General features: G+C 66.3%; 58 protein-coding genes and 1 tRNA gene (1 of these 59 running past the window's edge). 30 read left to right on the forward strand and 29 right to left on the reverse strand.

What is annotated here, in order from left to right; genetic code table 11:
- Positions 1-80: 80 nt before the first annotated feature.
- The 3 genes from I8N54_RS08805 (at position 81) to I8N54_RS08815 (ending at position 3,879) form a co-directional block, all read left to right on the forward strand.
- Positions 81-824 carry an RNA methyltransferase gene (locus I8N54_RS08805; RefSeq protein WP_140192921.1) on the forward strand — a complete coding sequence of 248 codons (744 nt, stop codon included), beginning with the start codon at positions 81-83 and terminating at the stop codon, positions 822-824.
- Between the two features lie 394 nt (positions 825-1,218).
- Complete coding sequence (ctaA, locus tag I8N54_RS08810) at positions 1,219-2,394, forward strand: heme A synthase (protein WP_140192920.1); 1,176 nt, start codon at positions 1,219-1,221, stop codon at positions 2,392-2,394.
- Between the two features lie 30 nt (positions 2,395-2,424).
- On the forward strand, positions 2,425-3,879 hold the full coding sequence (locus tag I8N54_RS08815; RefSeq protein WP_140195524.1) for a carboxypeptidase M32: 1,455 nt from the start codon (positions 2,425-2,427) through the stop codon (positions 3,877-3,879).
- A 44-nt stretch (positions 3,880-3,923) separates the two neighbouring features.
- Here the strand turns inward: I8N54_RS08815 and gluQRS are convergent, their stop codons facing one another.
- The 3 genes from gluQRS to I8N54_RS08830 all read right to left on the reverse strand — a co-directional run bounded on the left by gluQRS (position 3,924) and on the right by I8N54_RS08830 (position 7,004).
- Positions 3,924-4,796, reverse strand: coding sequence for a tRNA glutamyl-Q(34) synthetase GluQRS (gene gluQRS / locus I8N54_RS08820; RefSeq protein WP_140192919.1), 873 nt, complete (start codon positions 4,794-4,796; stop codon positions 3,924-3,926).
- Positions 4,797-4,929: 133 nt separating this feature from the next.
- Entirely contained in the window at positions 4,930-6,297 is a 1,368-nt protein-coding gene (gene trmFO / locus I8N54_RS08825) for a methylenetetrahydrofolate--tRNA-(uracil(54)-C(5))-methyltransferase (FADH(2)-oxidizing) TrmFO (RefSeq protein WP_140192918.1), read from the reverse strand.
- Positions 6,298-6,335: 38 nt separating this feature from the next.
- Positions 6,336-7,004: a hypothetical protein gene (locus I8N54_RS08830; RefSeq protein WP_140192917.1), complete on the reverse strand. Its 669-nt coding sequence runs from the start codon at positions 7,002-7,004 to the stop codon at positions 6,336-6,338.
- A gap of 309 nt (positions 7,005-7,313) precedes the next feature.
- Here I8N54_RS08830 and obgE point away from each other — a divergent pair, with 309 nt between their 5' ends.
- Genes obgE through I8N54_RS08850 form a run of 4 tightly spaced genes read left to right on the forward strand, consistent with a single transcriptional unit; the run spans position 7,314 to position 11,558 of the window.
- Positions 7,314-8,351: a GTPase ObgE gene (gene obgE / locus I8N54_RS08835; RefSeq protein ID WP_140192916.1), complete on the forward strand. Its 1,038-nt coding sequence runs from the start codon at positions 7,314-7,316 to the stop codon at positions 8,349-8,351.
- The gene (gene proB, locus I8N54_RS08840) at positions 8,339-9,445 is read left to right on the forward strand and encodes a glutamate 5-kinase (protein WP_140192915.1); all 1,107 of its coding nucleotides are present in this window, start codon (positions 8,339-8,341) and stop codon (positions 9,443-9,445) included. Before obgE ends, proB begins: the two co-directional genes overlap by 13 nt.
- Positions 9,442-10,254: an aminoglycoside phosphotransferase family protein gene (locus tag I8N54_RS08845; protein WP_140192914.1), complete on the forward strand. Its 813-nt coding sequence runs from the start codon at positions 9,442-9,444 to the stop codon at positions 10,252-10,254. The genes proB and I8N54_RS08845 overlap by 4 nt, the downstream gene beginning before the upstream one ends.
- A 38-nt stretch (positions 10,255-10,292) precedes the next feature.
- A complete protein-coding gene (locus I8N54_RS08850) occupies positions 10,293-11,558 on the forward strand; it encodes a glutamate-5-semialdehyde dehydrogenase (RefSeq protein WP_140192913.1) in 1,266 nt (421 codons plus the stop codon).
- Here I8N54_RS08850 and I8N54_RS08855 read toward each other — a convergent pair.
- Complete coding sequence (locus tag I8N54_RS08855; protein ID WP_140192912.1) at positions 11,548-12,135, reverse strand: histidine phosphotransferase family protein; 588 nt, start codon at positions 12,133-12,135, stop codon at positions 11,548-11,550. The genes I8N54_RS08850 and I8N54_RS08855 overlap by 11 nt on opposite strands.
- Positions 12,136-12,171: 36 nt before the next feature.
- On the opposite strand from I8N54_RS08855, the gene I8N54_RS08860 reads away from it, so the two are divergent.
- From I8N54_RS08860 to I8N54_RS08870, 3 genes are all read left to right on the forward strand, one after another.
- Positions 12,172-12,357 (forward strand): DUF3553 domain-containing protein, encoded by a 186-nt coding sequence (locus tag I8N54_RS08860; protein WP_140192911.1) that lies wholly within the window; start codon positions 12,172-12,174, stop codon positions 12,355-12,357.
- A 116-nt stretch (positions 12,358-12,473) separates the two neighbouring features.
- Positions 12,474-13,241 (forward strand): GNAT family N-acetyltransferase, encoded by a 768-nt coding sequence (locus I8N54_RS08865; protein WP_140192910.1) that lies wholly within the window; start codon positions 12,474-12,476, stop codon positions 13,239-13,241.
- Positions 13,238-14,065, forward strand: coding sequence for a lysophospholipid acyltransferase family protein (locus I8N54_RS08870; RefSeq protein WP_231592395.1), 828 nt, complete (start codon positions 13,238-13,240; stop codon positions 14,063-14,065). Before I8N54_RS08865 ends, I8N54_RS08870 begins: the two co-directional genes overlap by 4 nt.
- 9 nt (positions 14,066-14,074) lie before the next feature.
- Here the strand turns inward: I8N54_RS08870 and I8N54_RS08875 are convergent, their stop codons facing one another.
- Together I8N54_RS08875 and I8N54_RS08880 are read right to left on the reverse strand one after the other, a co-directional pair.
- Positions 14,075-14,956 (reverse strand): cytochrome c, encoded by an 882-nt coding sequence (locus I8N54_RS08875; RefSeq protein WP_140192909.1) that lies wholly within the window; start codon positions 14,954-14,956, stop codon positions 14,075-14,077.
- The gene (locus tag I8N54_RS08880; RefSeq protein ID WP_140192908.1) at positions 14,956-15,414 is read right to left on the reverse strand and encodes a c-type cytochrome; all 459 of its coding nucleotides are present in this window, start codon (positions 15,412-15,414) and stop codon (positions 14,956-14,958) included. The genes I8N54_RS08875 and I8N54_RS08880 overlap by 1 nt, the downstream gene beginning before the upstream one ends.
- A 99-nt stretch (positions 15,415-15,513) precedes the next feature.
- On the opposite strand from I8N54_RS08880, the gene I8N54_RS08885 reads away from it, so the two are divergent.
- Positions 15,514-16,380 (forward strand): LysR family transcriptional regulator, encoded by an 867-nt coding sequence (locus I8N54_RS08885; protein WP_140192907.1) that lies wholly within the window; start codon positions 15,514-15,516, stop codon positions 16,378-16,380.
- A gap of 2 nt (positions 16,381-16,382) precedes the next feature.
- On the opposite strand, the gene I8N54_RS08890 is transcribed toward I8N54_RS08885, so the two are convergent.
- Entirely contained in the window at positions 16,383-16,574 is a 192-nt protein-coding gene (locus I8N54_RS08890) for a hypothetical protein (protein ID WP_140192906.1), read from the reverse strand.
- A 116-nt stretch (positions 16,575-16,690) separates the two neighbouring features.
- On the opposite strand from I8N54_RS08890, the gene I8N54_RS08895 reads away from it, so the two are divergent.
- Positions 16,691-17,749 (forward strand): tetratricopeptide repeat protein, encoded by a 1,059-nt coding sequence (locus I8N54_RS08895; RefSeq protein ID WP_197097444.1) that lies wholly within the window; start codon positions 16,691-16,693, stop codon positions 17,747-17,749.
- On the opposite strand, the gene hpt is transcribed toward I8N54_RS08895, so the two are convergent.
- Entirely contained in the window at positions 17,746-18,294 is a 549-nt protein-coding gene (gene hpt, locus I8N54_RS08900) for a hypoxanthine phosphoribosyltransferase (RefSeq protein WP_140192904.1), read from the reverse strand. The genes I8N54_RS08895 and hpt overlap by 4 nt on opposite strands.
- A 270-nt stretch (positions 18,295-18,564) precedes the next feature.
- Here hpt and I8N54_RS08905 point away from each other — a divergent pair, with 270 nt between their 5' ends.
- The 6 genes from I8N54_RS08905 to I8N54_RS08930 all read left to right on the forward strand — a co-directional run bounded on the left by I8N54_RS08905 (position 18,565) and on the right by I8N54_RS08930 (position 24,211).
- Positions 18,565-19,008: a type II toxin-antitoxin system RatA family toxin gene (locus tag I8N54_RS08905; RefSeq protein WP_140195520.1), complete on the forward strand. Its 444-nt coding sequence runs from the start codon at positions 18,565-18,567 to the stop codon at positions 19,006-19,008.
- Positions 19,009-19,220: 212 nt separating this feature from the next.
- Entirely contained in the window at positions 19,221-20,597 is a 1,377-nt protein-coding gene (gene trkA, locus I8N54_RS08910; RefSeq protein ID WP_140192903.1) for a Trk system potassium transporter TrkA, read from the forward strand.
- Positions 20,597-22,114 carry a TrkH family potassium uptake protein gene (locus I8N54_RS08915; RefSeq protein ID WP_140192902.1) on the forward strand — a complete coding sequence of 506 codons (1,518 nt, stop codon included), beginning with the start codon at positions 20,597-20,599 and terminating at the stop codon, positions 22,112-22,114. Before trkA ends, I8N54_RS08915 begins: the two co-directional genes overlap by 1 nt.
- A gap of 128 nt (positions 22,115-22,242) precedes the next feature.
- Positions 22,243-22,476, forward strand: coding sequence for an RNA chaperone Hfq (gene hfq, locus I8N54_RS08920; RefSeq protein ID WP_140192901.1), 234 nt, complete (start codon positions 22,243-22,245; stop codon positions 22,474-22,476).
- Entirely contained in the window at positions 22,473-23,762 is a 1,290-nt protein-coding gene (gene hflX / locus I8N54_RS08925) for a GTPase HflX (RefSeq protein WP_140192900.1), read from the forward strand. The genes hfq and hflX overlap by 4 nt, the downstream gene beginning before the upstream one ends.
- A gap of 47 nt (positions 23,763-23,809) precedes the next feature.
- Positions 23,810-24,211, forward strand: coding sequence for a DUF2177 family protein (locus tag I8N54_RS08930; protein ID WP_140192899.1), 402 nt, complete (start codon positions 23,810-23,812; stop codon positions 24,209-24,211).
- 4 nt (positions 24,212-24,215) lie between these two features.
- Here the strand turns inward: I8N54_RS08930 and I8N54_RS08935 are convergent, their stop codons facing one another.
- A complete protein-coding gene (locus tag I8N54_RS08935) occupies positions 24,216-26,687 on the reverse strand; it encodes a penicillin acylase family protein (protein WP_140192898.1) in 2,472 nt (823 codons plus the stop codon).
- 93 nt (positions 26,688-26,780) lie between these two features.
- Between I8N54_RS08935 and I8N54_RS08940 the strand changes: the two genes are divergently transcribed.
- Complete coding sequence (locus I8N54_RS08940) at positions 26,781-27,659, forward strand: NAD(P)-dependent oxidoreductase (protein ID WP_140192897.1); 879 nt, start codon at positions 26,781-26,783, stop codon at positions 27,657-27,659.
- 2 nt (positions 27,660-27,661) lie between these two features.
- Here the strand turns inward: I8N54_RS08940 and I8N54_RS08945 are convergent, their stop codons facing one another.
- From I8N54_RS08945 to I8N54_RS09005, 13 genes are all read right to left on the reverse strand, one after another.
- Entirely contained in the window at positions 27,662-28,219 is a 558-nt protein-coding gene (locus tag I8N54_RS08945; RefSeq protein WP_140192896.1) for a dienelactone hydrolase family protein, read from the reverse strand.
- Positions 28,220-28,329: 110 nt separating this feature from the next.
- Positions 28,330-30,150 (reverse strand): translational GTPase TypA, encoded by a 1,821-nt coding sequence (typA, locus tag I8N54_RS08950; protein WP_140192895.1) that lies wholly within the window; start codon positions 30,148-30,150, stop codon positions 28,330-28,332.
- A 116-nt stretch (positions 30,151-30,266) separates the two neighbouring features.
- Entirely contained in the window at positions 30,267-31,151 is an 885-nt protein-coding gene (locus tag I8N54_RS08955) for an alpha/beta hydrolase fold domain-containing protein (protein WP_140192894.1), read from the reverse strand.
- Positions 31,152-31,203: 52 nt separating this feature from the next.
- On the reverse strand, positions 31,204-31,533 hold the full coding sequence (locus I8N54_RS08960) for a DMT family transporter (protein WP_140192893.1): 330 nt from the start codon (positions 31,531-31,533) through the stop codon (positions 31,204-31,206).
- A gap of 32 nt (positions 31,534-31,565) precedes the next feature.
- Complete coding sequence (locus I8N54_RS08965) at positions 31,566-32,174, reverse strand: YitT family protein (protein WP_140192892.1); 609 nt, start codon at positions 32,172-32,174, stop codon at positions 31,566-31,568.
- Positions 32,174-32,788, reverse strand: a complete 615-nt coding sequence (locus I8N54_RS08970) for a YitT family protein (RefSeq protein WP_232790454.1) — start codon at positions 32,786-32,788, stop codon at positions 32,174-32,176. The genes I8N54_RS08965 and I8N54_RS08970 overlap by 1 nt, the downstream gene beginning before the upstream one ends.
- Before the next feature lie 43 nt (positions 32,789-32,831).
- Entirely contained in the window at positions 32,832-33,713 is an 882-nt protein-coding gene (locus I8N54_RS08975; protein ID WP_231592392.1) for a DMT family transporter, read from the reverse strand.
- Positions 33,714-33,822: 109 nt separating this feature from the next.
- Positions 33,823-35,037: an NADP-dependent isocitrate dehydrogenase gene (locus I8N54_RS08980; protein ID WP_140192889.1), complete on the reverse strand. Its 1,215-nt coding sequence runs from the start codon at positions 35,035-35,037 to the stop codon at positions 33,823-33,825.
- Between the two features lie 94 nt (positions 35,038-35,131).
- On the reverse strand, positions 35,132-35,419 hold the full coding sequence (locus I8N54_RS08985; protein WP_140192888.1) for a DUF3817 domain-containing protein: 288 nt from the start codon (positions 35,417-35,419) through the stop codon (positions 35,132-35,134).
- Positions 35,416-36,552, reverse strand: a complete 1,137-nt coding sequence (locus I8N54_RS08990; protein ID WP_140192887.1) for an HD domain-containing protein — start codon at positions 36,550-36,552, stop codon at positions 35,416-35,418. The genes I8N54_RS08985 and I8N54_RS08990 overlap by 4 nt, the downstream gene beginning before the upstream one ends.
- Positions 36,553-36,607: 55 nt before the next feature.
- Positions 36,608-37,045, reverse strand: a complete 438-nt coding sequence (locus I8N54_RS08995; protein WP_140192886.1) for a hypothetical protein — start codon at positions 37,043-37,045, stop codon at positions 36,608-36,610.
- Complete coding sequence (locus tag I8N54_RS09000; protein ID WP_140192885.1) at positions 37,042-37,266, reverse strand: hypothetical protein; 225 nt, start codon at positions 37,264-37,266, stop codon at positions 37,042-37,044. The genes I8N54_RS08995 and I8N54_RS09000 overlap by 4 nt, the downstream gene beginning before the upstream one ends.
- Positions 37,267-37,277: 11 nt before the next feature.
- The gene (locus tag I8N54_RS09005; protein ID WP_140192884.1) at positions 37,278-37,931 is read right to left on the reverse strand and encodes an alpha/beta hydrolase; all 654 of its coding nucleotides are present in this window, start codon (positions 37,929-37,931) and stop codon (positions 37,278-37,280) included.
- A gap of 150 nt (positions 37,932-38,081) precedes the next feature.
- Between I8N54_RS09005 and iscR the strand changes: the two genes are divergently transcribed.
- The 11 genes from iscR to I8N54_RS09060 all read left to right on the forward strand — a co-directional run bounded on the left by iscR (position 38,082) and on the right by I8N54_RS09060 (position 47,275).
- Complete coding sequence (gene iscR, locus I8N54_RS09010; protein ID WP_140192883.1) at positions 38,082-38,546, forward strand: Fe-S cluster assembly transcriptional regulator IscR; 465 nt, start codon at positions 38,082-38,084, stop codon at positions 38,544-38,546.
- A gap of 111 nt (positions 38,547-38,657) precedes the next feature.
- A complete protein-coding gene (locus I8N54_RS09015) occupies positions 38,658-39,701 on the forward strand; it encodes a cysteine desulfurase family protein (protein WP_140192882.1) in 1,044 nt (347 codons plus the stop codon).
- Positions 39,702-39,715: 14 nt separating this feature from the next.
- Complete coding sequence (gene sufB, locus I8N54_RS09020; protein ID WP_140192881.1) at positions 39,716-41,260, forward strand: Fe-S cluster assembly protein SufB; 1,545 nt, start codon at positions 39,716-39,718, stop codon at positions 41,258-41,260.
- 36 nt (positions 41,261-41,296) lie between these two features.
- Entirely contained in the window at positions 41,297-42,088 is a 792-nt protein-coding gene (locus tag I8N54_RS09025; RefSeq protein ID WP_140192880.1) for an FkbM family methyltransferase, read from the forward strand.
- A 35-nt stretch (positions 42,089-42,123) separates the two neighbouring features.
- Complete coding sequence (locus tag I8N54_RS09030) at positions 42,124-42,714, forward strand: hypothetical protein (RefSeq protein ID WP_232790455.1); 591 nt, start codon at positions 42,124-42,126, stop codon at positions 42,712-42,714.
- A gap of 39 nt (positions 42,715-42,753) precedes the next feature.
- Complete coding sequence (gene sufC, locus I8N54_RS09035) at positions 42,754-43,509, forward strand: Fe-S cluster assembly ATPase SufC (protein ID WP_140192878.1); 756 nt, start codon at positions 42,754-42,756, stop codon at positions 43,507-43,509.
- Between the two features lie 4 nt (positions 43,510-43,513).
- Positions 43,514-44,812 carry a SufB/SufD family protein gene (locus I8N54_RS09040; RefSeq protein WP_140192877.1) on the forward strand — a complete coding sequence of 433 codons (1,299 nt, stop codon included), beginning with the start codon at positions 43,514-43,516 and terminating at the stop codon, positions 44,810-44,812.
- Positions 44,812-45,315 carry a YIP1 family protein gene (locus tag I8N54_RS09045; protein ID WP_140192876.1) on the forward strand — a complete coding sequence of 168 codons (504 nt, stop codon included), beginning with the start codon at positions 44,812-44,814 and terminating at the stop codon, positions 45,313-45,315. Before I8N54_RS09040 ends, I8N54_RS09045 begins: the two co-directional genes overlap by 1 nt.
- Before the next feature lie 17 nt (positions 45,316-45,332).
- Positions 45,333-45,905, forward strand: coding sequence for a YIP1 family protein (locus I8N54_RS09050; protein ID WP_198571761.1), 573 nt, complete (start codon positions 45,333-45,335; stop codon positions 45,903-45,905).
- Positions 45,905-47,125 (forward strand): cysteine desulfurase, encoded by a 1,221-nt coding sequence (locus I8N54_RS09055; RefSeq protein WP_140192874.1) that lies wholly within the window; start codon positions 45,905-45,907, stop codon positions 47,123-47,125. The genes I8N54_RS09050 and I8N54_RS09055 overlap by 1 nt, the downstream gene beginning before the upstream one ends.
- Before the next feature lie 73 nt (positions 47,126-47,198).
- Positions 47,199-47,275 (forward strand) — tRNA-Arg (locus I8N54_RS09060).
- A 221-nt stretch (positions 47,276-47,496) separates the two neighbouring features.
- On the opposite strand, the gene I8N54_RS09065 is transcribed toward I8N54_RS09060, so the two are convergent.
- The 7 genes in view from I8N54_RS09065 to I8N54_RS09095 are tightly spaced (at most 25 nt apart) and all read right to left on the reverse strand, a layout consistent with a single transcriptional unit that may run on beyond the window.
- Positions 47,497-48,135 carry a response regulator transcription factor gene (locus I8N54_RS09065; RefSeq protein WP_140192873.1) on the reverse strand — a complete coding sequence of 213 codons (639 nt, stop codon included), beginning with the start codon at positions 48,133-48,135 and terminating at the stop codon, positions 47,497-47,499.
- Positions 48,135-50,378 carry a GAF domain-containing sensor histidine kinase gene (locus I8N54_RS09070; RefSeq protein WP_140192872.1) on the reverse strand — a complete coding sequence of 748 codons (2,244 nt, stop codon included), beginning with the start codon at positions 50,376-50,378 and terminating at the stop codon, positions 48,135-48,137. The genes I8N54_RS09065 and I8N54_RS09070 overlap by 1 nt, the downstream gene beginning before the upstream one ends.
- A gap of 25 nt (positions 50,379-50,403) precedes the next feature.
- Positions 50,404-51,780 (reverse strand): allantoinase AllB, encoded by a 1,377-nt coding sequence (gene allB, locus I8N54_RS09075; RefSeq protein ID WP_140192871.1) that lies wholly within the window; start codon positions 51,778-51,780, stop codon positions 50,404-50,406.
- A gap of 2 nt (positions 51,781-51,782) precedes the next feature.
- Entirely contained in the window at positions 51,783-52,778 is a 996-nt protein-coding gene (locus I8N54_RS09080) for a DUF6282 family protein (RefSeq protein ID WP_140192870.1), read from the reverse strand.
- 11 nt (positions 52,779-52,789) lie between these two features.
- Positions 52,790-53,794, reverse strand: a complete 1,005-nt coding sequence (locus I8N54_RS09085; RefSeq protein WP_140192869.1) for a DUF6282 family protein — start codon at positions 53,792-53,794, stop codon at positions 52,790-52,792.
- A complete protein-coding gene (locus I8N54_RS09090) occupies positions 53,791-54,804 on the reverse strand; it encodes an oligopeptide/dipeptide ABC transporter ATP-binding protein (RefSeq protein ID WP_140192868.1) in 1,014 nt (337 codons plus the stop codon). Before I8N54_RS09090 ends, I8N54_RS09085 begins: the two co-directional genes overlap by 4 nt.
- A protein-coding gene (locus I8N54_RS09095; RefSeq protein ID WP_140192867.1) for an ABC transporter ATP-binding protein crosses the window boundary here: on the reverse strand, positions 54,801-54,823 show its final stretch. The gene runs 940 nt beyond the window's last position; only the last 23 of its 963 coding nucleotides appear in the window; its start codon lies beyond the right edge, outside the window; the stop codon is at positions 54,801-54,803. Before I8N54_RS09095 ends, I8N54_RS09090 begins: the two co-directional genes overlap by 4 nt.

Here is a 54,823-nt window from a genome sequence, read left to right on the forward strand (position 1 = left end):
CCTCCTTCGCGGGCGGCGGCTTGTCTTGCCGGCGATTGTGCGCCACCTAGCCGGAATTCGCCATGCTGGAGTGAGTTTCGATGCCGACCGATACGCCGCAACCCGCCTTCGTCCTGCTGCGCCCGCAGATGGGCGAGAACATTGGTGCGGCGGCGCGGGGGATGTGGAACTTCGGGCTCGACCGGATGCGGATCACGGCGCCACGCGACGGCTGGCCGAACCAGAAGGCGGTCGCGATGGCGAGTGGTGCGGGTCGGCTGTTGGACGAGGCGCAGATGTATGGCTCGACGGCGGAGGCGGTGGCGGATTGCCACTATGTCTACGCCACGACGGCGCGTCCGCGCGAGTTGACCAAGCCGGTGCTGACGCCCGAGGCCGCGCTTGCCGACGCCGCGACCCGGATCGGGCGGGGCGAGAAAGTCGCCGTGATGTTCGGCCCCGAGCGGGCGGGCATGGAGAACGAGGACATCGCGCAGGCCTCGGCGATCATCTCGGTCCCGGTGAACCCGGAGTTCCCGTCGCTCAACCTCGCCCAATGCGTGCTGCTCTGCGCGTACGAGTGGCGGCGGGCCGTGACGGACACGCCGGCGGAGCGGCTGGAAGGGCAGCGCACGGAACTGGCCGAGCGGGTCGAGGTCGAAAAGCTCGGCGATCACTACGAGGAGCGGCTCGAGGAGGCGGGGTTCTTCTATCCCGAAGCGAAGGGCGGCGCGATGCGGCTGAACCTGCGCAACCTCTGGTCACGGATGCCGCTGACCCGCGCGGATGTGCAGATGCTGCACGGGATCATGCGCCAGATGGTGCGCTGGAAGGACCGGGACTGACTCCTCGTCTCCCGGCTGGTTTGATCCGGCGGAGCACCTGCGGTGCACATTGGGAGCCCTCCCTCCGGTCGGGCGGAGCGAGGGGGCTGTCTGCCCCCTCTGGGCCTGCGGCCCATTCACCCCCGAGAGGTACTTGTGGCCAGATGACAGGGAGAGGTTGCGTTAAGGACAATGCGCGCACTCTCTCTAATGGCCGCAGAGACCTCGCGCCGGAGGCTCCGAAGGACGACGCGGGGCCTTCCATCCGGACAATCCGGACCAGCGCATCCCCCTCTGGCCCGCGACAGATGTCCTGCCGGGGCCAGCGGCAGGCAAGCTGACGCAGGCGCGGCGGGTCGCCTTGTTTCCCGGCGCGGTGCGGCCTAGCTTGCCGCCGAAACGAACAGGACGTCCCATGGCCCAGAAACCCAAGTCCCGAACGAACCGGGCGATCTTCGAGGAAGTCGGAACCGGCGAGCGGCAGGTGGCTGCGGCGACCGGCAGCATCGACAAGGGCGGGCAGGGCGCGCGCGGCGCGGTCCGGCTCTGGCTGATGCTGATCTTCGCGCTTGTCGCCGCGATGATCCTCGTCGGTGGGCTGACGCGGCTGACGGACAGCGGACTGTCGATCACCGAATGGGCGCCCGTCTCGGGTGCGCTGCCGCCGATGTCGGAGGCCGACTGGCAGGCGGAGTTCGAGCGCTACCAGCAGATCCCGCAGTTCACGGAGCTGAATTCCGACATGGACCTTGCCGGGTTCAAGTCGATCTACTGGTGGGAATGGGGTCACCGACAGCTTGGCCGGGTCATCGGACTTGTCTGGGCGATCGGTTTCTTCGGGTTTCTCGCGACCCGCACCATGCCGCGCGGCTGGTCGGGGCGACTGCTCGGTCTTGGCGCCCTCGGTGGGGTGCAGGGGGCGATCGGCTGGTGGATGGTGCATTCCGGTCTGCAGGAGGGGATGCTGTCGGTCGCGTCCTACCGGCTGGCGATCCACCTCGGCCTCGCCTTCGTGATCTTCGGCTTCATCACGTGGTACGTGATGCGGCTGTCGCGGCGGGAGGCCGACCTGCTGCAGGCCCGGCGCAGCGGACAGGCGAAGCTGTTCTCGATGTCCACCGGGCTGATGCATTTCGCGTTCCTGCAGATCCTGCTCGGCGCGCTGGTCGCCGGGATCGACGCGGGCCGCGACTTTCCGAGCTGGCCGTTGATGGCGGGACAGATCATTCCACCCGATCCGTTCTACGTCCCCGACGGCGCGGGCGGCAGTCTGCCGGCATGGCGGGCATTCTTCGAGAACGCGGGACTGGTGCAGTTCATCCACCGCACCTCGGGCTACCTGCTGTTCATCTTCGGCGTCATCGTCTGGCTGCGCGGGCGCCGCTCGCCGATGGCGCGGACGCGGTTCGCCTTCAATGCCGTGTTCAGCGCGCTGCTTCTGCAGATCGTGATCGGCATCGTCACCGTGCTCTATGCCGCGCCGCTGCCGCTCGGCATCCTGCACCAGGGCATGGCCGTGCTGCTTTGGGTCCTGATCCTGCGCGCGCGCTTCCTTGCTCGCTATCCCCATGTCCAATCGGTGAGAGACTGACCTGTGCCCCAGACCCCCTATGACGAGCTGATGGCGTTCCAGCGCGAGACCGAGGCCCTAGGACAAGTATCCGGCCGGCTTGGCTGGGACCAGGAGACGATGATGCCGCGCGGCGCGGCCGAGCAGCGCTCCGAGGAGATGGCCGCGATGGAGACGGTGCTGCACGCGCGGCGCACCGATCCGCGTGTCGGCGAGTGGCTGGCGGCGATCGACGGCGCGGCACTCGATGCCGCCGGGCAGGCGCAGCTGCGGCTGATCCGCCGGTCTTACGAGCGGGCGGTGAAGGTGCCGGCGCGGCTGTCGGTGGAGCTCGCCCGCGTGACGTCGCGCAGCCAGGGTATCTGGGCGCAGGCGCGGGCGGACGGCGACTTCGCCGCCTTCGCGCCGACGCTGGCGGAGGTCGTTTCGCTGAAGCGCGAGGAAGGCGCGGCGCTCGCGGCGGAGGGGGACGTCTATGACGCCATGCTTCAGGATTACGAGCCGGGCGCGACGGCGGATCAGCTCGATGCCATGTTCGGCGCACTGCGGCCACGCCTCGTCGCGCTTCGCGAGGCGGTGCTGGCACAGGAAAAACCGGCTGCGCTGACTGGCGAATTCGACGACGCCGTGCAGATGAAGCTGACGCGCAAGATCGCCGAGACCTTCGGGTACGACATGACGCGGGGCCGGGTCGACAAGGCGGTGCACCCGTTCTCCTCAGGCTCCGGGCAGGACGTGCGGATCACCACGCGGACCAACCCGGCCGATCCGTTCAACTGCATCTACTCGACCATTCACGAGGTCGGCCATGGCTCCTACGAGCAGAACATCGATGCCGCCTACTTGCTGACGCCGCTTGGCAACGGCGTGTCGATGGGCGTTCACGAAAGTCAGAGCCGGATCTACGAGAACCAGCTCGGCCGGAGCCATGCCTTCACCAGCTTCCTGTTCGGCGAGATGAAACAGGCGTTCGGCGAGATGAACCTTGCCGATGCCGAGGCCTTCTACCGCGCCGTGAACCGGGTCGACGGCGGTTTCATCCGGACCGAAAGCGACGAGGTGCAGTACAACCTGCACATCCTGCTGCGCTACGATCTGGAGCGTGCCCTGATCGGCCGGTCGCTGGAGGTCGCCGACCTCGAGGCGGCGTGGAACGAGCGGTTCGAGAAGGACTTCGGCTACGCTGTCGACAAGCCCTCGAACGGGGTGCTGCAGGACGTCCACTGGTCGCTGGGGCTGTTCGGCTACTTCCCGACCTATACGCTCGGCAACGTCTATGCCGGGTGCCTGCACGAGGCGCTCAGGGCCGATGTGCCTGATCTCGACGCGCGACTGGCGGAGGGCGATACCTCGCCGGCGACGACATGGCTGCGCGAGAAGCTGCAGGTGTTCGGCGGCCTGCGGGAGCCGCGGGCGACGATCGAACATGCAACCGGGGCGGCACCGTCCGAGGAACCGCTTCTGGCCTATCTCGAAGCGAAGTTCGGAGATATTTACGGGCTTTGACGATGGCGCGGGCGTCGGGGTAACCCGATCTTCAGCCCGCGCTGCTATCGAATTTTCGTCGAAAATTCTGGGAACTGGAGGGCGATCTTCGCGCGGATGTCTTGCGGGGTGAGCCCGTCGTCGCGGTAGGTAGCGATGGCGCGCGCATCGTCGCGCTTGGCGAGGCGGCGGCCCGCGTCGTCGCGGACCAGATCGTGATGGTCGTAATCCGGTGTCGGCAGGCCGAGCAGAGCCTGTAGCAGGACCTGCACCGGTGTTGCATCGAACAGGTCGGCCCCGCGCACGACCTCCGTCACGCCTTGCAACGCATCGTCGTGGACGACGGCGAGGTGATAGGCGACCGCCCCGTCGCGCCGGCTGAGGACGATGTCGCCAGTACCTTCGATCAGCGAGTCAGGGTCGATATCGTGCTGACCCTGACGGAGCCGACCGTGCTCGAGGAACGACAGCGCCCCCGGTATCGTGGCAAGCGCCTTTCGGATATCGAGCCGCAGCGCGTCGCCGGGCCGGCGGCTTTCCATCGACCGTCCACGACAGGTGCCGGGGTAGACCAACCCGTCGGGGCCGGTCGCGAGCGCGCCTTCCTGCGGGGCGGACAGCGCAGCCCGGATGTCACCGCGCGTGCAGGAGCAGGGGAAGACGAGCCCGCGTGCGGCCAGCCTGTCGATCGCCTGACCGTATTCGGACAGGTGTTCGGATTGACGGCGGACCGGTCGCGACCAGTCGAGGCCGAGCCACGCGAGATCTTCGAAGATCTGCGCGTCCCACTCGGGTTTCGAGCGGTCCTGGTCCAGGTCCTCGATCCGCAGAAGGAACGTGCCGCCGGCCTCTTGCGCGCGGCGCCAGGCGGTGATCGCGGAGAAGGCGTGGCCGAGGTGGAGCGGCCCCGTTGGCGAGGGCGCGAAGCGGGTGATCATCGCGAGGCGGGCTGGCGGTGGTCGAGGCCCTGATAGGGGCAGATCGCGCCGGTTGGGGTCGCGGCGCACCCGCACAGCTGTTCGATCCGGACTGACATGGCAAACGCCTCCCGTTGTCCTGACCTTACCGGTGTCAGGCGGCCCCAGCTTCTTCCGTCGGGGCGGTCACGGCGAGCCACGCCTGCCAATCGGCCTTGGCGCGATCCGTGTAAGCCTTGTAGCGGTCCTTGCGGCCGCGTCGTCCGCCCTTCACGCCATCGAGCGGCGGGAACAGGCCGAAGTTCACGTTCATCGGCTGGAAGGTCTTCGCCTCGGCACCGCCGGTGATGTGCGTGACCAGCGCGCCGATTGCCGTCGTGGACGGCACGGGTGGCAGGCTGTGGCCCGTCATCTCGGCAATCGCGAGGCGGCCGGCGAGAAGGCCCATGGAGGCGCTTTCAACGTAACCTTCAACGCCAGTGATCTGACCGGCGAACCGGATATTGGGACGGGAGCGCAGGCGCATCTGCTCGTCCAGCAGGGTCGGCGAGTTCAGGAACGTGTTGCGGTGAATGCCGCCGAGCCGCGCGAAGGACGCCTCGGAAAGGCCCGGGATCATTCGGAAAACTTCCGTCTGGGCCCCGTACTTCATCTTCGTCTGGAAGCCAACGATGTTGTAGAGCGTGCCAAGCGCGTTGTCCCGCCGCAGCTGGACGACGGCATAGGCCTTTTCCTCGGGCTTGTGGCTGTTGGTGAGGCCGATCGGTTTCATCGGGCCGTGACGCAGCGTCTCGCGGCCGCGTTCGGCCATGACCTCGATCGGCAGGCAGCCGTCGAAATAGCCGGCCGTCTCGCCCTCGTGGAACACGGTCTTGTCGGCAGCGAGGAGCGCGTCGATGAAGGCCTCGTACTGGGCCTTGTCCATCGGGCAGTTGATGTAGGCCTTCTGTTCGGCCTCCGTCTCGCCCTTGTCGTAGCGGGACTGTTCCCACGCGACGGACATGTCGATGCTCTCGGCATAGACGATGGGGGCGATGGCGTCGAAGAAGGCGAGCGCCTCGGTCCCTGTCTCGGCGCGGATCGCCTCGGCCAGATTGCCGGAGGTCAGCGGGCCCGTGGCGATGATCCACTGGCCGTCGGTGGGCAGCTCGGTGATTTCCTCGCCCGAGACCTCGATCAGCGGGTGGGCGCGCAGACGCTCGGTCACGCCGGCCGAGAAGGCGTCGCGGTCGACGGCAAGCGCACCGCCGGCGGGCAGACGGTGCTCGTCGGCCATCTCCATCAGGAGGCCGCCGGCCTGGCGCATCTCCCAATGGAGCAACCCGACGGCGTTCTGCTCGTCGTCGTCCGAACGGAACGAGTTGGAGCAGACCATCTCGGCGAGGTTGCCGGTCTTGTGGGCGAAGGTTTCGACGGTGGGGCGCATCTCGTGGATGACCACGGGAATGCCGGCCTGTGCGGCCTGCCACGCGGCCTCGGATCCGGCCATGCCGCCGCCGACGATATGAAGCTTGTCAGACATGGCGTTCGTCTAACGGAACGCCGTGGCCGAGGGAAGGGTCAGGCGACCGCGTCCTTGCGGCTGTCGGCGAAGATGTTCACGACCTCGGTCTCCTCGGGCGTGTCCATGAAGCGCAGCTTCAGCTTCATCTTCTGGGATTCGGACAGCGGGCCCTGGGACTGTGCCTCGGACTTCAGCGCGGCGAGGCGCTGTTCGAGGGCCGGGTCGAGTGCGCGGTCCGCTTCGAGCTTGGCGCGGCGCGGGGCTCTGCGGGCGAGCGGGCCGATGGTCGTGGTGGCGATCCGGCGCGGGGTGACGCGTTCCCCCACTTCGACCTTGCGGACGGTCGGGGTGCGGCGGACGATCCCGGCGCGGCGCACGCTGGCGCGGTCGCGGGTCATGTAGGTGAGCATCAGCGACGCGACGAGCGCGATGTCCCGCCAGAAGGCGTCGACGCTGGCCGTCGGCGCAGGGCCGTAGGCGGCGATGAAGCTGGACCAGAACACGAGCATGCCGAGCAGGAGCGCGGTCACCCGGATCGCGAGGCCGCAGAGCAGCGCGTAGGCGACGATGAACATCACGGCGCCACCGGTCATCCGGGCGAGGTCCGCGGCCATGAACTGGTCCAGCAGCTCGCTGCCGTTGGTGCCGGAGATCAGTCCGAGGGACGTCGCCATGAAGTAAGAGGCGATCACGATGCGGATCAGGTTCTGACCCGTATTGCGCATGGCGTCCTGTGCTTGGTCCCGGTGGTGTTTCATATGTTCTGCTTCGCCCGTCGAGTGAGAGGTATCGGCAGATGCCGATCTCGTCGTGGAGTTCTTCCTATCTTCGAAGAGACACGTGATTCATGTCCGAATTTGGGCGACAATCGAGCATTGGTGCCACGGTCGTCCGGGTTTCGGGCCCTGACGCTCAACCTGCCGTGAGGTCAAGGCGCTTGTGGCCGGGCTCGTGGGGTCGCCTGCGCTCCGCCCTTGAGTGAAAGGCCCGGCTGAGGTATCGCCCGCTCCTGATTACCGATAGGCGGCCGACTGATGAAATTCCTCGATCTGACCAAGGTCTTTATCCGATCCGGCAGCGGCGGGAACGGCTGCATCTCGTTCCGGCGGGAGAAGTACGTCGAATTCGGCGGCCCGAACGGCGGCGACGGCGGCCGGGGCGGCGATGTCTGGGCTGAGGCGGTCGAAGGGCTGAACACGCTCATCGACTTCCGCTACCAGCAGCATTTCTTCGCCAAGAACGGTCAGGCGGGCATGGGCCGCAACATGACCGGCGCCGACGGCAACGACATCATCCTGCGCGTGCCGGTGGGGACCGAGATCCTCGACGAGGACGAGGAGACGATCATCGCCGACCTGACCGAGGTCGGGGAGCGCGTCCTGCTGGCCAAGGGCGGCAATGGCGGCTGGGGCAACCTGCACTTCAAGTCCGCGACCAACCAGGCGCCGCGCCGCGCCAACCCCGGCCAGCCGGGTGTCGAGCGCGAGCTGTGGCTGCGGCTGAAGCTGATTGCCGATGTCGGCCTTCTCGGCCTGCCGAACGCGGGCAAGTCGACGTTCCTTGCCGCGACGTCCAACGCGCGGCCCAAGATCGCGGATTATCCCTTCACCACGCTGGTGCCGAACCTCGGCGTCGTCGGCGTGGACGGCGTCGAATTCGTGGTCGCCGACATTCCCGGCCTGATCGAGGGCGCGTCCGAGGGCAAGGGACTGGGCGACCTGTTCCTAGGCCACGTGGAGCGCTCCGCCGTGCTGCTGCACCTCGTCGACGGGTCCTCCGGCGATCCGGTGCGGGACTGGCGTACCATCGTGGACGAGATCGAAGCCTATGGCGAAGGCCTCGCCGACAAGCCGCGCGTCACCGTGCTCAACAAGATCGACACGCTGGACGATGAGGAGCGGACCTTCATCGCCAATGAGCTGACCGAAGCCGGCGCCGGCCAGGTTCTGTTGATGTCCGGCGTGTCGGGCGAGGGCACGGTCGACGTGCTGCGCGCGCTCAGGTCGCAGATCGACGAGGACCGGCTGCGGCGCAAGCCCGCCCCCGAGGAGGACGAGCCGTGGGAGCCCTGAGCGGCGCCCGCCGGGTCGTCGTCAAGATCGGCTCGGCGCTTCTGGTCGACCGCCAAAGCGGCGCGCTGCGCGGCGAGTGGCTGCTGTCGCTTGCCGAGGACGTCGCGGCGCTGCGAAAACAGGGCAAGGACGTGATCCTGGTCTCCTCGGGGTCGATCGCGCTCGGGCGCGGCGTGCTCGGGCTGGGGCAGGGAGCGCTTCCGCTGGAGCAGAGCCAGGCCGCCGCCGCCGTCGGTCAGATCCGACTGGCGCGCGCCTATGAAGAGGCGCTCGCCCCGCACGAGATCGTCACGGCGCAGGTGCTGGTCACGCTTGAGGACAGCGCCAACCGTCGCCGCTACCTGAACTCGCGCGCGACGCTGGAGACGCTGCTTTCGCTCGGCGTCACGCCCATCGTGAACGAGAACGACACCGTCGCGACGGACGAGATTCGCTATGGCGACAACGACCGACTCGCGGCGCAGGTCGCTGTCACGACCGGAGCCGACGCGCTGGTTCTGCTGTCGGACGTTGATGGCTTCTATACCGCCAACCCGGCGGAGGATCCGACGGCGACCCATTACCCCGTGATCGACCGCATCACGCCCGAGATCGAGGCGCAGGCGGGAGACGCCGGGTCCGGACTGTCAAAGGGTGGCATGAAGACCAAGCTGATGGCCGCCCGAACCGCGACGGAGGCGGGCTGTGCGCTTGCCATCACGCTCGGCTCGCCGCTGAACCCCCTCGCCGGGCTGGAGCAGGGCGTCCGCGCGACCTGGTTCACCGCACAGACCACACCGCAGGCGGCGCGAAAACGCTGGATTGCGGCGATGAAGCCGAAGGGCGAGCTGACGGTCGACGACGGCGCCGCCGCCGCGCTCCGGCAAGGCAAGAGCCTGCTGCCCGCCGGGGTCACGGTGGTCAGCGGCACGTTCGATCGGGGCGATCCGGTCGTGGTGCTCGACGCGTCTGGGGCGCGGCTGGCCGTCGGCCTGACCCGCTACACCGCGGCCGAGACCCGCGCGATCCGGGGCCACCGGACGGACGAGATCGAGCACCTGCTTGGCTACAAGGGCCGGAGCGTCCTCCTGCATCGCGACGACATGGTGTCATGACGGGCGACCGCCTGCCCGGGCTGCAGGCGCGGTGGGGGCTTACCGATCCGACGCTGGTGGTCGAGACGCACTCCAGCCTGATCTATCGGGACGGGGCGCGCTGCCTGAAGCTTCTGAAGCCCGCGGGACTGGAAGAGATGTCGGGCGCGGCGCTGCTCGACTGGTGGAACGGTGACGGCGCGGTCCGACTGATCGACCGGTCCGAAGATGCCATGTTGCTCGACTGGATCGAGGGCCCGCCGCTCGGCGACCGGGTCCGGGCTACGGGGGACGGAGGCACGTTCGACGGGCTGGCCGATCTCATCCTGCGCCTGCAGGCACCGCGCGAGGCGCCAGTGCCCGAACTGACGTCCGTCGAGCGCCATATCGGGCAGTTGTTCGAGATGAGGGACGCCGACCTCGACCGCCCGAAGGCGCTGGCGCGGGACCTTCTCGCCACCGTGCCGCACGAGGTGCCGCTTCATGGTGATCTGCATCACGAGAATATCCTCGAAGGGTGGGACGGCTGGGTCGTGATCGACCCGAAAGGCCTGGTCGGCGATCCGGCCTTCGAATGCGCCAACCTGTTCCGCAATCCCGAAGGGCGCCTCGACCTCGCGATCGACCCGGCGCGTGGCGACCGCTTGGCGGAGACCTTGAGCACGCGGCTCGGTCATCCGAAGGGCCGGATCCTGGCATGGGCCGCCGTCCTCTGCGCCGCCTCGCGCAGCTGGAACGCGGTGGCGGGGCGGGACACGACCGACGACCGGCTGCTGCTGTCGGTGTTCCTCGACCTGCATGACCGCGCGGGTGGTTCACTGACCGCCTGACCTGGGCTATTGAGCGGCAACCACCGGGAGAGCGCCCCATGAAAGACAGCGACAACATCGACGCGATGATGGCCGGGATCGGCCGGAACGCCCGCGAAGCTGCGGCGGAGCTCGCGTTCGCCGATCCAGAGCGCAAGGTCGCCGCGCTGATCGGGGGGGCGGACGCGCTCTGGTCCCGCCGGCAGGAGATCCTCGATTCGAACTGCGAGGACCTTGTCTACGGTGAGGAGAAGGGCCTGTCGCCGGCGATGATCGACCGGCTGACGCTGGACGAGTCCCGGATCCGCGCGATGGTCGACGGTTTGCGCACCATTGCCGAGATGAAGGATCCGGTGGGCGAGACGATCGCGGAGTGGGACCGGCCGACCGGCCTGAACATCCGCCGCGTGCGCACGCCGCTCGGCGTGATCGGGGTGATCTACGAATCCCGCCCCAACGTGACCGCCGATGCTGGCGCGCTTTGCCTGAAATCGGGCAACGCGGTAATCCTGCGTGGCGGTTCGGAGAGCTTCCATTCCTCGTCGGCGATCCACGCCTGTCTTGCCACCGGGCTGAAGCAGGCCGGCCTGCCGGAGGCCGCGATCCAGATGGTGCCGACCCGCGACCGCGAGGCCGTGAGCTGGATGCTGAAGGCCTCCGGCGACATCGACGTGATCGTTCCCCGTGGCGGCAAGGGCCTCGTCGGGCTGGTGCAGCGTGAGGCGCGCGTGCCGGTGTTCGCTCACCTCGAAGGCATCTGCCACGTCTACATCGACAAGTGGGCGGACAAGGAAATGGCGGAGAAGATCATCGTCAACGCCAAGACCCGGCGCACCGGCATCTGCGGCTCCGCAGAGTTCCTGCTGATCGACTGGAAGTACTACACAGAGCACGGTCCGCACCTGATCGAGGCGCTGCTGGCCAAGGGCGTGGAGGTCCGCGCCGACAAGGAACTGTCGAAGATCCCCGGCACTGTCCCGGCGACGGACGAGGATTTCGGCAAGGAATTCCTCGACATGGTCATCGCCGCTAAGCTGGTCGACGGTGTGGACGAGGCGATCGGCCATATCCGCAAGTACGGCTCCCAGCATACCGAGGCGATCGTCACCCGCGATCAGCCGACCGCCGACCGCTTCTTCCAGCGGCTCGACAGCGCGATCCTGATGCACAACGCCTCGACCCAGTTCGCGGACGGCGGAGAGTTCGGCATGGGCGCCGAGATCGGCATCGCCACCGGCAAGATGCACGCGCGCGGTCCCGTCGGAGTCGAGCAGCTGACGAGCTTCAAGTATCTCGTCAGCGGCGACGGGACGGTCAGAAGCTGATCGTCGGTGCGCCGTCGGTCCAGTCGACCGTCGGCGTCCGCCCGAGTGCGGACAGCGCACGCGGCAGGACGAGGAACTGGATCTCCGCCGGCTTGAGCCCGCAGGTGGCGGGTGTGCCGTCGAGCAGGGACCAGAGGCTCGGGTCGACGCGCGTCGGGGCGCCCGCTCCGGCGAGGGTCCAGCGGCCCTGCCACTCCGACACGGTGACACGGCCGCTCTTGCCGAGCACCGTTTCGATGCACAGCAGGCCAAGGAACGCGCAGGCCACGAGATCGCGGGAGGCGCCCTCCGGCGCGGCCCAGTCGACCTTCACGAACCCCGTCCGCGCCATCCCGCTCAGGATGTCGGTGACTTCTCGGTTCGGCACCGGTGCCGGGCTCGCCGCCCCGAACGCCAGACGCAGGAACCGCAGACGGGCCGTGGCGGCGAGGGCGCTCTCGCTGACGAGATCGAGTTCGGGCGAGTTGTCGTGCATCATCGACAACAGCTCCAGCCCGTTGCTGATCGCGCTCATCGGGTTGATAACGTCGTGGCAGATACGCGAGGCGATCAGCTCGGCCGGGTTGCTTGTGATCATCTGACCTCCTGATTGGGCCCGAAGGACCCGGATAACGTGAGCGGACTGAACTCCATCCTGCAGCCCGGAATGCTGGTCAGGCACCCGAACCGTCCCGAGTGGGGCGTCGGACAGGTGCAGTCCAACATTGGCGGGCGGATCACCGTCAACTTTCCGGACGAGGGGAAAGTCGTCATCGACGGCAGCCGGGTGTCGCTCGACCTCGTATCGGCCGATCCCTAGCCGAACGCAACCCAAGGTTGCAAGCGGCAATCTGCGGACAAGGGGCCGTTCGGTTGCCAACCGTGTCCGGCTTGCCTATCAGGAGGCCACCTTTTCTGCAGGATCGCCCCAACCCCATGAGCGTGACAGAGCCTGTCTTCCAGCTGCGCCTCGCGGATGGTCCGGCGGATCTCGAAGCGGTCCAACGGCTGCGCTACGAGGTGTTCGTCGAGGAACTGGGCGGCACCGGCGCACTGGTCGACCACGAGCGGCGGCTGGAGCGGGATGCCTTCGACTCCCATGCGCGCCACCTGATGGTGGTGGACGAGACGGCCGGCGGGCGCGTGGTCGGCGTCTATCGCCTGATGGACCGCGAGGATGCGGCGCGGGCCGGGGGCTTCTATTCCGAAAGCGAGTACGACCTGTCGCCGCTGATCGACGGCGGGCGGCGCCTGCTGGAGTTGGGGCGCTCCTGTCTGCACCGCGACTACCGGGGCGGGGCGGCGATGTACCACCTCTGGACCGGGCTCGCCGAGCACGTGGCGCAGACCGGCGCGGAGGTCCTGTTCGGCGTGGCGAGCTTCCACGGCACCGATGTCGACGCGCTCGCCCAGCCCTTGTCGCTGCTGCACCACCGCCACCTCGCACCAGAAGCGAGCCGGGTCCGCGCCCGTGGGGCGGAGGCTGTGGCGATGGATCTGCTCCCGGAGGACCAGATCGACCGGCGCGCCGCGCTTCTGCAGATTCCGGCGCTGATCAAGGCGTATCTGAGGCTCGGCGGCACGGTCGGGCAGGGGGCCTGGGTTGACCGGGCCTTCAACACGACGGACGTCTGCCTCGTGATGGATACCGCCCGGATGAACGACAAGCAGACCCGCCTCTACACGCGCGAGTCGGCGAAGTGAGCGAGGCCTGGTCCTCGGGTGAACCGCCGCCGCACTGGCCGGCTTCTCCGCGCGGCCGACTGATCGCCGCGCTTCGCGCCACGGTGCTGGTGCCGGTGCTGGTGGTGATGTTCCTCCTCCAGCTGCTGTTGCGTCTGATCGAAGGCCCGATCTTCGGCCAGCGGCGGCCGGTCACTCCGTGGATCACGGTGGCCTATTGCCGCTTGGCGCTCCGCGTGCTCGGTTTTCGCGTCCGGCGGGAGGGGCATGTGATGCGCCACCCCGGCGCGATCGTCGCCAATCACACCTCCTGGCTCGACATCTTCTCGCTGAACGCGAGCGGGCCGCTCTATTTCGTCTCCAAGGCGGAGGTCCGGGGCTGGGTCGGGATCGGCTGGCTGGCCCGCGGGACCGGAACGCTTTTTGTTCGCCGCGACCGGCGGGAGGCGCGCGGCCAGGTCGAGACATTCCGCCAGAGGCTCACCGCCGGACATCGCCTGTTGTTCTTCCCCGAGGGCACCTCGACCGACGGGCAGCAGGTGCTCGCCTTCAAGCCGACGCTCTTTGCTGCCTTCTTCGACGACGCCCTGCGGGAGCGGACGTGGATCCAGCCCGTGACCGTCGTCTATCGCGCGCCCGATGACGCGGACCCGAGGCTCTATGGCTGGTGGGGTAACATGGATTTCGGGCCGCACCTGCTCGGCACGCTGACCGCGCATCCGCAGGGCGAGATCACGGTGATCCATCATGACCCGGTGCGCGTGGCGGAGGCCGGCGACCGCAAGACGCTCGCCCGGGCCTGCGAAGAGGTCGTGCGGCGCGGCCTGCTGTCCCGGCTGCGCTAGGCGCGGCGGTCACTGGACCGCCGGCACCGCCTTCAGGTAGGCCGCGATGGCGAGCCGGTCGTCGCCGCTCAGTTGAGCGGTGTTCTGGACGACCTCGGCCATCTCGCCACCGGCGCTGTCGAACTCGGGCGTGAAACCGCTGTTGAGGTATTCCGCGATCTGCTGCTCGGTCCAGGACAGGCCGCCGGAGGTGATGTTGGGGATGCTACCCTCGCCCGAGGGGTTGGGTGCCCCGCCGAGCCAAGCCGACCGGTCCAGCGCTCCGAGCGCGTTTCGTTCCGTGTGGCACTCTGCACAATGCGCCAGCGATTCCACGATGTAGCGGCCGCGCTGCACCTCCGGACTGTCGGCCTCGGAGAGCACGTAGCTGTCGTCCATGAACAGGATCTTCCAGGCGCCAAGACCGCGGCGGATGTTGAACGGGAAGCCGACATCGTGCGGCTGGTTCACCGCGTCCGATGCAGGCAGCGTGCGGATATAGGCGACGATGTCGGCCACGTCCTGCGGGTCCGCCTTGGTGTAGGACGTGTAGGGGAAGGCCGGGTAGAGGTGACCTTCATCGGGCGAGACGCCGTCGCGGACGGCGTGGATGATCTCGCCGTCCGTCCAGTCCCCGATGCCTTCGGGCGAGGGCGAGATGTTGGGCGCGTAGAAGGTGCCGAAGTCCGATTCAAACGCCTGCCCGCCGGCGAGGAGCGGGGCGTCGCCGCCCTCCGCCTCCGGTGCGGTGTGACAGGACGCGCAACCCGCCGCGGCGAAGGTCACGCGGCCTGCCTCGGCGTCACCGACGAGGGTGTCGTACTCCGCCGGCACGGGCGATGGAGCCGTGATGAACCAGCCCGCGACGACGGCGAGCACGATCAGGGCGACGAGCCAGCGGAGGACGCGCATTACTGTTGCTGGCGATAGGTCTGGTGGCAGCCGCCGCAGCCCTGGCCAAGGCCGCCCATGGCGCCTTGCAGCGCTTCGAGGCTTTCACCGGCGGCCTCTTCCATGGCGACCGCCGCCTCGACGAGCGCGGCACGGCTGGCGTCGAAGCCTTCCATGTCTTCCCAGATCGCGGGGAGCGCACGAGTGCCCTCGATCGACTCGCTGTCGGTGCCCTCGGGCCAGTAGGCCTGCTCGGAAATCTCGGCGAGCATCCGCAGGTCGGTCGCGGCGGTGGCGGCCATTTCCGCATCGTACTCGGTATTGCCCTGGGCCATGCCGCCGATGATGCCGAGGTTGTGGGCATAGAGCGACATGTGCGACTGGCGCGCGGCGACGGCCGGGTTCTGGTCCTGCGCGACGGCTGCGGTCGAGCAGAGCGCGGCGGCGATGGAAAGTACGGGAAGAATGCGGGAAGTCATGGTCAAGTCCTCGACATCAAGGGCTGCGATTGATGACCGGAGGGTAGCGGCATGCTAGCACCCCACAAGTGTCAATTTCTGCACGAGGGGTCTTGAGGCTTGCAGAAGGAAAGCTGGGACGACCTGCGTTTCGTGCTCGCCGTCGCCGAAACCGGCTCTGTCGCGGGCGCGGCACGGGAGCTCGGAGTCAACCATGCAACGGTCCTGCGCCGCATCGCGGCGTTCGAGGCGCGCGCCGGTCAGCCGGTCTTCGAGCGGACGCCGCACGGCTACCGTCTGCCACCGGATCAATTCCGCTTGATCGAGGCCGCGCGTGACGTCGCCGCCGCCGTCGACGGGGTGGAGCGCCTCGTTTCCGGGCGGTCTGGTCAGCGGCAGGCGGTGCGGATCACCTCGACCGATACGCTCTGCACGATGATCCTGCCGCCGATCGTGGCGGAGCTCGCGCGGGCGGGCACGCAGATCGACCTGCGCTGCTCGAACCGGCACCTCGATCTGTCGCGAATGCATGCCGACATCACGGTGCGGCCCGCCAAGGCGCTGCCACCCGACCTGACGGGCGAGATCGCGGGGCATCTCGGGCTCGCAACCTATGCCAGCAGCCCGGATGTCTCCGGCTGGCTCACCGCTCAGGGGCCACTTGCGAAATCGGTCGTCGCGGAATGGCAGGCGGATCAGGGCTCGACAGCGGACAGCAGCGGCGGGGCGGACAGCTTCCTCGTCTTGCGGGAACTCGCGGCGCAGGGCCTCGGGCGGACCATGTTGCCCTGTTGCGTGGGCGAGGCGGATCCGCGGCTGGTGCGCATCTCCGATCCCGACCTCGAATTCTCCGTACCGGTCTGGGTGGCCAGCCACGTCGAGCTCGGGGACGTCGCCCGTCTGCGGCAGGTGCGCGAACGGCTGGTCGCCGCGCTCGGTGCGCAATCGCGGTTGTTGTCGAGCGGGCAGGGCCGCGCGGCAGCCTAGTCTCAGTTCTGGATGCGGACCGCGTTGCGTCCGACGCCATCGGTCTGCGCCCAGTCGGGCCAGCCGACGAAGGTGGCGAAACCGGCAATGGCAAGGGTGATAACGATCGCGCCGATGACGAGCTTCACGCGCGATTCCGACGGCGGGCGGTTGGCCCACCGTTTTGCCCGCATCAGCCAGCGCAACTCCTGCATCTTGCTCTCCCGTCATCGGGCGGTTGACGTCACCCATGCCACACTTGCCAAGCTGAAAGCCCGCTGGCTAGGCTCAGGGCCATAAATTCTTTGTTCAGACATTTTGGATTATGACCATGACCCGCTTTTCGGCTTCCGTCTTCCTTGTCCTGTTATCCAGCGCTGCGCCCGCGCAGGACGCGCCCGGCACGCTCCTCTCCGACGGTCAGGTTGAGGATCGGGCCGTCGCCGAAACCCACGATGCACCGACCACGGTCGGGATCGACAGCGACAGCCTGCTGCCCTTCGCCGATGCAGAGGGCGAAGCGGCCGAGGGGCGGGCGCTGTTCATCGCGGGCGACCATGCCGCGGCGCTCACCCTGCTGATGCCTTTGGCGGAGGCCGGCAACCCGGTCGCGCAGAACATCGTCGGCGTCGCCTACACCGAGCCGAGCGGCGACCTCGGCCTCGATTACGATGCACAGGCGGGGTTCGATCTGCTGCTCGCCTCGGCGGAGCAAGGCTATCCCCGTGCGATGAACAATCTCGCCGTGATGTACGAAGAGGCGCACGATGGAATCGGCGCCGACCGGACCGAGCGGTTCGGCTGGTTCCTGAAGGCGGCGGAAGCAGGCTACGAGGACAGTTTCCGAACCGTGGCGGAGGCTTACGCCAATGGCGACGGTGTGGCAACGGACGACGACGCGGCGTTCGCGTGGGCGTCTCGCGCATTCGCCGAGGTCGGCGATGCCGATGCGACTTACCTGATGGGCGACATGCATTATTTCGGCATCGGCACTCCGCCGAACTACGGCAAGGCCTACGGCTATTTCGTCGACGCCGCTGCTGGTGGCCATGTCGAGGCGATTTATTCGCTCGGGTACATGACGCTATACGAAGAAGGGGTACCGTCGAACCCGCCGGCGGCGTGGATGATGCTGGAGAGCGCGGCGCAGGACGGCAGCCTCGACGCTCTGTCGGAGCTCACGCTCATGGCCGGATCCGGGCGGTGGGCCGGTTATTGGGAAAGCGATGTCGCCGCTCGGGGCTACTGCCTTGCGCTCGACAGCGCCGACTATCTTGCCGAACTCGGCGCGGACAGCGAGGTCACCCAGTTGTGCGGGGGCCTTGCCGGGACGTTGTCCAGCGCGGATGAAAGCGCAGCGAAGGCCATCGCGCAGGATTTTGCGGACTAGGCGTCGTCGCCGGTGAAGCGGACCTTGCCGATGAAGGGCAGGTTGCGATTGCGCTGGGCGTAGTCGATCCCGTAGCCGACTACGAACTCGTCGGGAATCTCGAAGCCGGTCCAGTCCGCCTTGAAGTCGACTTCCCGCCGTGCGGGCTTGTCGAGCAGCGCGATGGTGCGCAGCCGGGCCGGGGCGCGGGTGGCGAGGTATTCGGTCACGCGGGCGAGCGTGTGGCCGGTGTCGACGATGTCCTCGACGACGAGAACGTCCCGGCCGCCGATTTCGCCCCGCAGGTCCTTCAGGATCCGCACTTCGCGCGAGCTTTCCATCGAGTTGCCGTAGGACGACGCCTCGAGGAAGTCGACTTCGACCGGCAGGTCCAGTTCGCGGACGAGGTCGGCGATGAAGACGAAGGAGCCGCGCAGCAGTCCGACAACGATCAGCTGTCCGGTATCGCGGAATTCGCCCCTGATCTCGCGGGCGAGCGCCTCGATCCGGGCGGCGATGGCCTTGGCCGAGATCATTTCATCGATAGCGTAGTCTGGCTTCGGCATGACGCCCTCCCTTGTCGCGCCGCAACATAAGCGTCGCGAGGCGCTTGTCACGGGGCCGTGTGCGGCTTCGCTCATGGCAGCGCGACGATCCAGCTTTCCGTTAGGGCATGGGGCAGCGGGCTGCGGGAGGCTGTTGCAGGTGGATTTCGCAGGCGGCCTGCGGATCGCAAGAGCCGGAATCGGGCGGATCTGGCGCTGACCCCTTGTCTCCGCCTCGCGTTGCACGACATGAAAAGCACCATCGTCCCCGAGGAGCCGCCGACCAGTCCCATGCCGAAGCACCACGAAACACGCGTTCTGCCCTACACGCCGGAACAGATGTACAACCTCGTCGCCGACGTCGAATCCTACCCGGAGTTCCTGCCCTGGACCGCCGCCGCGCGCGTCCGAAGCAAGGAAGAGAAGGACGGCGCGGAGGTGATGCTCGCGGACCTCGTGATCTCGTTCAAGGTGTTCCGGGAGCGGTTCGGCTCCAAGGTCACGCTGCACCCCGCCGATTACGTGATCGACACGGAATATATCGACGGCCCCTTCCGCTACATGGAGAGCCGCTGGCGGTTCGAGGATGATCCGGGCGGCTGCAAGGTCAGCTTCGACGTGGATTTCGAGTTCAAGAACAGGTTGCTGCAGGGTGCGGCTGGCATGTTCTTCAATGAGGCGATGCAGCGCATCGTCCGCGCCTTCGAACGTCGGGCGGGGCAGCTCTACGGGTAAGGGCTGCGGGATCAAGGATCGGCCGGGCCCGTTCTGAAACGCAGGACCTGCGGAACGCAAAGTGGGCCTTGGCCTCTCTACCGGGCAGATCCCTCTGGCAGGGCTTTCACACGGATCGCGTCAGGCGTAGATTGTGCCGCGCGGACAGGCGATTGACCGGGGCGACCGGCCCTGTCACATGTCGGTGCCGTGGACCCTGAGAGAGGAATTCCATGAAGGTCATCATCTGCGGGGCGGGTCAGGTCGGCTGGCAGATCGCCCGGCATCTCTCGGGAGAGCGCAACGACGTCACGGTCGTGGACAACAATCCCGACCTCGTGCGCCGCGCGACCGATACCCTCGACGTGCAGGGCATCGCCGGCTTCGCCTCCTACCCGGACGTGCTCGACGCCGCGGGCGCTCGAGACGCCGACATGATCATCGCCGCGACCCATTCGGACGAGGTGAACATGGTCACCTGTCAGGTCGCGCACTCCGTTTTCGCCATCCAGCGCAAGATCGCGCGTCTGAGGGCGCAGAGCTACCTCGACGCGATCTACTCCGATCTCTACCGCCGCGATCACATGCCGATCGACGTGGTGATCTCGCCCGAACGCGAAGTGGCCGAGGCTGCGTTGCAGCGCCTCGCCGCGCCGGCGGCGTTCGATACCGAGCAGTTCCTCGACGGGTCGGGCACGCTGCTCGGCATCCAGATCGACGAGGATTGCCCGGTGGTGAACACGCCGCTGAGGCAGTTGACCGACCTGTTCTCGACCCTGCGTGCGATCGTCGTCGGGCTGCGCCGTGACGGGCAGCTCTTCGCGCCCGCGCCGGGAGACCAGATCTTCCCCGGCGACAGCGCCTATGTCTTCGCCGCGACCGAAGACGTGAACCGGACGCTCGATATCTTCGGCAAGGAACAGCGCAAACAGGAGCGGATCGTCGTCATCGGCGGCGGCAACGTCGGGCTTGCCGTGGCCAAGGCGCTCGAGGCGCGGACGGACCGCGTGCGGGTCAAGGTGATCGAGCGCGACCGCAAGATCGCCGAACGCGCCGCGGACGAGCTGGAACGCACCATTGTTCTGAACGGCGACGGGCTCGACGCATCGCTGCTGGAAGAGGCCAACATTTCGCGCGCGGACGCCGTGCTGGTCGTCACCGATGACGACAAGACGAACCTGCTGGCGGCCGTGCGGGCCAAGGGGCTCGGCTGTCCGATGGCGATCTGTCTGACCAACGACCCGAGCCTTGTGCCGCTGATGGGGCCGCTGAACATCGACGCCTACATCAACCCGCGCGCCACGACCGTCAGCTCGATCCTGCGCCACGTCCGTCATGGACGGGTGCGTGGCGTCTACTCGATCGGCGACGCCGAGGCCGAGGTGATCGAGGCGCAGGTCCTGTCGACCTCGCCGATCTCTGGCCAGCGGATCCGGGACATCGAGATGCCGGAGGGCGTATTGGTGGGCGGGATCATCAAGAACGGCAAGTACGTCAAGCCGACCGGTGACACCCGGATCGAGGAAGGCGACCTCGTCGCGCTGTTCGCGATGTCGCCGGATGTGCCGGAAGTCGAGCGTCTGCTCCAGGTCTCGATCGACTTCTTCTGATGCCCGAGGCGCGTCTCTCCCGGCAGCCGCTGTTCGTCGTACTGATGTGGTTCGCCGCCGGTGCCATGCTGGTGCCGGCCGCGCATGCGCTCGCCGCCGAAAGCTACGTGGAGCTGCGCGCCTTCCTGTTCGGCAGTTTCCTTGTCTTCATCGGGTCGGGCATCGTCGCGCTGACCCTGCGAGGACGTCACCCGGACGAAAGCGCCTTCGTCCAGCTTGCCACCTTGCTGGCGGCGATGGTGGTGCTTCCGGCCGTCTTCGCGGTGCCGTTCCTGATGGCACGGCCGGTCGAAACGACCGTCTTCGACGGCTGGTTCGAGATGCTGTCGTCCTTCACGACGACCGGTGCGACGCTCTGGCCGGATCCGCAGGACCTGTCGGAGACGCTGCACCTCTGGCGCGGCGTGGTCGGCTGGCTCGGCGGCCTGCTGATGTGGGTCGCGGCGATGGCGATCTTCGCGCCGCTGAACCTCGGCGGGTTCGAGGTGCGGGCGAGCTACGGCACATCTGCCAACGTCAGCAGCTTCTCGCAGCTCGACCGGCAGGCGGGGCCCTACGAGAGGCTCGACCGTTACTTCTCGCAGCTCGCGCCGATCTACGTGGCGATGACGTTCGTGCTGACCTTCGGGATGATCCTGTCGGGCCAGTCGTCCTACCACGCGTTCTGTCACGCGCTCGCCGTCATGTCGACGTCGGGCATTTCGCCTGTCGGCGGTCTGTCCTACGCGGGTGGCGGGGTGATCGCCGAAGTGCTGGTGTTCCTTTTCCTCGGCCTTGCCCTGTCGCGGCGCACCTACGGCAAGGTCCTGCCGGGCGAGATCACTTCGTCAGTGCGGAACGACCACGAGTTCCGGCTTGGGCTTCTCATCATCGCGGTGAGCTCGGCCACGCTTTTCGTGCGCCACTGGATCGGCAGCGTCGACGGCACGACCCCGGGCAATGCGCTCGCCGCTGCCTGGGGCGCGATATTCACCGTCACCTCGTTCCTGACGACGCTCGGTTTCGCCTCGCAGCACTGGACCAGCGCGACGCTCTGGTCGGGGCTCGAGACACCCGGCCTCGTCCTGATCGGACTCGCCATCTTCGGCGGGGGTATCGGCACGACTGCGGGCGGGGTGAAGCTGTTGCGGGTCCATGCGCTCTACCAGCATGGGAAGCGCGAGATCGAGCGGCTGGTGCATCCGTCCTCGGTCGGCGGCGCGGGGTCCGACGCGCGCCGGATCCGACGCGAGGGCGCCATGATCGCCTGGGTCTTCTTCATGCTGTTCGCGATGTCGCTGGCGCTGCTGATGCTGTGCCTGTCGGCCACCGGCGTCAGCTTCGAGGATTCGATGGTGCTCGCCGTCGCCTCGCTCACCAACTGCGGCCCGCTGGTGCGGATCGGTGCGGAGACGCCGATCGCCTATGCCCAGCTGTCCGAGCTGGCGCAGGGCATCCTCGCTGCGGGCATGGTGATGGGACGGCTGGAGCTGCTCGCGATCATCGCGCTGCTCAACCCCGATTTCTGGCGCGGGTAGAACATAACAGGAAAAGGGCTGGAAAGTCTTGATTGCGCAAGACATACTCCCTGCGCGAGGGACGGGAGCCAGACGGGTTGCCGGCAACAACACATAAATAAGACGACGTAAGAACAAAGGGTTGAGCGATGGCTGCCGACAAGCAGAACCTTCAGGACGCGTTCTTGAACCATGTCCGGAAGACGAAGGTTCCGGTTACGATTTTCCTGATCAACGGTGTGAAGCTTCAGGGTGTCATCACCTGGTTCGACAGCTTTTGCGTGCTTCTGCGCCGGGACGGTCAGTCGCAGCTTGTCTACAAGAGCGCGATATCGACGATAATGCCGTCGCAGCCGATCAGCCTGTATGAAGGCGAAGATTGACGACCGAAGAGACTGAGGACCTTAAGGCGGGACCGACCCGCGCTTTCGTCCTGCATCCAGACATACGCACGCGTGAGCGCCGTCGTGATGCGACGTCAGCGCTGGAGGAAGCCGTGGCGCTTGCCGTCGCGCTCCCCGACCTGGAAGTCGTGGGAGCCGAGGTCGTGCGTCTGCGCGAGGTCCACGCCGGCAAACTGTTCGGCACCGGCAAGATCGAGGAGCTGAAGCAGCGCATCAAGGCCGAGGAGGTCGAGCTGGTGCTGGTCGACGGCCCCGTGAGCCCGGTGCAGCAGCGCAACCTCGAAAAAGCGTGGGACGTGAAGCTGCTCGACCGCACCGGGCTGATCCTCGAGATCTTCTCGGACCGTGCGGCCACTCGCGAAGGCGTTCTGCAGGTCGAGATGGCCGCGCTGACCTATCAGCGGACGCGGCTCGTGCGGGCCTGGACCCACCTCGAACGGCAGCGCGGCGGACTCGGCTTCGTCGGCGGTCCCGGCGAGACGCAGATTGAAGCGGACCGTCGCGCCATCGACGAACAGCTCACAAGGCTTCGCAAGCAGCTGGAGAAAGTGGCCAAGACCCGGACGCTGCACCGCGCCTCGCGGGCGAAGGTGCCGTTCCCGATCGTCGCGCTCGTCGGCTACACGAACGCCGGCAAGTCGACGCTGTTCAACCGCCTCACCGGGGCCGACGTCATGGCGAAGGACATGCTTTTCGCCACGCTCGACCCGACGATGCGGAAGGTCGAGCTGCCGTCCGGCCTCGAGGTCATCATGTCCGACACGGTGGGCTTCATCTCGGACCTGCCGACCGAACTGGTCGCCGCGTTCCGCGCCACGCTGGAAGAGGTGCTGGACGCGGACCTGATCCTGCATGTGCGCGACATCTCCCACGAGGAGACGGAAGAGCAGGCCGAAGACGTGGTCGGCATTCTCTCCGGTCTCGGCGTCGCGCAGGAAACGCCGGTGATCGAGGTCTGGAACAAGATCGACGTGCTCGGCCCCGACGCCCGCGAGGCTCTTGAGACGCTGGCGAGCCGCCGTCCGGACGTCCACGCGGTCAGTGCACTGACGGGCGAGGGGCTCGAGCCGCTTCTGACCCACGTGTCCTCGCTGGTGAGCGAGCCGCGGACGCAGGAAGTCGTCACGCTCGACCATGCCGACGGCCGCAGGCGGGCCTGGCTGTTCGAGCAGGGCGTCGTCACGCAGGAGCGGCGTGGCGAGACCGGGAGCGAGCTTGCCGTGGACTGGACGGCCCGGCAGAAGGCGCGGTTCGAAAGGTTGTGATCCATCCCCGGTGCCGGGGCGTATCGCTGGGGTAAGGAGAACCCCACATGAGCCTCGCCCTGTTATACGTCGCCACCGCCCTGATCTTCCTCATAGCCGATGGCGCCATGCTTTCGGGAGTGATGCGCCCCCTGTTCGAGCAGCATCTCGGGAGTGAACTGCGGGAGAATATCCGCATGGCACCCGCAATCATCTTTTACATGGCCTACGTCGGCATCCTGATCTGGTTTGTGTCGTGGCCGGCACTTCAGAACAACACGTCGCTCGTCACCGTAGCCTTCAACGCGGCGCTGCTCGGCTTCTTCGCCTACGGCACCTATGAATTCACGAGCTTCGCCGTGATGAGCCGCTGGCACTGGACCATGGTCGCGACCGACCTTGCGTGGGGCACGGTGCTGACCGCCGGGTCCGCCGTTCTCGGCGTGACGACCACCCGCGCGCTCACCTGACGGCCTAGTCTGCCGGTGTCTCGGGCAGCAACTCGGTGATCCCGACCGCGCCCCCGCGTGCTAGCGCGGGGTCGAGGGACATCGGGATATATTCGCCCCGACGCCACAGCTCGCCCAGATCGTCGTAATAGCGCGACAGGGGGTGGCCGGACTGACCGGTCGAGGTCACGAAGACCGAGCTGTCGGGATCGGCGAAATCGTAGATGCCGCGATAGACGGCGGCGTGCACGTTGCTGAACGGCTCGTCGCCGATACCCGAGGTCTGCCCCCGCATCAGCGTGAAATCCCCGCCCGACGTGGACTGGCGGATATTGACGAACCAGCGCAGCACCGCCAGCGAACCGAGCGCCTGATGGTCATGCTTGGCCTGGTGGGCATCTCCCCAGCGGAGCGTCTGGAGATCGTCGCCGTAGGTTTCCCCGATCCAGACGAGCGCGTCGTCCAGCGCTTGGCGACTGATGTCCGTGCAGGATTCCACCGGCGCGGATTGCTGCACGTCGCACCAGCGGCTCGCCCCCCCGATGTCGCGGAAGACGCGCTCGATGAAGAGCGGTTCGACGTGGATATATTCCTCCGCCAGCGGGCCGAGCTCGTCGCGGATCAGCCGGTCCTGCAGCGCGCGCAGCCACGCGGCGTAGATCAGCGGCTCGGGGAGATGTTCGTTCATCTCGCCGTTCCAGTCGGCGAGCAATTGCAGCGCGATCTGTCGCTGCCGCTCGGGCGTCCCCTCGGGCGCGGATTCGCCGGTGTACCAGAGATCGGCGCCGATCAGCGCCAGCAGGGACTGGGCGGTGTAGCTGACGGTGTCGAGCTGCGCTTCCATGAAGCTCTCGCGGGTGTGGACTTCGCGCGATTGCATCAGCCGGCGCCAGCGCTGCACCCGCTGGCTGTCGCCCCACCAGTAGGAGACGTGGCGCGGGAAGGGCGCGTTGAGGATCTTGTTGTTGGTATGGCCGAGGATGCCGCCCTCGGGCTCGATCCACTCGGGGTTCTCCTCGGGCGGGAACATGCCCTGCCAGCGGTTCTCGGCGACGTAGCCGGGAGTCGGCAGGCGACCCAGGCTCTGGTGGCCGGGATCGCGGCGAGGCATGGCACCGATCAGGCGCATCGCGATGCGGTTACGGTCGGCGACGGTCAGCATCTGCGCTGGCGCCACGAACTGGTGGGACGCCTCGAGCGCCTCTTCGATATTGTGGGCGCGCATCAGCGCGATCCCGGCCGACATGGTCGTGTCGGCGTCGCTCAGCGCCGTCCAGTTCAGTGTCGTCACGTGGCCCGGTGGCCGGATCGCGGAGAGGTCGAACTGGTCGGGCGGCAGGACCGGCCCGTTCTCCGTCCAGGACAGGCGCAGGGTGCGCGCCGGGCCGTCCTTCACCAGCACAATGCTGTCGCGGGTCTCGAACTCGGCCCAGCCGTCAGGCGTCCGATATTCGGTCGCATCCGCCGGGTTCACTTCCTCCATATGCAGGTCGGCATCGTCGAGATAGGCGGAGGTGATGCCCCAGCCGAGGTCGGCGCTCCGTCCCGACAGGACCAGCGGCACACCCGGAATGGTGGCGCCGATCACGCCGCCCGACTGCAGCTCGAGCCGGGCGAGGTAGAAGATCGACGGAGCCGACAGGCCGAGGTGCGGGTCGTTGGCGAGCAGCGTGGAGCCCGTGGCAGAGCGTGAAATTCCCGCCGCCCAGGCGTTCGACGCGCCGGCGAAGTCGGCCGGCGGCACAGGATAGTAGGGATCGGTGATCTCGGGATCGCTCGCGGCATAGCGCGGGCTGTCGGGGAACAGCGCGCCATAGCGGGGCAGGGCGGCGATACCCCGGCCGGGCGCGTTCGGCATCAGATCCTCGAGCCAGTCGTCCTCCAGCAGACGCGAGGCGCGGGCCCGCAGCACTTCCTGCCGCAGATGCCCCGAAAGCTGGAGGGCCATCAGCTTCACGATCGCGATGGAATCAGCCGGCTGCCACGGCGCGATCGGGTGCGAAAAGAGCCACATCTCGGGCGCGCCGCGACCGCGTGCGCCCTCGTTTACCTGGCCGAGCCATGCGTTCACCCCGTCGGCATAGGCTTCGAGTGCCGAGCGCGTCGCGGCGTCCTGTACCTGCACCGACCGGACCGACAGGTTGTAGAGGTCGAGCCGCCGCAGCAGCGTGTCGGTCTGCAGGGTCCGTTCGCCGAACAGCTCCGACAGGCGGCCCTGCGCGGTCCGGCGCAGGATCGTCATCTGCCACAGCCGGTCCTGCGCATGAGCATAGCCGAGCGCGTAGAAGACATCCGGATCCGTCGCGCCGAAGATGTGGGGCACGTTGGAATTGTCGCGCACGATCTCGACCGGCGCATCTATTCCCGCCACCTCGTAGGTGCCGTCGTAGTCGGGCAGCGACCGGGAGGCGAAGTAGTAGGCCAGCGCGAACGCCGCGACACCGAAGACGAAAAGGCCCGTCGCGATACGCAGGAGCCAGCGGAAGGCAAAGACCATGTGTGCTCCTGACGAGCCAGGGCTGTTGACCGGACGCGCCGGTCGGTTAGGTTCGGCCCCTGTTCTACACAGCCGCAACGGAGGGACAAGCCAATGGCGAAAGTGGCGTTTCTGGGACTCGGCGTCATGGGCTTCCCCATGGCCGGCCACCTGGCCGAGGCCGGGCACGAGGTGACGGTCTACAACCGCACGTCATCCAAGGCTTCCGACTGGGCGGACAAGTACAAGGGACGCGTCGCGGCGACCCCGGCGGAGGCCGCCGAGGGTCAGGATTTCGTGATGGCCTGTGTCGGCAACGACGACGACTTGCGGTCGGTCTGCGTCGGCAAGGACGGCGCGCTCGGCGCGATGCGACCTGCGTCGGTCTTCGTGGACCACACCACCGTCTCTGCCGAAGTGACGCGGGAGATGTTCGCCGCCGCGAACGAACGGCAGGTCAGTTTCGTCGACGCGCCCGTGTCGGGGGGGCAGGCGGGGGCCGAGAACGGCCAGCTCGTCGTGATGTGCGGCGGCGATCAGGGGGCCTACGACCGGGCGGAGAAGATCATCGCCTCCTATGCCAAGCTTTGCCGTCGCCTTGGCGACAGTGGCGCGGGTCAGCTTTGCAAGATGGTGAACCAGATCTGCATCGCGGGCCTCGTCCAGGGGCTGTCCGAGGGGCTGAACTTCGCCGACAAGGCGGGTCTCGACGGGCGCGCGGTCGTCGAGGTGATCGGCGGCGGCGCGGCCGGGTCATGGCAGATGAACAACCGCTACGAGACGATGATCGACGACAAGTTCGACCACGGCTTCGCGGTGGACTGGATGCGCAAGGACCTCGCGATCTGCCTCTCCGCGGCCGAAGAAGTCGGCGCGAGCCTGCCGGTCACCGCGCTCGTCGACCAGTTCTACAAGGACGTGCAGAAGATCGGCGGCGGCCGTTGGGACACGTCGTCGCTTATCAAGCGGCTCAGGGCGCTCGATCCGGAGTGAGGTTAGAGCGCGCTTAGGAAGGCAAGGCAACGCTCGCGGCAGAGCCGATCCGCCTCCGCGCCGTAGTCGGGCAGGCTTTCGTCGAGAAAGTAGTGCCCGACGTCCTCGTAACGAAAGACGTCGAGGCGGGCACCGGGATTGTCGGCCTCCCAATCCTCGAACACCGATTCCTCGTCGAACGGTTCGGGCTTGGCCGCGTGCATCTGCACCGGCGTCCCGGCCGCATGTGACACCCACGGCGCGGGCCCGGCGAGGAACAGGATGCCCTTCGCCTCCGGCAGGGTTTCCCACGCGCGCGACGCCATGCCGGCGCCCATCGAGACACCCGCCAGGACCGAATCTGTCGGCACTTCGCCCGCCCCCTTCAGCGCGCGGGCAGACACTTCGTCGAGCGTGATGTCGCGCAGGATTGCGAAGCCGTCGTCGTAGGTTTCCGCCGTCCGGCCATCGAACAGGTCGGGCAGCGTCACTTTGTGACCGGCAGCGCGCCATTTATCGGCGAGACCGTGTTCGACGGGTCGTAGTCCGAGGACGGAATGGAAGAGTAGGATATGAGCCATGAAGAACCTCCGGCGCGCGTTTGTTCGCCTTACGTTCTCATCATGGCAGGTTCCGCAGGCGGATCAAGCGCGGTGACGACTCACCGCGCCTGATGCCGGATTTCCGCCGCTCAGCTGGCGGCGCGGGACTGACGCTTGCGCTCGTGCGGGTCGAGGAAGCGTTTGCGCAGACGGATCGAGTTCGGCGTGACCTCGACCAGTTCGTCGTCGTCGATGTAGGCGATGGCCGCTTCGAGGCTCATCTGCACCGGCGGCGTAAGGCGGACGGCCTCGTCCGTGCCGGAGGCGCGAACGTTGGTCAGCTTCTTGCCCTTGAGCGGGTTCACCTCGAGGTCGTTCTCACGGCTGTGCTCGCCGATGATCATGCCCTCATAGACCTGCTCCTGCGCGCCGATGAACATCTTGCCGCGCTCTTCGAGGTTCCAGAGCGCATAGGCCACGGACACGCCGTTCTCCATCGAGATCAGCACGCCCTGACGACGGCCCTGGATCGGGCCCTTGTGCGGGGTCCAGCCGTGGAAGATGCGGTTGAGCACGCCAGAGCCTCGCGTGTCGGTCAGGAATTCACCGTGGTAGCCGATGAGACCGCGCGAGGGCACGTGCGCCACGATGCGGGTCTTGCCGGCGCCGGCGGGCTTCATCTCGGCGAGGTCGCCCTTGCGGGGGCCGGTCAGCTTCTCGATCACGGCGCCGGAATATTCGTCGTCGACGTCGATCGTGACTTCTTCCACCGGCTCAAGCCGCTGGCCGTCCTCTTCCCGGAGGATCACGCGCGGGCGGGAGATCGAAAGTTCGAACCCTTCGCGGCGCATGTTCTCGATCAGGACGCCCATCTGCAGTTCGCCGCGACCGGAGACTTCGAACGCTTCGCCACCGGGGGTGTCGGCGATCTTGATCGCGACGTTGGTCTCGGCTTCCTTCATCAGTCGCTCGCGGATGACGCGGGACTGCACCTTCTTGCCGTCACGGCCCGCCAGCGGCGAATCATTGATGCCGAAGGTCACGGTGATGGTCGGCGGGTCGATCGGCTGCGCGGGCAGCGGCATGTCGATGGCCGGGTCGGCGATGGTGTCGGCGACGGTGGCCTTGGCCATGCCGGCGATGGAGACGATGTCGCCCGCGATCGCTTCGTCGATGGGCTGCTGGCTCAGGCCGCGGAAGGCGAGGACCTTGGAGACGCGGAAGCTCTCTACCTTCTCGCCCGTGCGGGACAGCGCGTTCACGGTCATGCCGGCGCGGAGCGTGCCACTTTCGACGCGGCCGGTCAGAAGACGGCCGATGAACGGGTCCGCGCCCAGCGTCGTTGCCAGCATCCGGAACGGCTTGTCGGCCGAGGCCGCCTGTTTCGGGGCCGGCACATGCTCCATGATCAGGTCGAACAGGGCGGAGAGGTCCTTGCGCGGACCGTCGAGTTCGGTGTCCGCCCAGCCGGAACGGCCGGAGGCGTAAAGGTGCGGAAAGTCGAGCTGATCCTCGTCCGCATCAAGCGCGGCGAACAGGTCGAACACTTCGTCGAGCGCCCGGTCGGGCTCTGCGTCGGGCTTGTCGACCTTGTTGAGCACCACGATCGGGCGCAGGCCGAGGGCGAGCGCCTTGGAGGTCACGAACTTCGTCTGCGGCATCGGCCCTTCGGCGGCGTCCACCAGCAGCACGACACCGTCGACCATCGACAGGATGCGCTCGACCTCGCCGCCGAAATCGGCGTGGCCAGGGGTGTCGACGATGTTGATGCGCGTGTTGCCGCGCTCGACGCTCGTCGCCTTGGCGAGGATGGTGATCCCGCGCTCGCGCTCGAGGTCGTTGCTGTCCATCGCCCGTTCGGCGACCGACTGGTTCTCCCGGAAAGCACCGGATTGCTTGAGAAGTTCGTCGACGAGCGTGGTCTTGCCGTGGTCAACGTGCGCGATGATCGCGATATTGCGAAGGTCCATGAAAATCTGCCCAAGAGAGGAGTTGGGCGGGCCATACAATGCAATCGCAGCAAAAGCTAGCCCGCATGGCGACATGCGGCCTTGCGTGTCACGCCGGGTCTCGCGCCGCGCCGGTCTCAGGCGTCTAGCGTCGTCCGCAGGAAGCGGCCCACCTCGCTCACCGTCTGGTGCGCGGGCGTATAGAGGCCGGTGTAGTGGGCGAAGCCGTGCGGCACGCCGGGGATCACCGCGCGGTCGACCGGCACGTCGGCTTTCCGCAACAGCGCGTCCAGCCACGCGCCGTCGTCGCGGAGCGGATCGAGCGCGGCATCCCGGATGATCGTCGGCGGAAGGCCGGAGGCGTCCATTCCAGACAGGTCGCCATAGGGGCTGCCGTCCGTCTCTCCGACATAGAGCGACCAGTAGTCCCGCATCTTCGCTGTCGTCAGCCCGAAAGTGCCATCGCCGAGCTCCCGATGGCTGTCGGTGTCGAACTCCCGCCGGAAGCAGCCGTAGAACAGGCCGAGCGCCGCGGGCATCGGACCCTTGTCGTCCCGAAGCCGCAGCGCAAGGCCGAGCGCGAGGTTCGCCCCGGCGCTGTCGCCTGCAACTGCCCAGGGACCCGGCTCGGCGGAGGTGCGCTCCCGCACCAATGTCTCCAGCATGTCGAGCGCGCCGGGGTAGGGGGATTCGGGGGCAAGCGGATAGTCCGGACCGACGACCACGGTGCCGCTGGTCGCGGCGAGGTCGGTCATGATCGCGCCGTGCGTGGTGCTGCTGCCGAGCACCCATCCCCCGCCATGCAGGTAGAGCGTCCAGCCCTTCGGCTCCTCCGGACGGTGGACTGCACCGTGAGAGTCGCGCGTGATCTCCACCTTGTCCGCGTGCCAGCCCGCGAGGTCGACCAGCACCCGGTCCCGCTCGCGTCGCATCCCGGCGATCCCGTCGGCGGTGAAGGGCAGTTCGGGGGTGGCGTAGGGGGCGCTCGCGGCCTGGTAGGCGGGGTCGACGCTCGATGTCATGGCTGGTGTGCTCCTCCGTTGTGGCGAACGCTAGGCGCGCACCGGGAGGCGGTCAATGCGTGGCGCTGCCCGAAAACAGGTGGATCACGAGGATACCCGACAGGATCAGCCCGATGCCGATCACCGCCGGCAGATCGAGACGCTGGTTGAAGACCAGAAAGCCGATCCCCGCGATGAACACGATGCCGAGCCCCGACCAGATCGCATAGACGATCCCCACCGGCATGACCCGCAGCGCCAGCGCCATCAGGTAGAAGGAGATGCCGTAGCCCACCACGACGATGGCCGAAGGCAGGGGCCGCGTGAACTGCTGGCTGGCCTGCAGGGCGGTTGTGCCGATGGTCTCTGCCAGGATCGCGAGGAGAAGGTAGACATAGTGCATGCCGCATCCGCTACTCCCTCGGCGAGGGGGGCTCAAGTGGCGATGTAGCGGTCCCTGCGGTGGTTGAGCGCGATGACCAGATTGACCACGACGGCCCCGATCAGCGACTGCACCACCTGCAGCGGCGGCAGCACGAAGGCGGCGACGAGGAACAGGCACAGGTCGAAGCCAAGCTGCACCCAGCCGGCCTTTATGCCGACATTGTCCTGCAGGTAGAGCGCGAGGATCCCGACCCCGCCGAGCGAGCCGCCGTGCCGGAAGATGATGAGCAGTCCGGTCCCGGTGATGAGGCCGAACATCACCGCGCCGAGCCAGGCGTTCAGAGTCTCGAATGTCACGAGCGGCCCCATGACTTCCGAGAAGATCGACAGCAGTGCGACCGACGCGAAGGTCTTCAGCGTGAAGCGCAGGCCCATCCGGCGATAGCCGAGCCAATAGAACGGCAGGTTAACGACGAAGAACACCGCCCCGAAGGACCAGCCCGACAAGTAGGAGATCAGCACGGCGAGGCCCGCCGTCTGCCCGGTGACGAGGCCGAGCGACGTCAGCATCTGTAGCGCGAAGGCGCAGAGCGCGGTGCCCGCGAGAAGCCCCTGCGCATCTTCAAGTGGCGTATGCTTGCGACTCGTGTAGGTGTCCATCAGTCGGCGATATACCTGTCGCGCCGGTGATTGAAGGCGATCACGCCGTTCAGGATCACCGCGCCGAACAGCGAATAGGCGACGACCCGGAACTCGAACAGGAACAGGGCGACGAAGAACAGCAGCCCGTCGACGGCAAGCTGGACGTAGCCCGCCCGGATGCCGAGCCGGTCCTGCGCCAGCAGCGCGATGACTCCGAGCCCGCCGAGCGACCCCTTGTGACGGAACACGCCGAGCAGGCCGAAGCCCGTCAGTACGCCGAAGACGATCACGCCGAGCACCGGGTTCAGGTACTCGAACCGGATGCCGAGCGGCAGCACATCGACCAGCACCGACAGCAGTGCCACGCAGGCAAAGGACTTGATCGTGAACTCCCGTCCCAAGCGTCGCCACGCGAGGACGTAGAACGGCAGGTTCACGAGGAAGAAAACCACGCCGAACGACCAGCCCAACAGGTAGGCGATGATGAGCGCGAGCCCCGCCGTCTGGCCGGTCAGGAACCCGAGGTGCTGCAGGAAGGTCAGCCCGACTGCCGCGGCGAGCAGGCCGATGGTCAGACCCTGCGCGTCCTCGACGGACGTGTGGCTCTGGCGGTATTCCGAAGGGATCGGCATCGCGGCTGGCATGGCCGAACGATGAGACAGGATTGCTGACCTGTCAACGGATCCGTCGCGGCACGCTCGCCGGGGTGAGCGAGACGATGAGAAGGCCGGCAAGGATCATCGCGACTCCGAACGTGGTGCGCAGGGTGACGGGTTCGCCCACCAGCAGCGTGGCGAGCAGCCACGCGGTCACCGGCTCGGCCAGCGCCAGCGTCACAGCTGTCGAGGCCATGACCCGCGTCAGGCCCCACGTGTAGAAGACATAGGACAGTCCCGTCGCGCCGACGCCGAGGAACAGCAGCGTGGCGATGTCGGCGCTGCCCGCGATCCAGTCCAGCGGCAGGATCACCAGCGCGGGCAGGGTGACGAGCGCCGCGACGCTGAAGGTCGACGCAGCGAGCGTTACCGACGGCACGCGCCCGCCAACCCGACTGGTGGCAAGCGAGTAGGCGGCGTAGCAGGCGCCGGATCCGAGCGCGAGCAGGATGCCGGTCAGCGAGCTGCCCGCGACACCGCCCGACAGGCCGAGGAGCGCGACTCCGCCGATCGACACCGCCTGACCGGCGAGCCGAGCCGGACCGGGCCGGACACGCAGGGCCAAAGCCTCGTAAGCCGCGGTCCAAATCGGGGCGCTGCCGATGGTGACGGCAGTGCCGATGCCGACCCCAGCTTCGGAGACCGCTCGGAAGAACAACAGGTTGTAGCCTGCAATTGCCACGCCCGCGAACAGGACGCCCCGCCACGGCAGGTGCCTCGCGGCGCGACGCGCCGCCGGGCTCGCAGCGGCGAGCGCCAGAAGGAACAGCGCACCGACCAGCAGCCGGATGGCCCCGACCGCCAAGGGCTCCCGGCCTTCGGGCAGCAGCGTCTGCAGCGTGCCCGTCGTGCCCCAGAGCACGGCGGCGAGGATCACCGAGAGGATGCCGATCGATCGCACCGTGCGTGGTCTCCGGTCTTTGCCAACGAGGCCTGTGTCAACGAGGCCTGCGCCAATGAGAAAGGGCGGCATCGCTGCCGCCCTCCCGTCGAATACAGGGCCGTCGGCGTTAGCCGCCGAGCGCCTTGTTCAGGTTCTCGTCGACTTTCTCAAGGAAGCCCATGGTGGTGAGCCACTTCTGGTCGGGGCCGACCAGCAGCGCGAGGTCCTTCGTCATGAAGCCGCTCTCCACGGTGTCGACGATGACCTTCTCGAGCGTTTCGGCGAAGTTCTGCAGCTCGGCGTTGTCGTCGAGCTTGGCGCGGTGCTTCAGACCACCGGTCCAGGCGTAGATCGAGGCGATCGAGTTGGTCGAGGTCTGCTCGCCCTTCTGGTGCTGGCGGAAGTGGCGGGTGACGGTGCCGTGCGCGGCCTCTGCCTCGACGATCTTGCCGTCGGGCGTCATCAGCTGCGAGGTCATCAGGCCGAGCGAGCCGAAGCCCTGCGCGACGGTGTCGGACTGCACGTCGCCGTCGTAGTTCTTGCAGGCCCAGACGTAGCCGCCGGACCACTTCAGCGAGGCTGCGACCATGTCGTCGATCAGGCGGTGCTCGTACCAGATCTTCGCCTTCTTGAACTCTTCCTCGAACTCTTCCTCGTAGACCTTCTGGAAGATGTCCTTGAAGCGGCCGTCATAGGCCTTGAGGATCGTGTTCTTTGTCGACAGGTAGACCGGCCAGCCAAGGTTGAGGCCGTAGTTCAGCGACGCGCGGGCGAAGTCGTAGATCGAGGCGTCGAGGTTGTACATGCCCATGGCGATGCCGGCGTCGGGCGCGTCGAAGACCTCTTTCTCGATGACGGTGCCGTCCGCGCCTTCGAACTTCATCGTCAGCTTGCCGGCGCCGGGGAATTTGAAGTCGGTCGCACGGTACTGGTCACCGAAGGCGTGGCGGCCGACGACGATCGGCTTGGTCCAGCCGGGGACGAGGCGGGGAACGTTCTTGCAGATGATCGGCTGGCGGAAGATGACGCCGCCGAGGATGTTGCGGATCGTGCCGTTGGGCGAGCGGTACATGCGCTTGAGGCCGAATTCCTCGACGCGCTGCTCGTCCGGCGTGATCGTGGCGCATTTCACGCCGACGCCGATTTCCTTGATCTTCTCGGCGGCATCGACCGTGATCTGGTCGTCCGTGTCGTCGCGGGCCTCGATGCCGAGGTCGTAGTAGAGCAGGTCGATGTCGAGATAGGGCAGGATCAGCTTCTGCTTGATGAAGTCCCAGATGATCCGGGTCATCTCGTCGCCGTCGAGCTCGACGACGGGGTTCTCTACCTTGATCTTGGTCATGCGGTCCTCCGGGTTTGGACGAAATATGTCTTGCGGGCGCCATAGCGCATCGGGCGGCCTTCGGGAAGTGCTGTATACGAAGGTATACGGACGGTCAGAGCACGGCGCGCCGCCGCAACCAGTGATCGTTCAGGAAACCGAGCACGGGCACGAAGGCGCCGACGAACAGAAGCGCGCCCCAGCGTACTCCGACGACCCGCGCAAGGAGCGAGAGGACCAGCACCGCGACGAACGCGAGGAAGGCGATACCGTGCATCATGCCAACCACGGAGGTCGGGCCCGGGATGTCCGCCCAGTATTTCAGCGGCATGGCGACGAAAAACAGCAGGACGAGCGTCACGGCTTCGACCAGCATGGAGAGACGGAGGAGTCGGGCGATCATTCTGCGGGAGCCTTCCCTTCGGGGCTGAACCAGTCTTCGACGGCGGGCCGGAGCGCCTCCCACACTGCCGGCAGACCGAGGCGTATCTTCGAGGCCACCCGCGCCTCAAGCCGGTCGATTGTCACATCGTACTCGATCCAGGAGCCGCCGCCGCATTCGAGGTTGGCCATGACCGGCTGAACGCGGTCCACCGACTTGGCGAAGATCGCGTCGTCGCTCGCAGCCGCCTCGAACTCGTCCCAGAGGGCACGAAGGTTCGTACCCTGATCCTCGGGTAGCATCCCGAAGAGACGGTCGGCGGCCGCCTGTTCCTTGGCCTCCTGAAGGGCGGGGTCGTGATTGCCGTGGACCGGCGCATCGCCGGCGTCGATCTCGACGAGGTCGTGCAGGATCAGCATTTTGAGGGCCCGTGCCGGGTCGGAATCGGTGACGGAATGTTCTCCGAGCACGATGGCATAGAGGGCGAGGTGCCACGAATGCTCCGCCGAGTTCTCGCGCCGCGATCCGTCGAAGATCGTCGTGCCGCGCAGCACCGTCTTCAGCCGGTCGGCCTCGGCGAGGAAGCGCAGGCGCGCCCCGAACGGCTGGGGCGGGCTGACGCCTTTGCGGTCGAGCAGGGACATGGCGTAGTCGTGCGCCTCTGGCCAGTCGTCGCGCATCAGCGCGGCACGTCCGATGGTCAGCAGGTGGCGCAGGATCTCGCGGTCCCGTTCGGTCTGGTCCGGATTGAACAGCTCCTGGAACGCCGGCTGCAGCGTATCGAGCATCCGCACGTAGCGGGCTTCGGGCGACTTGCCCTCTGCGAACTCGGTCCAGACGGCGTGGAAGCTCGCCCCCTGATCGGCGGGCAGCAGCGCGAACAGCCGTTCGACCGACGTGGCCTCGTCCGGGCTCTGCTCGGTGCCGTCAATCTCGACCAAGTCGTGCAGCAGGCACATCATCAGCGCGCGATCGAGGTCGGTGTCCTCGGGCGCGGCGTCGGCGAAGATCATCGCCCAGAGCGCGAGGTGCCAGGAATGTTCGGCGGCATTCTCGAACCGGGAGCCGTCCATCAGCACGTTGGGACGATCGACGCGCTTCAGCCGGTCCACCTCCACGAGAAAGGCGAGCTGTTCGGCAAGGCGGTCGGTCATGGGGGTGCTCCGGTAATCGCGTTCTGAATAGACCCGATCCGCACCGGAAAGGAAGTCACCCTGCCGAGAACTGCGACTTCATGCGGCTGCCGGGCGGACGCGCGACGCCATCCTTCAGGAGCTTGTCGAAGAAGCTCGCGTCGGGGAAACCATCCCACGGATAGAGACCGTGCACAGCGTTCAGGAACGCCTCGATCACGGCCGGTTCCTGCTTGGGGGTCGGCAGGCTGAGGAGTCGGCTGCGGGTGCGGACGTAGTCGGGAAGGCCGTCGTAGCCGATCACCGTCCACTCGCCCTTCATGAAGGGGTCGGCGTCGGTCGGGATCTCGGCGATCACCTCGGACGCGGCGAGGCCGGCGACACGATCGTCACGACGCAGCGACAGCAGCAGACAGACCTCGTTGCCGGGTTCGACGCGCGACACCTGTCCGATCGCGTGACCGCCGTCGAGCAGCGGAATGGTGAAGATATCGGCCTCTTCGGGCGCGCTCATTCCTCGAGCCCGCCCTTCTGCTCGATCTCGCGCAGCAGGTCGCGGGCACGGCGTTCGGCAAGCAGAACGCGGATCGCGGTGCGGAACGCTTCCTCCGTGGTCTGGGAGGAAGCGCCGAGCGACTTCGCGATCTCCTCGTGGAGGCGCGGCTCGCCCAGCTTCTCCATCACCTGAATCACGTCTTCGGCGAGCCGGTTGGCGACCTCTTCGGAGAACGACATCCCCTGGCTCCTCAGCGCGTGTTCTCGGTCAGGCGGCGGCGGACGTAATCGGACACGCTGCCGATCATCGTCTCCATGTGCGGATCCTCAAAGAAGTGTCCCGCACCCTCGACCTGCTCGTGGGTGATGGTGATGCCCTTCTGCTCGTGCAGCTTGCCAACCAGCGTGTTGGTGTCCTGCGGCGGCGCGACCCGGTCGCCCGAGCCGTTGATGATGAGGCCGGAGGAGGGGCAGGGGGCGAGGAACGAGAAGTCGTACATGTTCGCCGGCGGCGAGACCGAGACGAAGCCGGTGATCTCGGGGCGGCGCATCAGTAGCTGCATGCCGATCCAGGCGCCGAACGAGAAGCCGGCGACCCAGCAGTGTTTCGCGTTCGGGTTCATCGACTGCAGGTAATCGAGCGCGGAGGCCGCGTCGGACAGTTCGCCGACGCCCTGGTCGTACTCGCCCTGGCTGCGGCCGACGCCCCGGAAGTTGAAGCGCAGCACCGTGAAGCCGATGTTGTGGAAGGCATAGTGCAGGTTATAGACGACGCGGTTGTTCATCGTGCCCCCGAACTGCGGGTGGGGGTGCAGGATGATCGCGATCGGCGCGTCCCTGTCCTTCTGGGGATGGTAACGTCCTTCGAGCCGACCCTCGGGGCCGGGGAAGATAACCTCGGGCATTGTTCGCCTTTCGTCGGCTTCCGGTAAAACTTGACTCTTTTACTCGGCTTGCTTTAGAAGTGTTCTAATTTCCTCCGTCCGGAGGTATAGCGGAAGTAAACAGGGCTGCAGGCGCCGTCAATGGCAGCCGAATCCGGATGGAGTGAAGCGATGAAACTCAGCACCAAAGGGCGATACGCGATGGTCGCGCTCACCGACCTTGCCTTGCAGCCGGGGGACGGGCTGACGACTCTGGGCGAGATCTCGCGCCGGCAGGACGTATCGCTGCCCTATCTCGAGCAGCTTTTCGTCAAGCTGCGCCGGGCCGGACTGGTCGAGAGCGTGCGCGGTCCCGGCGGCGGCTACCGCCTCGCGCGGCCCGCCGCGGAGATCCGGGTGTCCGACATCCTCGGCGCCGTGGACGAGACGGTGAGCGCGATGCACAAGGGCGCCGGGGCCTCCGGCGGGCTGTCCGGCTCGCGGGCGCAGTCGCTGACGAACCGGGTCTGGGAAGGGCTGTCGGCACAGGTCTACGTCTTCCTGCACCAGACGCGACTTTCGGACGTGGTCGCCAACGACCTCGCCCCCTGTCCGGCCGTGCCGAACCTGTTCGAGGTGGTCGATGAGCCGGGCTGATTGGCCGTGGCCGGGCCCTGAAGGCTTGAACGGGGCAATGCCTGCGCCGACAGGGTCTGACTGGCCCATGAAGACCCAAGCAATTTGCAGCCCAACGAAGGGCAGGGCGCCGTGACCAGAACCTACCTCGATTTCAACGCGACATCGCCGCTGCGCGCCGAAGCGCGGGACGCGATGGTTGCCGCATTCGACCTGGTCGGCAATCCGTCCTCGGTGCACTCCGAGGGCCGGGCGGCCAAGGGGCTGCTCGAGTCGAGCCGTGCAGCCGTGGCCGAGGCCGTCGGTGCTTCGAACGCCGACGTCGTCTTCACCTCCGGCTCGACCGAGGCGGCGGCGCTGGCGCTGGCCGGTCGGGCCCTGGCCGCCGCGCCGATCGAACATGATGCCGTCTGGTCCTGGGCGGGTGAGGCGCTGCCGGTCGATGCCGACGGGCTTGTGAGCGTAGCCGAGCCCGACGGCGCGACCTTGCAGTTCGCCAATTCCGAGACGGGGGTCCTGCAGGCCCTGCCGCAGGGGCTTGCTGTGTCGGACATCACTCAGGGTTTCGGCCGGGTGCCGTTCGCGTTCTCGTGGTCCGGCGTCGGCATGGTCTTCCTGTCCGCACACAAGTTCGGCGGTCCGAAGGGCGTCGGCGCGCTGGTCTTTCCGCAAGGGACCGACCTTGCCGCGCAGATCAGAGGGGGCGGGCAGGAGATGGGCCGACGCTCGGGAACGGAGAACCTCGCCGGCATCGCCGGGATGGCCGCCGCGGCGACCGCGGCGCAGCGGGACCTTGCCGACGGCGTCTGGGATCGAGTGGCCCAACTTAGAAATATTCTAGAAAATGCCATTGCGGCTGGCAGCGATGAGACTATTTTTGTCGGGAAAGCTGCCGACCGGCTGCCGAATACGAGCTGTTTCGTCACGCCCGGCTGGAAGGGCGAGACGCAGGTCATGACGATGGACCTCGCCGGTTTCGCGATCAGTGCGGGCAGCGCCTGTTCCAGCGGCAAGGTGAAGGAAAGCCGGGTGCTGCGGGCCATGGGATACGACGCCGATACCGCCGGCAGCGCCATCCGGGTCTCTCTGGGACCGACGACGACGGAAGACGAGGTCCTGCGGTTCGCAGAGGCCTGGACCGCCAAACTGAGACGACACCGCGCCCGAGCGGCGTGAGGAAGGACGAGAACATGAGCGCACTGGACAATCCCCCCGTCACCGACGTGAAGGAAGGTGTCGACGAGGATACGGTCGAGGCCGTCCGCAAGCTTTCCGGCAATTACAAGTACGGCTGGGAAACCGACATCGAGATGGACTACGCCCCCAAGGGCCTGTCCGCCGACATCGTCGGCCTGATCTCGTCCAAGAACGACGAGCCGGAATGGATGACCGAGTGGCGGATGCAGGCGTACAAGCGCTGGCTCGCCATGGAAGAGCCCGACTGGGCGATGGTCGAATATCCCGAGATCGACTTCCAGGACCAGTATTACTACGCCCGTCCGAAAAGCATGGAGACCAAGCCCAAGTCGCTGGACGAGGTCGATCCCAAGCTGCTCGAGACCTACCAGAAGCTCGGCATCCCGCTGAAGGAACAGATGATCCTCGCAGGGGTCGAGGGTGCCGACCAGATTGACACGCCCGAGGACAATTCCGAGCGCAAGGTCGCCGTGGACGCGGTGTTCGATTCCGTTTCGGTCGGCACGACCTTCCAGAAGGAGCTCGAGAAGGCCGGTGTCATCTTCTGCTCGATCTCGGAGGCGATCCGCAATCACCCCGAGCTGGTGAAGAAATACCTCGGCTCCGTCGTGCCGCAGGGTGACAATTTCTACGCGGCGCTGAACTCGGCCGTCTTCTCGGACGGCTCGTTCGTCTATGTGCCGCCGGGGGTGCGCTGCCCGATGGAGCTGTCGACCTACTTCCGCATCAACGCCGAGAATACCGGCCAGTTCGAGCGCACGCTCATCATCGCCGACAAGGGCTCCTACGTGTCCTACCTCGAGGGCTGCACCGCGCCGCAGCGTGATACCGCGCAGCTGCACGCTGCGGTCGTCGAGATCGTCGTCGAGGAAGACGCCGAGGTGAAGTACTCCACTGTGCAGAACTGGTACCCCGGCAACGAAGAGGGCAAGGGCGGCATCTACAACTTCGTCACCAAGCGCGCGGACTGCCGCGGCGACCGGGCGAAAGTGATGTGGACCCAGGTCGAGACGGGCTCCGCCGTCACCTGGAAATATCCGTCCTGCATCCTGCGCGGCGACGACAGCCAGGGCGAGTTCTACTCGATCGCGATCACCAACAACTGGCAGCAGGCCGACACGGGCACCAAGATGACCCACCTCGGCAAGCGGACGCGGTCGCGCATCGTCTCCAAGGGGATCTCGGCCGGACAGGCGCAGAACACTTACCGGGGTCTCGTCTCGATCCACCCGAAGGCGGACGAGAGCCGGAACTACACCCAGTGCGACTCCCTGCTGATCGGGGACAAGTGCGGAGCCCACACGGTTCCCTACATCGAGGTGAAGAACAACTCGTCCCGGGTGGAACACGAGGCCACGACGTCGAAGGTCGACGACGACCAGATGTTCTACTGCCGCCAGCGCGGCATGGACGAGGAAGAGGCGGTCGCCCTGATCGTCAACGGCTTCGCCAAGGAAGTGCTTCAGGCACTGCCGATGGAGTTCGCGATGGAAGCGCAGCAACTGGTCGCAATCTCGCTGGAGGGATCGGTCGGCTGAGCCGACCGGCTGGCGATCGGAACCGGGAGTAACGCGATGGAGACGCAAGGCCCGTCGAGGGACCTTCATCCTGCCGTCGAACAGCGGATCGGCACCGGCGCGAGCTATCTCACGCCGCGCCGGTCGCGCGTTGTCATCTCTCGTTCGCATGAGCGGCCGGTCTATTTCACGGTGAACAACCGGAAGGACCGGATCCACGCCACGCACATGAAGGGGCTGTTCTACGAGCAGTCCCAGCTTCCCGTGATCCGGGACCACTTCCCCGAGGGCGGCGTGTTCGCCGATGTCGGCGCGAACGTAGGCAACCACTCGCTCTACATGCTGATGTTCGGCGGGGCGTCGAAGGTCATTCCGTTCGAGATGAACCCTGATGCGATCGACCTTTACCTCTCCAACATCTTCCTGAACGGCCTTCAGGACATGGTGGAACTCGATACCCTTGGCTACGGGCTTGGCGATCGGGTGACTGACAACGCCGCGGTCAGTTCTCCGCACAAGAACCTCGGCTGGGCGCGGGTCGATCTCGACGGTAGCGGGGACGTCCCGGTGCGAACCGGCGACAGCCTGCTCGACGGTCGCGCGGTGGACTTCATCAAGATGGACGTCGAGGGGATGGAGATCGCGGCGCTGCGCGGGCTCGAGAAGACCATCTCGTCCTGCCGCCCGGTCCTGTTCATCGAGGTCGACAACAAGAACCGCGATGCCTTCGAGGCGCTGATGGAAGACTGGTCCTACGAGGTGGTGCAGGCCTTCGGGCAAAGCCGCGTGAACCAGAATTTCCTGCTGAAGCCGGCGGAAAAGCCCCTGACCACGCGGGGCGCGCACTGATGGTGGCGCAGATGACGGAGTCACCGGGACCTGTCTTGGACCCGATTCAGCGTCCGAAGCTGACTTTGCCGGAGGCGGAGTCCGCGCTTCTGCAAGAGCGCTATGCGGAGGCGTCCGTCATCCTCGAGTACGGCGCCGGCGGCTCCACCGTCGTGGCGTCAGAGATGCCGGAAAAGACGATCTGGTCGGTCGAAAGCGATGCGGACTGGATCGACATGATGAACGTCTGGTTCGACGCCAACGAGGTCGCCTCGCGGCCGGTCCTGGTCCACGGCGACGTGGGCAAGGTGAAGAACTGGGGCATGCCGGTGAACAATGCCGCGCAAGCCCGGTTCGCGCGCTATCCGCTGGCGGTCTGGGACATGGACGGTTTTATGCAGCCGGACCTCGTTCTTATTGACGGCCGCTTTCGGGTAGGCTGCCTGCTGGCCTGCCTGTTTCGCAGCAAGGCGCCGTTGACCGTGCTGTTCGACGATTACGACAATCGCCCCGAATATCACGTGGTGGAGACATACGCGCAGAAGGTGGAGACCGTGGGCCGCATGGCGCGGTTCGAGATTACACCGCGCGCCATACAGAATGACGAGCTGCTCGAGGTGATCGGGCTGATGCAAAAGAAACGCTGAAAAGGCGGCGGGTCGAACCGCTCGCTGGAAGGAGAAAATATGCTTGAGATCAAAGGTCTGGAAGTCAAACTTGAAGAAGAGGACAAGCAGATCCTCAGAGGCGTCGACCTGACTGTCGAGGCGGGCAAGGTCCATGCGATCATGGGGCCGAACGGCTCTGGCAAGTCGACGCTGTCCTACGTCCTCTCCGGCCGCGACGGCTACGAGGTGACGGGCGGGACTGCGACACTCGACGGTGAAGACCTGCTCGACATGGACCCGGAAGAGCGCGCCGCGATCGGCCTGTTCCTGGCGTTCCAGTACCCGGTCGAGATCCCCGGCGTCGGCAACATGACCTTCTTGCGCACCGCCGTGAACGCGCAGCGCAAGGCCCGTGGTCAGGAGGAGGTCAGCTCCAAGGATTTCCTCGCGATGATCCGCGACAAGGCTAAGTCGCTGAAGATCGACCCCGAGATGCTGAAGCGTCCAGTCAACGTCGGCTTCTCCGGCGGTGAGAAGAAGCGCAACGAAATCCTGCAGATGGCGATGCTCGAGCCGAAGATGTGCATCCTCGACGAGACAGACTCCGGCCTCGACGTCGACGCGATGAAGCTCGTCTCCGACGGCGTGAACGCGCTGCGCGACGAGGGCCGCGGCTTCCTCGTCATCACGCACTACCAGCGCCTTCTGAACCACATCCAGCCAGACGTCGTGCACATCATGTCCGACGGCCGGATCGTGAAGACCGGTGGCCCCGAGCTGGCGCTCGAGGTCGAGGAAAGCGGCTACGGCAATATCCTCGGCGAGGTGGCCTGATATGATGCCACGCGCCAAACTGAAGGAGCAGAAGCGCGACGCGACAGAGGCGCGGCTGGCGGGAATGACCCTGCCGGACAGCGCCGGCTGGCTGCGTGACGCGCGCAACGCCGCGCTGGCCCGGGTTACCGACATGGGCCTGCCGCATCCGCGCGACGAATACTGGAAATTCACCAACCCGCGCACGCTGACCGACAGCGAAGTGCCCGCCGCCGCCGTCCTCGAGGACGACGAGGCGGAGATCTTCGACGGTATCGAGAGCCTCAAGATCGTCTTCGTCGATGGTGTCTTCGATGCAGACGCCTCCGACGATCTGTCGCTCGAGGGGATCGAGATCGACCGGCTCGCCAACGCGGCCGGAACCGACATCCACTGGGCGAAGGACCTTTACGGTGTGCTCGAGGCGAAAAGCCATGGCCGGACGGACCGTCCGCTCGCGGCGCTGAACACGGCCTTCGCCACCGACGGTGTCGTGATCCGCGTCACCGGCAAGCCGAGCAAGCCGGTGCGTCTGGTTTACCTCCATAAATCAGAAACTTCCGATGCGTTCCTCCACCACTGCGTGAAGGTCGAGAAGGGGGCGGAGCTCAGCATCCTCGAAAGCGGACCGGGCGCCGCGCGCTTCTCCTCCGGGATGGAAATCGACATCGCCGACGAAGGGGCCTTTCACCTCGTCCGGTCGCAGGGACGCGATCATGAACGTCGCGCGGTGACCGGCACGTTCGCGCGTCTTGGCCGCGAGTCGACGTTCAAGACCTTCACCATGACGGTCAATGGCGTGCTGACCCGCAACGAGGCGGTCGTCGAGATCAACGGCGACGATGCAACGGCGCATATCGCGGGCACATGCCTTGGCGATGGCAAGGACTTCCATCACGACGACACTGTCTTCATCACCCACGACGCGGTGAATTGCGAAAGCCGGCAGGTCTTCAAGAAGGTTCTGCGCAACGGCGCGACGGGCGTCTTCCAGGGCAAGATCCTCGTCCAGCCCGGTGCCCAGAAGACCGACGGCTATCAGATCAGCCAGTCGCTCCTGCTGGATGAGAACGCGACGTTCCTGGCCAAGCCGGAGCTCGAGATCTACGCCGACGACGTGGCCTGTTCGCACGGCTCCACCTCCGGCGCGATCGACCGCGAGGCGATGTTCTACCTGCGCTCGCGCGGTGTCGGGGAACGGCAGGCGACCAACCTGCTGACGATCGCCTTCGTCGCCGAAGCGCTGGCGGAGATCGAGAACCCCGTCTTCGCCGAAGCCCTGCAAGAGCGGCTCGAAGGCTGGCTCTCGCGTCGCTACGGCTGATGCCCGTCACCACGGACATCGTGGCCTCCTGGCGCAGGCCGAGGACCGTCATGCGGCGGTTTCTCGACCAGGGCCAGCGGGAGGACCGGGCGCTCATCTTCCTGATGACCGCCTGTTTCCTGCTGTTCATCGCCCAGTTGCCGCGCCTCAGCCGCATCGTCGCCGGGTTCGAGGAACTGCCGGGCGGCGAAACGCCGGAGTTCACGGCGCTCGTCGCCTACGCATTCTTCGGCTCGATGTTCGTGTTGCCGCTCGTGTTCTACGGGCTTGCCGGGCTCAGCCACCTTGTCGCCCGACCGCTGGGCGGGCAGGGGAGCTGGTTCGGCGCCCGTCTCGCCCTGTTCTGGGCGCTGCTGGCGAGCACGCCGGCCGCATTGCTCTACGGGCTGGTGCGGGGCTTCATCGGTGTCGGCATCCAGGCGGCCCTCGTGGGCTTCATCTGGACCATCGCCTTCGTCGTGATCTGGCTGTTCTGCCTGACCGAAGCGGAAGCCGCCCGCTGATGACGGAGGCCGGGCAGATGCTTCGCCTCATGGTGGCGACCGTGCAGGACCCGCCGCAAGTGGCGCGCGGCATGTTCGGCTTGGGCCTGCCGCGCTCCGTTTTGTGGCCGGCGCTGGCGCTGGTGGTGATCCTGTCGGTTCTGCTGGTCGCCCTCGCCAGCATCGTTCTGCCACCGGTGCCGCGGACCGAGTCGACGATCATGCTGACGCCGATGTCCTACACGCTGATCCTCGCCGGATTGCTGACCATCTCGGTCTTCGCGCTGAACGGGGCGGCACAGATGCTCGGCGGGCACGGCCGGTTCGAGGATTCACTGCTAACCGTCATCTGGGTCACCGCCATTCAGGTCGTCGCCCAGGCGATCCAGATCGTGCTGACCCTCGCCGCACCGTTCCTGTCGGTCGTGTTCCTCACAGCGACGCTTGTCGTGTCGCTTTGGGTGCTCGTCCATTTCATCAACGAAGCGCACAAGTTTAATTCGCTCGGCCGCGCCTTCATGACGATCGTCGTGTCGGTGATCGGCGTGATTGTCGGCTCGACGATGTTGCTGAGCCTCATCTCCGCCATCGCCGGCAGAGGAGTATTCTGATGTATGATGTCGCTGCCATCCGCGCCGACTTCCCCATCCTGTCGCGGGAGGTGAACGGCAAGCCGTTGACCTACCTCGACAACGGGGCCTCCGCCCAGAAGCCGCAGGTCGTGATCGACGCGATCACCCGGGCCTATTCGCAGGAGTATGCCAACGTCCATCGCGGCCTGCACTTCCTGTCCAACCTCGCCACCGAGAAGTACGAGGCGGTCCGTGGCACTGTCGCCCGGTTCCTGAACGCACCGTCCGAGGACGAGATCGTGCTGAATTCCGGCACGACGGAGGGCATCAACCTCGTCGCCTACGGCTGGGCCATGCCGCGCATGGAAGCCGGGGATGAGATCATCCTGTCGGTGATGGAGCATCACGCCAACATCGTGCCCTGGCATTTCCTGCGCGAACGGCAAGGGGTGAAGCTGGTGTGGGTCGACACGGCACCCGACGGCTCGCTCGATCCGCAGGCGGTGCTCGACGCGATCACGCCGCGCACGAAGCTGATTGCCGTGACGCAATTGTCGAACGTGCTCGGCACGCGTGTCGATGTGAAGGCGATCGCCGCCGGCGCCCATGCGCAGGGCGTTCCCGTTCTCGTCGACGGCAGTCAGGGCGCGGTTCATGCGCCCGTCGACCTCACCGACCTCGACGTCGATTTCTACGCGATCACCGGTCACAAGCTCTACGGTCCGTCCGGGTCCGGCGCGATCTGGATCAAGAAGGAGCGGATGGCCGAGATGCGCCCGTTCCTCGGTGGCGGCGACATGATCCGCGACGTCAGCAAGGACGAGGTGACCTACGCCGACCCACCGATGAAGTTCGAGGCCGGGACACCCGGCATCGTCCAGACCATCGGCCTTGGCGTCGCGCTCGAATACCTGATGACGATCGGCATGGACCGGATCGCTGCCCACGAGGCGACCTTGGCAACCTATGCACAGGAGCGGTTCGCCGGGCTGAACTGGCTTAAGCTGCAGGGCAATGCGCCGGGCAAGGCGGCGATTTTCTCCTTCACGCTGGACGGCGCGGCGCACGCGCACGACATCTCGACAGTGCTCGACAAGCGCGGCGTCGCGGTGCGCGCCGGCCACCATTGCGCGGGTCCGCTTATGGATCACCTCGGCGTGACGGCCACCTGCCGGGCGAGCTTCGGCATGTACAACACCACCGAGGAGGTCGACACGCTGGTCTCTGCTCTGGAGCTCTGCCACGACCTGTTCGCCTGACGGCAAACTTCTCCTCACGCCGCCGGATAACCCGTTGCGCCGGGATCCCCGTGCCGCTATAGACCGCCCGCAGGCACCCGTAGCTCAGCTGGATAGAGCGCTGCCCTCCGAAGGCAGAGGCCATAGGTTCGAATCCTATCGGGTGCGCCATTAAATCAACGGCTTAGCAACTTTCGATCTGACATCGGTTCGGTTTCGGTTCCGATGTCGCCGCTTTAGTCGTCTTGGATTCGTTCTTCCCTCATCTGCTGAGCGTCTTCTGAAACTGATGAGATGTGGTCTTGCTGATCCGCTGAGAGGCAGACCCGCTTGCTGCCTCCCGGCAGGATGTAGCCTTGTGGGGCAATTACGGAAAAGTCCTCAAGACCGCTTCAGATCAGCCCTCGTCGTATTGCTTCAGCGACAGCTTGAACGCGGTTATTCGCGTGAAGCTTCATGCATACGTCCTGAATCCTGCGCTTGACCGTCACTTCCGTCATGTGGAGCTGGTCGGCGATGTCCGACGTCCGGCCTCCCTCGGCGAGGATGCGAAGCATTTCGACGTCCTTCGGGTTCAGTCCGCTGTCCTGCCTGACCTGCTGATCCGCGAAACGGCTGTATTCTTCCATCATAGTCGAGATCAGCTCCTCCGACAGAGTCCGACCGTTGCGATGGACAGTCCGGATCGCGTCGGCCAGCGTCTCGTAGGAATTGGACTTCAGCAGGTAGGCGTCCGCTTGCGCCGCGAGTGCGCCCACGAGGTACTCCCGATCTTCGTAGGTCGACAGGATCACGCAGGCGGGCGGGTTATCGACGGACTTGAGCTTGCGGACCAGTTCGATGCCGTCGGTCGCGCCGAGCCGGATGTCGACGGTAATCACATCAGGCGCGCTCGAGCGGGCCAAGTCTCTTGCGTCCCTGGCGTTTCCGGCTTCGGACACCACAGTGATGTCTTCTTCGTCCTCGAGAACACTTCGGACGCCTTGCCGGAAGATCTCATGATCGTCGACGATCATCACCCGGATTGTCATTATGCAGCCTGTTGCCGTGGAAGTCTGAGTTCGAGACGTGTGCCTGTCCCCGGGATGGCGGAGAGGACGAGCTCGGCACCGATCGCGTGGCTTCTCTCGCGCATACCGATAAGGCCGAGACCGCCTTGCGCCGCATCTTCCGAAAATCCGCGCCCGTCATCTTCGATTGAAACCGTGACTATGTCGCTGTCGAAGGCAACGACGAGAGCCAGCTTGCGAGCATCCGCATGGCGGACGCAGTTCTGGCAAGCCTCCTGGATGATCCGGTAGATCGCCAGTTCGATGTCAGCGGTCAGCGGGCGTGGTGTTCCGATCACCTGCATGTCGACTTTGAGGTTAGTGATCCGCCGAAGCCCGCCCGCGTGATTTTCGAGGGCTGCTACAAGGCCCATCTCGTCGAGCAGCGTGGGCCGGAGCGCGTAAATTATCTGCTTCATCTCGTTGAGCGTCGCGTCGAGCGTGCGCTGGCATTCGGTCGTTCGCCGCTCGAGGTCGGGCTGGTCGGAGACGCGCCGCCGGATACTCTGAAGCTGGTAAGTCGCGGCAAGGATCGACTGTGCGGCGCTGTCGTGCAGGTCATGGGCGATCCGCTTGCGCTCGGTCTCCTGGATATCGACGAGCCGCCGCCACAAAGCTCGCAGAGCTTCAGCCTTTTCGCTGATATCCTGATGAGCCTGCTCGAGCTGCCGGGTCCGCTCGGTCACTTTCAGCTCCAGCGCAGAGCTGAGGTGGCGGGCAGCGTCGTAGAGCCGAGCATTCTCGATCGCGACGACAGCCTGCTCCGCGAAGGCCCGGACGATCCGCTCATGGTCGGCGCTGAAGAAGCCGGGCTCCGGCCAGTCGACGCAGAGCCAGCCGATACAATCCGTACCGTGGACCAAGGGAGCCGCCAGCCAGGAAACGATCTGCTCCGTCCCCGGCTGCCAAGTCCAGAACTCGTGTTCCCGCACGTCGGCAAGGCGGAGTGTTTCATGATTTTCGACGACCGGCTTTGCCAGTGGCGTCTCACCGACGTCGAAGGAATGGCTCAGCACAAGGTCGTTGTCGGGAAACCCGACCGCCGCGACTACGCGCATCCGTCCGTCGTCCGACCTGAGGGTCACGCGACTTCCGCAATAGGGCACGACCCGTCGCAACTCCCGCAGCACGGCGTCGAGGACATATCGCGGTTCGAGTTGGGAGGAGATGATGCGCGACACCTCCGCCAGCGTCGATGAAAGCTGCCGCTCCGCGCGTTCGGCGGCGAAGAGCCTCTGCTGTTCGATCACCGGCGCAATCTGGTCGGCGACTGTCTGCAACAGGATGACGTCCTGCCTCGGAAAGGCCGCGTGTTCCTCACTCTGGATATCGAGAACGCCAATGACCCGCTGTCCGATGCGCAAAGGCAGCGCGAGCTCCGAGGCCGTCGCGGGAAGCGCCCTGTTGGCGACGAAATGAGGGTCGCGGGACACGTCGGGCGAATTCCACAGTTGTCCGGTTTCGGCCACGCGTCCGATAATGCCCTGGCCAACGCGAACACTGGGGCTCGATTTCGCCATCTGCTCGGCGTGGGGGCTGTCAGCATGGCTGAGACGCACGGTGCCCTCCGGCGCGTTCGTCAGCAGGATCTGGATATGGTCGTAGCCGAGCGACTGTCGCAGCAGCCGGCAGATTTCTTCGAACAACGCCGCTTGGTCGTGGGTGGTCGTCAGCCGCTGGCCGAGCTTGTGGATGAGCGACAGGTGGCCCCGGATATGGTCAATCTGCTGCCTTTGGGAAAAGCTGTCGATCCGGCCTGCCATTTCATCGGCGATCAGGTCGACCAGAGCCGAGGCATCCGTCGTGTCGGAGGACCGGCGCGGCAGCCCCATGAGTACGGTCCCGACCCGCCCGTCCGGCGTGTCCAGCCGCGATGTCGCGAGCCGGCACCCATGGGCGACACTCTGTGTGGCGATCGGACCCGGATCGCAGGATCCGAGCTGACCCTTCAGGCCCGACATCATGCGATGGAGCGGCGCGGGGACCTGGCCTTCGACGATCAGCATCGCGTCCGCCTCATGACCGAGGATGATGGCACCCCATTGCGCTCCGGCGATCTTCAGTCCACGCACGAGCCGCCGTCGCAGTTCCCCGATCTCGATGCTGTTGATCGACAAGTTGCGCAACCGGTTGAGCCGGGACGCGTAGAGACCTTCCTCGTCATCGCGGTACATCGGACGGGGGGCGCCAGTTCCTGGCTCGACCGCTCCGTTCGTCACTAGCATTCCCACGTCCGTGTCCGCCTTTATCTCAATCAGTCAGTGCCGTTGCAGGAACATCCGCGACCGCATTCAGGAACCTTCCACCACCGACAGGCGCCGCACCAAGACCTTCCCCGTGGATCATTTTACCACGCAGGAAGGTTGCGTCGACAGTGCCCCTGAAAGTCTGCCCGGCATAGGCACTGTGAGGGTGCCGATAGGCGAGATCCGACGCCTTCAGCGTGAATGCCTTGTCCAGGTCGACGATGACCAGATCCGCATCGGAACCGGGCGCGATGGTTCCCTTCCTGGGGTACTGGCCGAGCAGGCGAGCCGGGTTCGCCGACATCATCCGTGCGACGGCACTTAGCGGCAGGCCCCGTCGGTGGACGCCCTCTGTCAGGATCGCGTTAAGCCCGGATTGGATGCCCGAAATGCCACCCCATGCCTTGAAGATGTCGTCGGTGCCTGCCTCCTTGTCAGCGAGCGGGCACGGGGAGTGGTCCGATGCGATGATATCGACGTCTCCGCTCAGCACGCGTGCCCACAATTCCTCGCGGATTTCGGCGGACCGAAGGGGCGGGGCGCACTTCGCGAAGGGGCCGACGGTATGGAGATCATCCTCGGTAAAGAACAGGTAGTGAGGACAGGTTTCGTTCGTGACATCTTGCCTGGCCTCCCGCGCGGCGGTGACGAGGTCGATACCTTCGGCCGTCGAGACATGGACGATGTGGAGCCGGCAACCCACACCGGCGGCCAGCGCGATTGCCGACGCGATCGCCCTGACCTCTGCCTCCACCGGGCGGGCTTCGCCCCAAGCCTTCGGATCACGCCGACCATCCGCGATCAGGGTGCGGGTCAGCCGAGAGGTCAGTGCCTCGTCTTCGGCGTGAACGGCGAGAAAGGATCCCGCCTGTCGTATCCTTCTCGCCCCGATATGGAGGTCATCAATGGAGACATGGGGAAACTCGTCCGATCCTCGGCACATGAATGCTTTGAACCCGGTGACGCCTTCCCGCGCGAGGGGTCCGATCTCATGCTCGTTTCCGGGCACGACGCCGCCCCACAGGGTATAATCCACGACCGAGGTCCGCGCCGACTCCAGCTTCAGGCGAAGCGCGGAAACGTCCGTGGTCGGGGGTATCGCGTTCAGCGGCATCTCGGCGACAGACGTGATGCCACCAGCCGCGGCTGACCGGCTGCCGGTCAGCCAGCCTTCCCAGTCACGTCCGGGCTCGGAAAAGTGGACATGCGGATCAACGAGGCCGGAGAGCAGCACGCGCCCCCCGACCTCGACGACGTCACCCGGCCGGTCCGGCGTGCCTTCGACGACCTCTGTCACAACACCGCCCGCCACGACAACGCCGCCCAGGAAGTCGGCATCTTCCGTCACCACGCGAGCGTTGCGAAAGTAAGTCGCAGACATGCTCAGTCGTCCAGACCGATGAGGCGCGCCGGGTTCGTGGCGGTCATCGTGCGGATCTCCTCGACCGAGAATCCGAAGTAGAGCAACATCGAAATCATCATCCTCATGCCTTCGACTGGCGACGGCAGCACCCGCACGCCATAGTCCGTCGCCAGAACAAACTGCTCGGGCCCCACGTCGCGAATACCCTGCATCCAGCGCATCGCCTTGCCGTGGACGACAGAGTGCATGTCCATCAGCTCCCGCTCCACGTAGTAATGGGTGTGCGGCATTGCGGGGCCGCCGAAGTCGACGGCGCAGGCTTCGAGGAACACACCCTTCGCGGCAAGGGATTTCTGATCTTCGATGGACAAGAGCGCTCGGGCGGGGTGGGCGACGAGGATCTTCGCGACACCGGCGGCCTGCGCGAGTTCGACAATGCGCAACGCTTCTTCACCCGAGACATGCCCGGTGTTGAGATACACCTCGGGCCGCTCCGCCACCATGTCGAGGATTTCCTTCAGCGCGTCCGGCGGCTCGCCTTCGAGCGGAATTCGGATCGCCCTTGCCAGCTCCTTTTCCGAGAAGCCGGGCACAGCGTCCTTGAAAGGCACGAGTTTGCCATCGACGAGCGCGGACTCGGTCAGCGCCGAATGATAGGTACAGTGCGAACCGAAGGAGATCATCCGGCAGCCGTCGCCGAGGTTCAGTGCCGTCTTCACAGCGCGGGGGTTCATCCCGTCATGGCAAGAGTTCATCAGGTAGCCGCCGAACGTGCGGAAATCTCTTACAAAACGGTTCACCATCCACGCGGTGCCGGAGGCCCAGCCGAAGACGTCGTAGTAGAGTACGGTACGAAGTCCCGCGTCGCGGGCCATCTCCGCCACCTGAATCGGGTCGAAGTGCCCGGGGTTCGAGCGCAGGACCGGGCCCGCATGGACGTGGCTGTCAATGGCGCCGATCAGCAGCTCCTCTGGCAGTTCCATCGTCCGGTTGTAGAAAGGTTCGTAAGTTGCCATGTCGCTGCCCCTCACGCCGCTTCCAGGCCGAGCAGCCGGGCCGGGTTGTGAGCGGTCATGGTTCGGATCTCCTCAGGCGTGAACTCGTAGTCGAGCAGGGTGGTGATGAGCGTGCGCATCCCTTGCACGGCGGAGCTTGCCGCGCGGATGCCGTAGTCGGTGCCGAGCACGAAATGCTCGGGTCCGACCTCTCGGATGTCAGCCATCCACTGTGCCGCCGAAGGCCGCATCCGAGGCAGGTCGCCCGAGCGGTCCATGTATTCGCGCTCCACGTAGTAGTGCGTGCGCGGCGCGTGGGGGTAGAGCCAGTCGACAAGACACCCCTCGAGGAATGCGCCACGGCGCGCGGCGGCTTTCTGTTCTTCGACCGACAACTGCTGACGGGCAGGGTGGGCGATAAGCACTTTCTGCACCTTGAATTCCTCGGCGAGGTCAAGGATGCGCAGCACCTCCGGCCCCGAGACATGGCCCGTATTGAGGTAGACGTCCGGATGATCGGCGACCATCTGGAAGATCTCGGCGAGGTCGTCGGAGATCGGCCCCTCGGTCGGGATCTTTACGGCGCGGGGCATCTCCTCTTCGGCGAACTTAGGGTAGGCGTCCTTCAGCGGTACCAGTTCTCCGTCGATGAGCGCGGATTCCCGGCTGGCCTGAAAGTGCGTGCAGTGCGAGCCGAAACTGATGAAGCAACAGCCGCCTTCCATGTAGAGGGCGGTGCGGACCGAGCGCGGGTTGATGCCGCCGTGACAGGAATTCATCAGGTACCCGCCGAAGGTCTGGATGCCCGGAACGTGACGATTGACCATCCATGCCGTGCCCGACGCCCAGCCGAACACGTCGTAGAAGACGATCGCCCGCATCCCGGCCTCGCGCGCCTCGATGGCGGCTTCGAACGGATCCTGGTGGCCGGGATTGGACCGCAGCACCGGGCCGGCATGGACGTGGCTGTCGATGGCGCCGACCAGCAGTTCGGAAGGCAGGTCCATCGACCTGTTGTAGAACGTCTCGGAGATCATGGGGTGGGTACTTTCCTCTTGGCGTCGGATGTTTCGGGGACAAGGCCGGCTGCGACCTCTTCGGCGCGCCAGCAGGCGACACGGTGGCCGCCCTCAAGTCGGGCGATCGGAGGCTGGGCGCGGCAGCGGTCTACTGCGAAGGGGCACCGGCTGCGTAGGGCGCATTCGCCGGCCTTCACGTCGCGCAGCGACAGTTCGCCCTTGAGGGCGACCGGAGGCTGGGGGCGGGGGTGTATTCGAGGTGCGGCGTCAAAGAGCGCGCGTGTGTAAGGATGGGCGGGACGCGACAATACGGTCTCGGTCGGGCCTTCCTCTACGATCCGGCCCATGTACATGACCATGACCCGCTCGCACATGTAGCGCACGACAGCCATGTCGTGGCTGATGAACAGGAAGCTCGTGCCGACCTCGCTTTTCAGGTCGCGCAGGGTCCGAAGGACCTGCGCCTGCACCGAGACGTCCAGCGCCGAAGTCGGCTCGTCCAGGACGATGAGGTCGGGGTCGCAGGCGAGCGCCCGCATGATCGCCACCCTCTGCCGCTCGCCACCCGACAACTGGTGCGGATGGCGATCGAGCGCCTGAGCGTCTAGTCCGACCAGCGTCGTGAGATGGCGGAGACGATCGGCTTCCTCCGCCCGTGGCACCACCTTGAAGTTGCGCAAGGCCTGCGAGACGAAAGCGCGCACCGTCATGCGCGGGTTGAGGCACGTCTCGGGCCGCTGGAATACAATCTGAACGGCGCGGCGGAACCGGCGCAGCGCATCGCCTGACAGCCGGTTCATTACCGTATCGTTCACGCGAATGTCGCCTTCGTCAGGCTGGTCAAGGCCCACGATGCAGCGGCCGAGGGTGCTCTTGCCGCAGCCGCTTTCGCCGATCAGCCCGAGGGTTTCGCCGCGCTTCATCTCGAACGAGACGCCGCGGACGCCGACGCTCATCGCTTCCGGGTCGGCGGGATTGGTGAACAGGCGGCTGACACCACGGATAGACAGGACGGGCAGGTCGCTCATGCCGGCTCCTCCGCGTGCA

Source organism: Pelagovum pacificum, from assembly GCF_016134045.1.
Classification (GTDB): Bacteria; Pseudomonadota; Alphaproteobacteria; order Rhodobacterales; family Rhodobacteraceae; genus Oceanicola; species Oceanicola pacificus_A.

Excerpts from the sequence above, each read along its gene's own strand:
- I8N54_RS08805 (WP_140192921.1), top strand. The coding sequence starts at position 81 with ATGCCGACCGATACGCCGCAACCCGCCTTCGTCCTGCTGCGCCCGCAG.
- ctaA (WP_140192920.1), top strand. The coding sequence starts at position 1,219 with ATGGCCCAGAAACCCAAGTCCCGAACGAACCGGGCGATCTTCGAGGAA.
- I8N54_RS08815 (WP_140195524.1), top strand. The coding sequence starts at position 2,425 with ATGGCGTTCCAGCGCGAGACCGAGGCCCTAGGACAAGTATCCGGCCGG.
- gluQRS (WP_140192919.1), bottom strand. The coding sequence starts at position 4,796 with ATGATCACCCGCTTCGCGCCCTCGCCAACGGGGCCGCTCCACCTCGGC.
- trmFO (WP_140192918.1), bottom strand. The coding sequence starts at position 6,297 with ATGTCTGACAAGCTTCATATCGTCGGCGGCGGCATGGCCGGATCCGAG.
- I8N54_RS08830 (WP_140192917.1), bottom strand. The coding sequence starts at position 7,004 with ATGCGCAATACGGGTCAGAACCTGATCCGCATCGTGATCGCCTCTTAC.
- obgE (WP_140192916.1), top strand. The coding sequence starts at position 7,314 with ATGAAATTCCTCGATCTGACCAAGGTCTTTATCCGATCCGGCAGCGGC.
- I8N54_RS08845 (WP_140192914.1), top strand. The coding sequence starts at position 9,442 with ATGACGGGCGACCGCCTGCCCGGGCTGCAGGCGCGGTGGGGGCTTACC.
- I8N54_RS08850 (WP_140192913.1), top strand. The coding sequence starts at position 10,293 with ATGAAAGACAGCGACAACATCGACGCGATGATGGCCGGGATCGGCCGG.
- I8N54_RS08855 (WP_140192912.1), bottom strand. The coding sequence starts at position 12,135 with ATGATCACAAGCAACCCGGCCGAGCTGATCGCCTCGCGTATCTGCCAC.
- I8N54_RS08865 (WP_140192910.1), top strand. The coding sequence starts at position 12,474 with ATGAGCGTGACAGAGCCTGTCTTCCAGCTGCGCCTCGCGGATGGTCCG.
- I8N54_RS08875 (WP_140192909.1), bottom strand. The coding sequence starts at position 14,956 with ATGCGCGTCCTCCGCTGGCTCGTCGCCCTGATCGTGCTCGCCGTCGTC.
- I8N54_RS08880 (WP_140192908.1), bottom strand. The coding sequence starts at position 15,414 with ATGACTTCCCGCATTCTTCCCGTACTTTCCATCGCCGCCGCGCTCTGC.
- I8N54_RS08890 (WP_140192906.1), bottom strand. The coding sequence starts at position 16,574 with ATGCAGGAGTTGCGCTGGCTGATGCGGGCAAAACGGTGGGCCAACCGC.
- I8N54_RS08895 (WP_197097444.1), top strand. The coding sequence starts at position 16,691 with ATGACCCGCTTTTCGGCTTCCGTCTTCCTTGTCCTGTTATCCAGCGCT.
- hpt (WP_140192904.1), bottom strand. The coding sequence starts at position 18,294 with ATGCCGAAGCCAGACTACGCTATCGATGAAATGATCTCGGCCAAGGCC.
- I8N54_RS08905 (WP_140195520.1), top strand. The coding sequence starts at position 18,565 with ATGCCGAAGCACCACGAAACACGCGTTCTGCCCTACACGCCGGAACAG.
- trkA (WP_140192903.1), top strand. The coding sequence starts at position 19,221 with ATGAAGGTCATCATCTGCGGGGCGGGTCAGGTCGGCTGGCAGATCGCC.
- I8N54_RS08915 (WP_140192902.1), top strand. The coding sequence starts at position 20,597 with ATGCCCGAGGCGCGTCTCTCCCGGCAGCCGCTGTTCGTCGTACTGATG.
- hfq (WP_140192901.1), top strand. The coding sequence starts at position 22,243 with ATGGCTGCCGACAAGCAGAACCTTCAGGACGCGTTCTTGAACCATGTC.
- I8N54_RS08930 (WP_140192899.1), top strand. The coding sequence starts at position 23,810 with ATGAGCCTCGCCCTGTTATACGTCGCCACCGCCCTGATCTTCCTCATA.
- I8N54_RS08935 (WP_140192898.1), bottom strand. The coding sequence starts at position 26,687 with ATGGTCTTTGCCTTCCGCTGGCTCCTGCGTATCGCGACGGGCCTTTTC.
- I8N54_RS08940 (WP_140192897.1), top strand. The coding sequence starts at position 26,781 with ATGGCGAAAGTGGCGTTTCTGGGACTCGGCGTCATGGGCTTCCCCATG.
- I8N54_RS08945 (WP_140192896.1), bottom strand. The coding sequence starts at position 28,219 with ATGGCTCATATCCTACTCTTCCATTCCGTCCTCGGACTACGACCCGTC.
- typA (WP_140192895.1), bottom strand. The coding sequence starts at position 30,150 with ATGGACCTTCGCAATATCGCGATCATCGCGCACGTTGACCACGGCAAG.
- I8N54_RS08955 (WP_140192894.1), bottom strand. The coding sequence starts at position 31,151 with ATGACATCGAGCGTCGACCCCGCCTACCAGGCCGCGAGCGCCCCCTAC.
- I8N54_RS08960 (WP_140192893.1), bottom strand. The coding sequence starts at position 31,533 with ATGCACTATGTCTACCTTCTCCTCGCGATCCTGGCAGAGACCATCGGC.
- I8N54_RS08965 (WP_140192892.1), bottom strand. The coding sequence starts at position 32,174 with ATGGACACCTACACGAGTCGCAAGCATACGCCACTTGAAGATGCGCAG.
- I8N54_RS08970 (WP_232790454.1), bottom strand. The coding sequence starts at position 32,788 with ATGCCGATCCCTTCGGAATACCGCCAGAGCCACACGTCCGTCGAGGAC.
- I8N54_RS08980 (WP_140192889.1), bottom strand. The coding sequence starts at position 35,037 with ATGACCAAGATCAAGGTAGAGAACCCCGTCGTCGAGCTCGACGGCGAC.
- I8N54_RS08985 (WP_140192888.1), bottom strand. The coding sequence starts at position 35,419 with ATGATCGCCCGACTCCTCCGTCTCTCCATGCTGGTCGAAGCCGTGACG.
- I8N54_RS08990 (WP_140192887.1), bottom strand. The coding sequence starts at position 36,552 with ATGACCGACCGCCTTGCCGAACAGCTCGCCTTTCTCGTGGAGGTGGAC.
- I8N54_RS08995 (WP_140192886.1), bottom strand. The coding sequence starts at position 37,045 with ATGAGCGCGCCCGAAGAGGCCGATATCTTCACCATTCCGCTGCTCGAC.
- I8N54_RS09000 (WP_140192885.1), bottom strand. The coding sequence starts at position 37,266 with ATGTCGTTCTCCGAAGAGGTCGCCAACCGGCTCGCCGAAGACGTGATT.
- I8N54_RS09005 (WP_140192884.1), bottom strand. The coding sequence starts at position 37,931 with ATGCCCGAGGTTATCTTCCCCGGCCCCGAGGGTCGGCTCGAAGGACGT.
- iscR (WP_140192883.1), top strand. The coding sequence starts at position 38,082 with ATGAAACTCAGCACCAAAGGGCGATACGCGATGGTCGCGCTCACCGAC.
- sufB (WP_140192881.1), top strand. The coding sequence starts at position 39,716 with ATGAGCGCACTGGACAATCCCCCCGTCACCGACGTGAAGGAAGGTGTC.
- I8N54_RS09025 (WP_140192880.1), top strand. The coding sequence starts at position 41,297 with ATGGAGACGCAAGGCCCGTCGAGGGACCTTCATCCTGCCGTCGAACAG.
- sufC (WP_140192878.1), top strand. The coding sequence starts at position 42,754 with ATGCTTGAGATCAAAGGTCTGGAAGTCAAACTTGAAGAAGAGGACAAG.
- I8N54_RS09040 (WP_140192877.1), top strand. The coding sequence starts at position 43,514 with ATGCCACGCGCCAAACTGAAGGAGCAGAAGCGCGACGCGACAGAGGCG.
- I8N54_RS09045 (WP_140192876.1), top strand. The coding sequence starts at position 44,812 with ATGCCCGTCACCACGGACATCGTGGCCTCCTGGCGCAGGCCGAGGACC.
- I8N54_RS09050 (WP_198571761.1), top strand. The coding sequence starts at position 45,333 with ATGCTTCGCCTCATGGTGGCGACCGTGCAGGACCCGCCGCAAGTGGCG.
- I8N54_RS09055 (WP_140192874.1), top strand. The coding sequence starts at position 45,905 with ATGTATGATGTCGCTGCCATCCGCGCCGACTTCCCCATCCTGTCGCGG.
- I8N54_RS09065 (WP_140192873.1), bottom strand. The coding sequence starts at position 48,135 with ATGACAATCCGGGTGATGATCGTCGACGATCATGAGATCTTCCGGCAA.
- I8N54_RS09070 (WP_140192872.1), bottom strand. The coding sequence starts at position 50,378 with ATGCTAGTGACGAACGGAGCGGTCGAGCCAGGAACTGGCGCCCCCCGT.
- allB (WP_140192871.1), bottom strand. The coding sequence starts at position 51,780 with ATGTCTGCGACTTACTTTCGCAACGCTCGCGTGGTGACGGAAGATGCC.
- I8N54_RS09080 (WP_140192870.1), bottom strand. The coding sequence starts at position 52,778 with ATGGCAACTTACGAACCTTTCTACAACCGGACGATGGAACTGCCAGAG.
- I8N54_RS09085 (WP_140192869.1), bottom strand. The coding sequence starts at position 53,794 with ATGATCTCCGAGACGTTCTACAACAGGTCGATGGACCTGCCTTCCGAA.
- I8N54_RS09090 (WP_140192868.1), bottom strand. The coding sequence starts at position 54,804 with ATGAGCGACCTGCCCGTCCTGTCTATCCGTGGTGTCAGCCGCCTGTTC.